Annotated in this window: 41 protein-coding genes, 1 tRNA gene, 1 other RNA gene and 2 other annotated features (2 of these 45 cut by a window edge); of the genes, 4 read left to right on the top strand and 39 right to left on the bottom strand. The window is 41.6% G+C overall.

Features of this window, described 5'->3' with window-relative positions:
• From lepB to ACTNC0_RS11740, 20 genes are all read right to left on the bottom strand, one after another.
• Positions 1 to 323: the 5' portion of a signal peptidase I gene (lepB, locus tag ACTNC0_RS11835; RefSeq protein ID WP_441087535.1), read on the bottom strand. 283 nt of this gene lie to the left of the window's left edge; only the first 323 of its 606 coding nucleotides appear in the window; the start codon lies at positions 321 to 323; its stop codon lies off the left edge, out of view.
• A 72-nt stretch (positions 324 to 395) separates the two neighbouring features.
• The gene (gene rplS / locus ACTNC0_RS11830; RefSeq protein ID WP_117674571.1) at positions 396 to 743 is read right to left on the bottom strand and encodes a 50S ribosomal protein L19; all 348 of its coding nucleotides are present in this window, start codon (positions 741 to 743) and stop codon (positions 396 to 398) included.
• 160 nt (positions 744 to 903) lie between these two features.
• A complete protein-coding gene (locus ACTNC0_RS11825) occupies positions 904 to 1,779 on the bottom strand; it encodes a methionyl aminopeptidase (protein WP_441087534.1) in 876 nt (291 codons plus the stop codon).
• Between the two features lie 517 nt (positions 1,780 to 2,296).
• Positions 2,297 to 3,256: an OmpA family protein gene (locus tag ACTNC0_RS11820; RefSeq protein ID WP_441087533.1), complete on the bottom strand. Its 960-nt coding sequence runs from the start codon at positions 3,254 to 3,256 to the stop codon at positions 2,297 to 2,299.
• A 15-nt stretch (positions 3,257 to 3,271) separates the two neighbouring features.
• Entirely contained in the window at positions 3,272 to 4,912 is a 1,641-nt protein-coding gene (locus ACTNC0_RS11815; protein ID WP_441087531.1) for a MotA/TolQ/ExbB proton channel family protein, read from the bottom strand.
• Between the two features lie 181 nt (positions 4,913 to 5,093).
• Positions 5,094 to 5,714, bottom strand: a complete 621-nt coding sequence (locus ACTNC0_RS11810) for a histidine phosphatase family protein (RefSeq protein WP_441087530.1) — start codon at positions 5,712 to 5,714, stop codon at positions 5,094 to 5,096.
• Positions 5,714 to 8,131: a phenylalanine--tRNA ligase subunit beta gene (gene pheT, locus ACTNC0_RS11805; RefSeq protein ID WP_441087529.1), complete on the bottom strand. Its 2,418-nt coding sequence runs from the start codon at positions 8,129 to 8,131 to the stop codon at positions 5,714 to 5,716. Before pheT ends, ACTNC0_RS11810 begins: the two co-directional genes overlap by 1 nt.
• 47 nt (positions 8,132 to 8,178) lie before the next feature.
• Positions 8,179 to 9,198 carry a phenylalanine--tRNA ligase subunit alpha gene (gene pheS / locus ACTNC0_RS11800; RefSeq protein WP_441087548.1) on the bottom strand — a complete coding sequence of 340 codons (1,020 nt, stop codon included), beginning with the start codon at positions 9,196 to 9,198 and terminating at the stop codon, positions 8,179 to 8,181.
• Between the two features lie 225 nt (positions 9,199 to 9,423).
• Positions 9,424 to 9,645 (bottom strand) — a binding site (T-box leader).
• A 43-nt stretch (positions 9,646 to 9,688) separates the two neighbouring features.
• Positions 9,689 to 10,642, bottom strand: coding sequence for a YihY/virulence factor BrkB family protein (locus ACTNC0_RS11795; RefSeq protein ID WP_441087528.1), 954 nt, complete (start codon positions 10,640 to 10,642; stop codon positions 9,689 to 9,691).
• 177 nt (positions 10,643 to 10,819) lie between these two features.
• Entirely contained in the window at positions 10,820 to 11,881 is a 1,062-nt protein-coding gene (locus ACTNC0_RS11790) for an aldose epimerase family protein (RefSeq protein WP_441087527.1), read from the bottom strand.
• Between the two features lie 65 nt (positions 11,882 to 11,946).
• Positions 11,947 to 12,128: non-coding RNA, 6S RNA (gene ssrS / locus ACTNC0_RS11785), on the bottom strand.
• Between the two features lie 69 nt (positions 12,129 to 12,197).
• The gene (gene thrC, locus ACTNC0_RS11780; RefSeq protein WP_441087526.1) at positions 12,198 to 13,697 is read right to left on the bottom strand and encodes a threonine synthase; all 1,500 of its coding nucleotides are present in this window, start codon (positions 13,695 to 13,697) and stop codon (positions 12,198 to 12,200) included.
• A gap of 216 nt (positions 13,698 to 13,913) precedes the next feature.
• Complete coding sequence (locus ACTNC0_RS11775) at positions 13,914 to 14,774, bottom strand: cell wall hydrolase (protein WP_441087525.1); 861 nt, start codon at positions 14,772 to 14,774, stop codon at positions 13,914 to 13,916.
• 635 nt (positions 14,775 to 15,409) lie between these two features.
• Entirely contained in the window at positions 15,410 to 17,896 is a 2,487-nt protein-coding gene (locus ACTNC0_RS11770; protein WP_441087523.1) for a methyltransferase domain-containing protein, read from the bottom strand.
• Between the two features lie 272 nt (positions 17,897 to 18,168).
• Entirely contained in the window at positions 18,169 to 18,909 is a 741-nt protein-coding gene (pflA, locus tag ACTNC0_RS11765) for a pyruvate formate-lyase-activating protein (RefSeq protein WP_441087522.1), read from the bottom strand.
• A gap of 5 nt (positions 18,910 to 18,914) precedes the next feature.
• Entirely contained in the window at positions 18,915 to 21,170 is a 2,256-nt protein-coding gene (gene pflB, locus ACTNC0_RS11760) for a formate C-acetyltransferase (RefSeq protein WP_441087521.1), read from the bottom strand.
• A 583-nt stretch (positions 21,171 to 21,753) separates the two neighbouring features.
• Complete coding sequence (locus tag ACTNC0_RS11755; RefSeq protein WP_441087520.1) at positions 21,754 to 23,409, bottom strand: 2-isopropylmalate synthase; 1,656 nt, start codon at positions 23,407 to 23,409, stop codon at positions 21,754 to 21,756.
• A gap of 177 nt (positions 23,410 to 23,586) precedes the next feature.
• Positions 23,587 to 23,844, bottom strand: a binding site (T-box leader).
• 97 nt (positions 23,845 to 23,941) lie between these two features.
• Positions 23,942 to 24,015, bottom strand: a tRNA-Pro gene (locus ACTNC0_RS11750).
• Between the two features lie 165 nt (positions 24,016 to 24,180).
• Entirely contained in the window at positions 24,181 to 24,570 is a 390-nt protein-coding gene (locus tag ACTNC0_RS11745; protein ID WP_441087519.1) for a hypothetical protein, read from the bottom strand.
• Between the two features lie 117 nt (positions 24,571 to 24,687).
• Positions 24,688 to 25,929 (bottom strand): DUF1015 domain-containing protein, encoded by a 1,242-nt coding sequence (locus ACTNC0_RS11740; RefSeq protein WP_441087518.1) that lies wholly within the window; start codon positions 25,927 to 25,929, stop codon positions 24,688 to 24,690.
• A gap of 342 nt (positions 25,930 to 26,271) precedes the next feature.
• Between ACTNC0_RS11740 and dpaL the strand changes: the two genes are divergently transcribed.
• From dpaL to arcC, 4 genes are all read left to right on the top strand, one after another.
• Complete coding sequence (gene dpaL, locus ACTNC0_RS11735) at positions 26,272 to 27,501, top strand: diaminopropionate ammonia-lyase (protein WP_441087517.1); 1,230 nt, start codon at positions 26,272 to 26,274, stop codon at positions 27,499 to 27,501.
• Positions 27,502 to 27,599: 98 nt separating this feature from the next.
• Positions 27,600 to 28,910 (top strand): YgeY family selenium metabolism-linked hydrolase, encoded by a 1,311-nt coding sequence (locus tag ACTNC0_RS11730; protein WP_441087516.1) that lies wholly within the window; start codon positions 27,600 to 27,602, stop codon positions 28,908 to 28,910.
• Positions 28,911 to 29,261: 351 nt separating this feature from the next.
• Complete coding sequence (ygeW, locus tag ACTNC0_RS11725) at positions 29,262 to 30,455, top strand: knotted carbamoyltransferase YgeW (RefSeq protein ID WP_117674634.1); 1,194 nt, start codon at positions 29,262 to 29,264, stop codon at positions 30,453 to 30,455.
• Between the two features lie 200 nt (positions 30,456 to 30,655).
• Complete coding sequence (gene arcC, locus ACTNC0_RS11720; RefSeq protein ID WP_441087515.1) at positions 30,656 to 31,600, top strand: carbamate kinase; 945 nt, start codon at positions 30,656 to 30,658, stop codon at positions 31,598 to 31,600.
• Between the two features lie 196 nt (positions 31,601 to 31,796).
• Here the strand turns inward: arcC and ACTNC0_RS11715 are convergent, their stop codons facing one another.
• The 19 genes from ACTNC0_RS11715 to nifJ all read right to left on the bottom strand — a co-directional run.
• Complete coding sequence (locus tag ACTNC0_RS11715) at positions 31,797 to 32,462, bottom strand: nucleotidyltransferase family protein (RefSeq protein ID WP_441087514.1); 666 nt, start codon at positions 32,460 to 32,462, stop codon at positions 31,797 to 31,799.
• Between the two features lie 7 nt (positions 32,463 to 32,469).
• Positions 32,470 to 33,186 carry a selenium cofactor biosynthesis protein YqeC gene (yqeC, locus tag ACTNC0_RS11710; protein WP_441087512.1) on the bottom strand — a complete coding sequence of 239 codons (717 nt, stop codon included), beginning with the start codon at positions 33,184 to 33,186 and terminating at the stop codon, positions 32,470 to 32,472.
• A complete protein-coding gene (gene yqeB / locus ACTNC0_RS11705) occupies positions 33,146 to 34,018 on the bottom strand; it encodes a selenium-dependent molybdenum cofactor biosynthesis protein YqeB (RefSeq protein WP_441087511.1) in 873 nt (290 codons plus the stop codon). The genes yqeC and yqeB overlap by 41 nt, the downstream gene beginning before the upstream one ends.
• Positions 34,015 to 34,515, bottom strand: coding sequence for a xanthine dehydrogenase subunit XdhC (xdhC, locus tag ACTNC0_RS11700; protein ID WP_117674639.1), 501 nt, complete (start codon positions 34,513 to 34,515; stop codon positions 34,015 to 34,017). Before xdhC ends, yqeB begins: the two co-directional genes overlap by 4 nt.
• Positions 34,512 to 35,396 (bottom strand): xanthine dehydrogenase subunit XdhB, encoded by an 885-nt coding sequence (gene xdhB / locus ACTNC0_RS11695; protein WP_441087510.1) that lies wholly within the window; start codon positions 35,394 to 35,396, stop codon positions 34,512 to 34,514. Before xdhB ends, xdhC begins: the two co-directional genes overlap by 4 nt.
• A 15-nt stretch (positions 35,397 to 35,411) precedes the next feature.
• Positions 35,412 to 37,685: a xanthine dehydrogenase subunit XdhA gene (gene xdhA, locus ACTNC0_RS11690; protein ID WP_441087509.1), complete on the bottom strand. Its 2,274-nt coding sequence runs from the start codon at positions 37,683 to 37,685 to the stop codon at positions 35,412 to 35,414.
• A gap of 283 nt (positions 37,686 to 37,968) precedes the next feature.
• Positions 37,969 to 38,451 (bottom strand): 4Fe-4S binding protein, encoded by a 483-nt coding sequence (locus tag ACTNC0_RS11685; protein ID WP_441087508.1) that lies wholly within the window; start codon positions 38,449 to 38,451, stop codon positions 37,969 to 37,971.
• A gap of 2 nt (positions 38,452 to 38,453) precedes the next feature.
• Positions 38,454 to 41,036 (bottom strand): selenium-dependent xanthine dehydrogenase, encoded by a 2,583-nt coding sequence (gene xdh / locus ACTNC0_RS11680; RefSeq protein ID WP_441087507.1) that lies wholly within the window; start codon positions 41,034 to 41,036, stop codon positions 38,454 to 38,456.
• Positions 41,037 to 41,279: 243 nt separating this feature from the next.
• Entirely contained in the window at positions 41,280 to 44,279 is a 3,000-nt protein-coding gene (ygfK, locus tag ACTNC0_RS11675) for a putative selenate reductase subunit YgfK (protein ID WP_441087506.1), read from the bottom strand.
• A 121-nt stretch (positions 44,280 to 44,400) separates the two neighbouring features.
• A complete protein-coding gene (gene ssnA, locus ACTNC0_RS11670; RefSeq protein WP_441087505.1) occupies positions 44,401 to 45,732 on the bottom strand; it encodes a putative aminohydrolase SsnA in 1,332 nt (443 codons plus the stop codon).
• A 374-nt stretch (positions 45,733 to 46,106) separates the two neighbouring features.
• Complete coding sequence (locus tag ACTNC0_RS11665) at positions 46,107 to 46,706, bottom strand: histidine phosphatase family protein (RefSeq protein WP_441087504.1); 600 nt, start codon at positions 46,704 to 46,706, stop codon at positions 46,107 to 46,109.
• A complete protein-coding gene (locus ACTNC0_RS11660; RefSeq protein WP_117674673.1) occupies positions 46,699 to 47,079 on the bottom strand; it encodes a bifunctional adenosylcobinamide kinase/adenosylcobinamide-phosphate guanylyltransferase in 381 nt (126 codons plus the stop codon). The genes ACTNC0_RS11665 and ACTNC0_RS11660 overlap by 8 nt, the downstream gene beginning before the upstream one ends.
• 95 nt (positions 47,080 to 47,174) lie before the next feature.
• Complete coding sequence (locus ACTNC0_RS11655) at positions 47,175 to 47,951, bottom strand: adenosylcobinamide-GDP ribazoletransferase (RefSeq protein WP_441087503.1); 777 nt, start codon at positions 47,949 to 47,951, stop codon at positions 47,175 to 47,177.
• 77 nt (positions 47,952 to 48,028) lie between these two features.
• Positions 48,029 to 48,544 carry a bifunctional adenosylcobinamide kinase/adenosylcobinamide-phosphate guanylyltransferase gene (locus tag ACTNC0_RS11650; RefSeq protein ID WP_441087502.1) on the bottom strand — a complete coding sequence of 172 codons (516 nt, stop codon included), beginning with the start codon at positions 48,542 to 48,544 and terminating at the stop codon, positions 48,029 to 48,031.
• Positions 48,544 to 49,596, bottom strand: a complete 1,053-nt coding sequence (gene cobT / locus ACTNC0_RS11645; RefSeq protein ID WP_441087501.1) for a nicotinate-nucleotide--dimethylbenzimidazole phosphoribosyltransferase — start codon at positions 49,594 to 49,596, stop codon at positions 48,544 to 48,546. The genes ACTNC0_RS11650 and cobT overlap by 1 nt, the downstream gene beginning before the upstream one ends.
• Positions 49,593 to 50,018 carry a GtrA family protein gene (locus ACTNC0_RS11640; RefSeq protein WP_117674650.1) on the bottom strand — a complete coding sequence of 142 codons (426 nt, stop codon included), beginning with the start codon at positions 50,016 to 50,018 and terminating at the stop codon, positions 49,593 to 49,595. The genes cobT and ACTNC0_RS11640 overlap by 4 nt, the downstream gene beginning before the upstream one ends.
• 126 nt (positions 50,019 to 50,144) lie before the next feature.
• Positions 50,145 to 51,080: a glycosyltransferase family 2 protein gene (locus ACTNC0_RS11635; protein WP_441087500.1), complete on the bottom strand. Its 936-nt coding sequence runs from the start codon at positions 51,078 to 51,080 to the stop codon at positions 50,145 to 50,147.
• A gap of 163 nt (positions 51,081 to 51,243) precedes the next feature.
• Positions 51,244 to 53,988, bottom strand: a complete 2,745-nt coding sequence (locus tag ACTNC0_RS11630; RefSeq protein ID WP_441087499.1) for a YfhO family protein — start codon at positions 53,986 to 53,988, stop codon at positions 51,244 to 51,246.
• 211 nt (positions 53,989 to 54,199) lie between these two features.
• Positions 54,200 to 57,671 carry the 3' portion of a pyruvate:ferredoxin (flavodoxin) oxidoreductase gene (gene nifJ / locus ACTNC0_RS11625; protein ID WP_441087498.1) on the bottom strand. Its footprint extends 65 nt past the window's final position, so the window shows 3,472 of its 3,537 coding nt (coding positions 66–3,537); its start codon lies beyond the right edge, outside the window — the gene reads right to left on this strand; it ends in the stop codon at positions 54,200 to 54,202.

The following is a 57,671-nucleotide window of genomic DNA, read 5'->3' as shown; positions in this document are numbered from 1 at the left end:
ACACGGCCAATATGTAAAGCCGCATCATCACTTCCACTGGTCTTATATACAATAATATCGCCCCTTTTTGGCGATGACACTTTATAAATAGCTCTATTTACAAAAAAACGTTCTCCTACCTGCAAAGTAGGTTCCATTGCACTTTCCTGCATGGTTACTGACTGGAACATTGCGATTCCCACCAGCACTCCAAAAATCAGCACAACAGCAATCTGAAAAACCCAGTTGAGGATTCCCCGGACTTTACGGTCTTCCAGTTTTGTTTCCAGTTTATCTTTTGTTTCCTGCAGTGCTGAATTCTCTTTCCACTTTCTGATATCCATTCAATTCTCCTGCCAGATGGAAAAAGAGGGACAATACACTAGTTATTGTCCCTTCTTCTACAACTCATGAAATTATTTAACAAGCTCTTTAACCTTAGCAGCTTTACCTACGCGGTCTCTTAAGTAGTTCAGTTTTGCACGACGTACTTTACCACGGCGGATAACTTCTACTTTAACTACATGCGGGGAATGAAGCGGCCATGTTTTCTCAACGCCTACTCCGTTAGAATTCTTTCTTACAGTAAATGTAGCTCTGTTGCTTCCGCCCTGTTTTTTGAGAACTGTTCCTTCGAAAACCTGAACACGTTCACGGTTTCCTTCTTTGATCAGTGCGTGTACTCTTACAGTATCACCTGTGTTGAATGCCGGTACTTCAGCTTTTAACTGAGCTGCTTCAATGTTTTTGATAATTTCGTTCATTTTATTCTCTCCTATTCTTATATGGATGTTCTTAATACATATTCCGTAACAGAGGACCATCTTTTTTCACAACAGTTGTGATTATACTATATCAATTGTCATATTGCAATACTTTTTTGCAGATTTATACAATTTACCATTTTGTAAAATGTAAGTATAGTTACCAGCAGATCACTTCACAGCCGGTCTCTGTAACCAGAACCGTTACCTCCCACTGCGCAGACGGCAGTCCGTCCTCTGTTCGTACTGTCCACTCGTCAACTTCATCTGTATAAATCTCATCACTTCCCATATTTACCATCGGTTCTATCGTAAACATCATTCCAGGAACCATCAGAACACCTGTATTTTCTTCTGAAACAAAGCTCACCCACGGATCTTCATGGAACTCGAGTCCCACGCCATGTCCGCCGATTTCTCTTACTACAGAAAATCCATTTTCTACCGCATGTTTGTGAACCGCACTTCCCATATTTCCAATCGGTGTCCAAGGTTTTACCTGTGAAATTCCAAGTTCAACGCATTCCTTGGTAACTCTGACAAGTTTTTCTTTTTCAGGACTTACCTTTCCAATGCAAAACATTCTGGATGAATCAGAATAGTATCCATTATAAATTGTAGATACGTCTACATTGATGATATCCCCCTCTTTCAGAATCTGCTCTTCATCCGGAATTCCATGACACACAACCTCATTTACAGAAGTACAAACGCTTTTCGGAAAGCCTTCGTAATTAAGAGGTGCCGGAATTCCTCCGTGTCTTACGGTTTCTTCATGCACCCATCTGTCAATTTCTTCTGTTGAGACACCAGGTCCGATATGCTCTGCAACATAATCAAGAACTGCAATATTGATCTTACAGCTCTCTTTGATTTTTTCAATCTGCTCAGGTGTTTTGATCAGGTTATGAGCGATAACTGCATATCCTTTCTGTCTCATCATTTCCATTTTCTCATCAAATGCTTCATGGCATTTTTTATATTTTTTACCGCTTCCACACCAGCATGGATCATTTCTTCCAATTTTTAAAGACATGATTATCTTCCTCTTCCTTTTTTCTTATGTTGGGTACAGCGTATCATTAATTCATTCGACAATTTCACCGCAAGTGGATTTCTTTAGTTGCTTCTACTACTTGCTTTGATTCAATCGGATAAAACCATCCATTTCCGCTACTTAACTCGACACCGAATAACTACTGCGTTTATTGCTCTTTGCAATTGAAGCAGGGGACTTACTTAATTTGGTTAAAATCAAATCATAATGACCGCGTACCGTCTTATCATATCATATTTTTCTCAAAAATGTGTATATTATTGGTAAAATTATTCGATACCCAAAAATCCGTGTTACTGGGCACGGAGTGAACAGTAACACGCTTCGCGATGCACAGAATTTATGCTATTCGCATAAATTCGCGTGGCATGTCTCGGTTTTTCTGTTGCCAAGCATCCGTAAGAAGCTGCCAGTGGCAGGTTCTGTAGGTGACCCTCGCTCACAAAAAGCACCTCGCGGAATAGTAGCGTGTAAACAGTAGCAAAAATCCAGCAGCTTAATTGCTGCTGGATTTTGTAGAATCAGAATCAGATGTAGAATCTGCATTCATGATCTGATCCAGTTCACTGATCATTTCATCATCTTTCAGACGGAATTTTACCTCTACACGTCTTGATGCATCCTTATCTTCATTTCCCTTAGAGTCAAGAACCGGATTTGCAGAGCCATGTCCATTTACTGTCAGATAATTCTGCAAATCTGAAATTTCATCAGAACTTAAGAAATTTCCCTGAATTTCCGTCAGATATTGCGCGACAGCCAGAGAACGTTTCTGGGAAAGCTCCAGGTTATAATCATAATCACCATCTGTATCTGTATATCCATCGATAATAATCTCAGCCAGATACTTCTTATAATCATCCTGCAACAGTACCTTGCAGTAAATCGGCAGGATATTTGCAAGTTCTGCCTTACCTTCGTCCGTAAGTTCTGACTGGTCATAGTCAAACATTACATTTGCATTCAATGTAAGAGCTCCTGTCTGCGCATCTATATCAACACTGACATTATTCTTGGAAAATTCTTTCTGCAATGCTTCAATAACATCTGCTTTTACACCGATAATATTGTCAATCTTTTTCTGTTGTGTGGCAAGAAGAGATGTTTTTTCATCAAGATCTGACTGCTGCTTATCCAGTGTAGCCTGCTGTTCTTTCAGCTGCGCAGCCAGCTCAGCCAGAAGTTTTTTCTGTTTGTCAAGCTGTTCATCCTGAGAACTTAACTGACTGTCTTTTTCATCCAGCTCATTCTGCTGCGCCAGGATTTCGGCAGTATACTGTTCCTGAAGAGCAATTTTATCATCTCTTTCTTTAATACTTTCATTATAGCTTTTCTGTGCCTGAAAAAGTGTCACACACATGATCAGGATGAAAAGGAGCAGCACGCCGGCCATCATATCAGAATAAGATCGCCAGACATTAAATCCGCTGTCATCTGATTTCTTTCTTTTGCGCATAATTCTCCCCTTTTCTTATCTGAATAAACTGAATTTACCTTTCTGATTTTTGGAAATGCTCTTCATATTCTTGTTCATTTCTTCAAGAAGCGCTTCCTGGCGTTCACCTTGTTCCTCAAGCAGTTTTCGTACTTCTTCCATGGGTTCTTTCTGCACTGCTCCCTGACCTGTTCTTCCTTCAGAAAGATATATATTACTGTTTTCTTTCTGAACAGAAATATCAGCAAAGAGTCTGCGCACTTCTTCCATAGTCTGATATGTCATCTTCTGATAAGAAATAAACTCCTGCAATTTTGCGTCCAGTTCCTCAACCAGTTTCTGATTTGCCTTAAGCACATCTTCTCCTGCCTGATTTGCTGCAGAAATCTTTTCCATTCCCTGCGTTGCAGTCTCTACATATTTCTGCATAGTCTGATTGCAGGCAACCCAGAACTTGGCAGAAGATTTCTCTGCTTCTTTCAAGTAATCTGAAATATGCTGGTAATCCTGTTGCTGCTGTTTCTGGATTTCCTGATTATCCTGTGTGATTCTTGTCGCAGTTGACATATAACGTCCCTGAATCTTGCCAAGTTCATCCACGATTTCTTTCATAGATTCATTCTGTCTTGCATAAGATTCATTTAACTGCTCACTCATTGCCTGGTAGAGATTTGTCGTGTAATCCGTATTCTCTTTTTGCGCTTTTTTCAGCTGTACAAGTGCCTCATTAAAATCCTTGAACTGCAGTTTAAAAGAACTGTTCATCTCTCGCAGGAAAGAGCGGAGAATCTCCTGTACGACATCCTGCTGGCATTTCGTTACAGACTCTGTCAGAATCTCCAGAGATTCATTCATTTTCTCAAATGTAGGATTAATTGCCTTTTCAAAACTCTCCGCCATCTGTGAAGTAAGCTGTTCTGCCATCTGCTTCATAGCCTTTGTCTGAACCTTCTGACTTGCAAGCATAAGATTTCTTGACTCACTCTCAGCAGCAGGAAGAACATACATATGAAACTTTTCCAGAAATCCCTGCAGTTTCTCATCCATTCCCGCATAGACACTCTTCATTCCGGAACTATAAATCAGAGCAAATGCAATTCCATATATGGAAGTAAGGAACGCAACTTTGATACCATCTACAAGCGTAGAAACAGACGTAGTCATTGTCTCATAACTGGACGGTTCAAAGCTCTTCAGGCCCCAAACAAGACCGATAAATGTACCAAGGATACCGAGACTGGTAAAGATATCCGGTGCCATTTCCAGAATTTTTTTATGTACATGAAGGTCTATTTCATCTTCGTTTATATATTCTTCAATTCCTCCGACACCTTCCTGATTCTTATCCATAGAATCGATAAAATTATCCATTCTCTCATCCAGATATCTGTGATCAAAAATTCCTTTCAGGCATGACAGATCTTCGCTTTTTGCTTTTCCAGGCACTTTAAAAACACTGGTAAGTTCTTGCGTCCCTCTTAAAAATGCCTGTGCAATACCATCCACTCGGAATATTCCACCGAATAATCCCGCCAGATAAATAACTGCCATAATGGCAAGAAATGCGAAGTTGTAAGCCATCGTGCTAACTGAACCCCTGCCCGTCAGCAGAGTCATCGCAATACACCCACCAAGTACCGCCAGAAAAAGCACGGTATTCATAATTTTTTTGCCCATAATACACCTCCTGTGGTTATTTGCATATTTTGCGTAAAATTACAGACAATCTTCTTTTTCGTTTATCATATCACAATGTCATATCTGTCACAAGTGAAAAAGCTGTATTCTTTTACCATAAATAATAGCAGCGGGAAACCTGTGCCATAAACAGATTTCCCGCCAGAATGTTTCGTCATATTTACTTGTTTATCTCGGAATAAACCTTATCTTCTTCCAGAAGACGTACCTTGCCATCCTTCACTTCAACAAGATTAATGCTGCAGTTTGGCGGTACACATCCATGCCAGAAATTTTCATGATCCTGATAAATATTCTGAAGCAGTGCACGTACTGCACATCCATGAGAAGAAACAAGGACAGTCTTATCTGTCAGTGCAGGATCTGTTATCTTCTCCTGCCAGAACTCTCTCGTTCGTTTCAGAATATCGGAAATATTTTCTCCGTTCTCCGGGCGCTTAAATTTCAGCGGATCCGTAAAAAAGATTTCCATTTCATGACTGATGATCTTTCCCTGTGCATCCTTGAACTGTGTTCCTTCAAGAACTCCAAAATCAATTTCCTGGATTCTCTTATCCTCGATAATCGGAACCTTTTTATCTCCCAGCACATACTGCGCTGTCTGTTTCGCTCTTGTCAACGGACTGGTAAAACAGATATCAAAATGAATATCTTTCAACGCCTCACCAGTCTTTTTGGCAAGTTCGATTCCCTCCGGTGCCAGGGGAATATCTACTGCCCCCTGCACCTTCTTCAGTTTATTCCACTGGGTTATCCCATGTCTTAACACATAAAGCAGCATTAGCTTCTCAACTCGATTCCAAGATCTGTCAGACCATTTAAGATTTTCTTCATTGCCGCTGTGATCTCGCTCTCCTCCAGAGTCTTGTCATGATGACGGAATACCAGAGAATAAGCCATAGACTTGAATCCCTCTTTAATCTGATTTCCTTCATAAATATCGAATAACTGATAGCTTTCCAGAATTTTTCCGCCTCTCTGTGTAAGAACATGCTCAATCTGTCCTGCAAGCACAGTTTTCGGAACAACCATACTTAAGTCACGTGTTACTGCCGGATATTTGGCAATTCCTGTGTATTTATGATTGAAGCTTGCAAACTCAAGAACTGTAAGGATATCGATAACTGCCACATAAGTTTTCTCACCGATTCCGTAAGTGTCAGCTACCAGAGGATGAACTTCTCCAAGATATCCGACAACTTTTCCGTCATAGATCATGTTTGCCTGTCTTCCCGGATGGAGATAAGTCTTACCACTGTTTGGATCATAATCTACCTTATCTCTCATTCCGACTTTCTCAAAGAACTCTTCACAAACGCCCTTCATATCAAAGAAATCACCATTTCCATACATACCAAGAGTAAAATGCATACGTTCATCCGGAAGTTCTGTAAGCGGAAGAGACTTCGGACGATATACGTTACCAAGCTCATAGAGACGGACATCTTTATTTCTTCTGTTATAATTTGTAGCAAGAGAACTGAGCATACCGTTCAAAGTAGTTGTTCTCATAACACTGTAATCTTCTCCCAGAGGGTTGCTGATAACAATTCCCTGACGAAGTTCGCTGTCAGCCGGAAGTCTTAATTTGTCAAATACCTTCGGGCTTTCGAAAGAATAACTCATTCCTTCAGAGAATCCACAATATTCAGCAATATCACGTGCTACAGATTCAATACGAAGCTTGAATGGAAGTTTACCTGTTGTAGCTTCACCTGTAGGAAGTGTAGTCGGAATCTTATCATATCCGAAGAATCTTGCAACCTCTTCTGCCACGTCAGCTACATAATGAATATCCTGACGGAAAGTAGGTGCAACGATTTCATTTGTTTTCTCGTCATAAGTAAGTTCTACTTTTGCAAGATATCCAAGCATTTCTTCCGATGTCAGATTTGTTCCAAGAAGTGCGTTAATCCTCTCTGGTTTAAATGGAACTCTGGATGGCTCTCTTACTTCATTACAGACATCTACCATTCCACCTACAACTTCTCCTGCACCAAGTTCTTCCATCAGCTGGCATGCTCTGTCAATAGCAGCCTGTGCATTATTTGGATCAAGACCTTTCTCAAATTTACCGGAAGCATCTGTTCTCAGTCCGATTCTCTTAGATGAAAGTCGGATATTTGTTCCATCAAAGCACGCTGCTTCAAAAAGAACTGTTTTTACATTGTCTGTGATCATAGAATTTTCGCCACCCATGATACCGGCAATGCCGACAGCCTTCTCACCGTCACAGATCATCAGCACCTGGTCGTCCATAGTACGTTCCTGACCGTCAAGAGTTACGAATTTCTCATCATTCTTTGCGCGGCGCACAACGATTTCTTTTCCTGCAATAGTATCCAGATCATATGCATGCATTGGCTGTCCAAACTCTTCCATTACATAGTTTGTGATATCAACCAGATTGTTGATTGGACGGATTCCGTTAGAGGCAAGACATCTCTGCATCCATTTTGGTGAAGGTCCGATCTTAACATTCTTTACAACTCTTGCGCAGTAACGTGGGCAAAGCTGAGGATCTTCTACTGTAACTTTTACATAATCAGAAGCTTTCTCATCATTTCCTTTACACTCTACTACAGGAGGACAGAACTTCTTGTCAAAAGTAGCTGCTGCTTCTCTTGCAATTCCAAGCACACCGTAGCAGTCTACACGGTTAGATGTAATTTCGTATTCAAATACAACATCATTCAGTCCCAGAGTTTTAATGGCGCTCTCACCTACAACAGCATCTTCAGGGAAAATATAGATTCCGTATTCCGGTGCTTCCGGATACATTTCTCTTGTGCTTCCAAGTTCTTCGATAGAGCACATCATACCACAGGATTCGATTCCGCGGAGTTTGCCTTTCTTAATCTCGATTCCACCCGGAGTTTTCTTTCCATCATGTCCGCCAGCTACACGTCCACCGTCAAGAACAACCGGAACTTTATCTCCTTCTTTTACATTCGGAGCACCGGTAACGATCTGTACAGACTCTGTTCCAATATTTACCTGGCAGATGATCAGTTTATCTGCATCCGGATGCTTCTCGATCTTGTCGATCTGTCCGATCACGATTTTGTCCAGATCTGCATCCAGTTTCTCGAAGCCTTCCACTTTTGTCCCTGTCAGTGTCATGGCATCCGTATATTCCTGTGCTGTCACATCAAGATCCGGCACATACATTTTAATCCAAGATAATGAAGTATTCATTTTGCTAATCCTCTTCTTATATTTATTGAATAATAAACTATTATAAATTAGAACTGTTTCAGGAAACGAATGTCGTTTTCGTAGAGCAGTCTCATGTCATCAATCTCGTATTTCAGAAGTGCGATACGCTCCAGACCTACACCGAATGCAAATCCACTATATTCTTCCGGATCAATTCCACACATACTTAATACGTTTGGATGAACCATACCACAGCCAAGGATTTCAATCCAGCCGGAGCCTTTACAGAAACGGCATCCCGTACCACCGCACTTGAAGCAGGAAACGTCAACCTCTGCGCTTGGCTCTGTAAATGGGAAATGATGTGGCCTGAATTTTGTTTTTGTTTCAGGTCCGAATAATTCCTGTGCAAACTCCTGCAGAGTTCCCTTAAGATCTGCAAAAGTAATATTTTTATCAATAACAAGACCTTCAATCTGATGGAAAGACGGAGAATGTGTTGCATCTACTTCATCAGAACGGAATACACGTCCCGGAGCGATCATACGGATCGGCAGTTTGCCTTTTTCCATTGTACGCGCCTGAACCGGTGATGTCTGAGAACGAAGAAGGATAGAATCATTGATAAAGAAAGTATCCTGCTCGTCACGTGCCGGATGATTTTCCGGAATATTCAGCTTCGTAAAGTTATAATCTGCATACTCTACTTCCGGTCCTTCTACAACTTCATAACCCATACCGATAAAGATACGCTCTACTTCTTCCAAAGCGATAGTGTTCGGATGACGATGCCCGATCTTTGCTTTCTTTGCAGGTAAAGTAACGTCGATGACTTCCTGTTTCATCTTCTCTTCACGAACTGCTTCTTCCAGTTTCTGCTTGGATTCATCAAGTAATGCCTCGATTTTACTTCTTGTTTCATTTACAAGCTGTCCAACCTTCGGACGTTCTTCCGGAGCAACATCCTTCATGCTTTTTAAGATTGCTGTCAGCTCACCTTTTTTACCAAGGTACGCTACACGTACTTCATTCAGTTTATCCAGGCCTTCAGATTCATCGATCCGTTTTCTGGCTGCTTCAGCCAGTTCCTGAAGTCTTTCTTTCATATCCATGTCTTTTCTTTCTCCTTTATCTTATAATAAGCAAGGTTTATCCGAAGAATTTACGTTCATCCAGCATATCTCTTCACAAATATTATGCTGCTCAGAACACAAGAAAAAATCCTGCTTGCAGGCTTCTCCGCCGCAGTGAAATCCTGCCCGGACGGCTTTTTATTATCGAAGGAACATTACGTAGCAATTTCCTACGATATAAAAAAACTCCGTCCCTCGTAAAGGGACGGAGTAAAATATCCGCGGTACCACCCTGCTTCCTGTATCTTCTACAGGCTCTCGGTCTGCTTAACGCGCAGTGACGTCATTTCCTACTGTTACTTCAGAAATGCAGCTCCGGTGGGAAATTCAGGAAATATCTGAACCTGAGGCAGCTTCCAGCCGATGACTTCCTCTCTCTGATGGAAAATAATTCCCTATAGACACCTTCTATGCTTTTCATGATTATCAACATTTATAATCATGCCACAGACTCAAAAATATGTCAAGTATCATTTTCTTTTTTCTTCTCCGGCTCAGGCAATGGCTCCAGAGGTGCCTGCGCAGACAATCCCGGCTGTCTGCGTTCTTTTCCATGAATGATCAGTCCTCTCACCGATCTGTGCGCAAGCCTGAACTCTTTTTCAAAATATGCATTGATCTCTGCACCATACAAAAGCAGATTCATGCAGACATACAACCATACCATAACCATGATAATCGTCGCAAGATTCCCATACATGTTGCTGAATCCTGGAAAAATTTCAAAATAAAAAGAAAAACCATATGAAAAAACTGACCACGCAATCGCTATAAGAAACGCCCCCGGTATCTGACTCTTAAATGTTGCCTTTCTATTTGGAAGAACTTTATACAGCATAAGAAATACCACAAACAACACACCAAATACCAGCATTGCTCTTGCGCCTAATATCCGTGCGATGATCCTTCCAAGAAAAGGTACATATCTTGAAACTGCTGCCTGAATTTCATTTCCAAGTACCAACATAAGCAACGATATAATCAATGCAATCACCAGTGATAATGTATAAAATACTGCATAGATTCTGGTAAGAAGCCAGTTACGGGTTTCTTTTACATGATAGATCGTATTCAGACCATTTATGATTGACTGTAATCCCTTTCCTGCAGACCATAGTGCAACGAATGCCGAAAGAGGGACAATTGCCGTACTTCTTCTATATACATCCACCACGATTCCAAGCACAAAACTCTGCAGATTCTCCGGAATAAATGCAATGATCGCATCCCTGACCACATTATATGTCAACGGTGTATATCGTACAAGTGTAGTCAAAAACAGAATACACGGGATAAAAGACATTATCAGGAAATATGCTGCCTGAGTCGCATATGCCCCGACATGATCTCCGGATACGCGATCCATAAATCCAATCAGCAGACCTATAACTGACTGCTTTTCCTTTTTCCTCTCCATAATTTTCTCCATTCTGTTATTCTAATAATGGAATATCCTTGTCCAATATCATATCATGAAACAGCTGTTATGACAAATACAAAAAACTCGCTAAAGAAATCCCCACCAAATTTCCCATAAAAAAATCTGGTCTCACCCACACATAAATATATGAGAGAAACCAGATCAATATGTAACTTATTTTTTGATATAAAAACGGTAACTTGTCATAGAGTCATACTGCTCTCCTGCATTAAGCACAGGGGAATGGAAATCTTCCACATTAATTGCATTCGGTTCTACCTGTGTTTCCAGGCAGAAAGCATCTCGTTTATTGTATACATGACCATTCTTGCCATTCTCATTCTTCACAAAATTAGCAGCATAGAACTGTACACATGGACAATCAGAAGTAACATCCATAGCAATTCCGCTCTTATCACTGTATGCTGTGGCAATCAGTCTTCTGTTTCCCTTTGCATAATTGTCTGTTACATAGTTATGATCATATCCACCGGTAAATTTAAGCTGTTCAAAATCAGCTTCAATATCCTGTCCAATCTTTTTGGCAGTTCTGAAATCCATAGGAGTTCCGGCAACTTCCTCGTAAACACCTGTTGGTATAGAATGACTATCTGCTACAGGTGTATAATATTTCGCATGAATCGTAAGATACTGTTCCATGGCAGTTCCGCTTCCTTCACCATTTAAGTTGAAGTAGGAGTGATTTGTCATATTTGCAATAGTCGGTTCATCACAAACTCCCTGGTAATGAATCTTTAGTTCGTTTTCTTCTGTAAACTCATATTTTACAGATACATCAAATTCTCCCGGATATCCATTCTCCCCATCCGGGCTGATGCGATTGAATACAATGCTGTTCTTATCCTGGGAAATCTCTGCCACATTCCAGATTTTCTTCTCAAATCCATTCGGACCACTGTGAAGATTATTGTCATTCTCATTCTGGGCAAGAACTATCTCTTTACCGTTAATAGAGAATTTCGCTCCTCCGATACGGTTTCCACTTCTTCCGATCGTTGCACCAAAAAAGCATCCGTTCACTTCATAAGATGCCAGATCATCATATCCAAGTACAACATCTGTCATGGCACCATTTTTATCCGGCACAGACACTTTAACCAGAAGTGCTCCAAAGTTGCTTACCTCTGCATATGCCCCGGAATTATTCTCCAGATGAAAAATCTTCGCTGTTTCCCCAGTCTGTAATACACCAAATTTTCTTTCAGAAACACTCATCGTTTCTAACCTCCCATGTGCAAAATTACAATAATAAAAAAGAGCCTGTCCATGGCTCATTTTTTACAGTTCCCGAAATGCCGTTCCCTTCCCATTGACGCCTAGCCGTAGCTAGGTGGGTATCCTCAACAGGCTTTCTGTCTTCCGCTGCATAATGACGGCCTGACATCCGGTATGCGATGTTGGATTCCCGTTAAAGTCGATGTAGGTTCAAAAAAAGAAGGGGTCTCGCACATTTCAGGATATTCACAGTTCTTAACTGTTTTTTATTATACTCTAGTATATACTCTTTTTCAACATAAAATGCGCAATTTAATTAATTTTTTTGTTTGATTCCAAGAATCTCTTTTACTGCCTGTGGCATATCCGGAGCATCTACAATTCTGTCATGAAGTACCGGTGCTGTACGGATAGTCTCAACTGCCTGCGGAAGTTTTACTCCGGAAAGGCTGCTCAGCTCATCAGCTAATGCAAAATCATCTTTGCCATCTACGCTTACTCCAAGAGCTTCCATTACGCTTCTTGTAAATTTATATGGGCTTGCAGTGGATGCAATAACTGTCGGTGTGGTATCTTTTGTATCTGCTGTATATTTATCATATACGCCTGCTGCAACTGCAGTATGAGTATCAATTACATAATGGCTTTCTTTAAAAATTTTTGCAATTGTCTGTGCTGTCTCTTTTTCTGTACAGTAGTTGCCATAGAAATCTGTTAATTGCGCTTTCATATCCTCTGTGATTGTATACTCGCCGCCCGCAGTAAGAGACTGCATTAATTCAGCACATTTCTTTGCATCGCCACCTGCAATACGATAAATCAGACGTTCCAGGTTACTGGAAATCAGAATATCCATAGAAGGGGAAGTTGTGAGAATGAAATCACGTTTTCTGTCATATGTTCCGGTGCAGAAGAAATCATACAGAACTTTATTATCATTGGATGCACAGATTAATTTGTGAACCGGAAGTCCCATCTGTTTTGCATAATAAGCAGCCAGAATATTTCCAAAGTTTCCTGTAGGTACTACTACATTGATTTCCTGTCCGTCTTTAATCTTTCCCTGACGCACAAGTGACGCATATGCATATACATAATAAACAATCTGAGGTACAAGACGTCCGATATTAATGGAGTTTGCAGATGAGAACTGATATCCTGCAGCATCAAGTTCTGCCTCAAGTTCCTTATCATTGAACATCTTCTTTACAGCTGTCTGCGCATCGTCGAAGTTTCCGGTGATTCCTACAACATAAGTATTGTTGCCTTTCTGAGTCACCATCTGTTTCTCCTGAATCGGGCTTACACCATGTTTCGGATAGAATACAATAATCTTAGTTCCCGGAACATCAGCAAAACCTGCCATAGCCGCTTTACCTGTATCTCCTGAAGTAGCTGTAAGAATGACAATCTCGTTCTTTACCTGATTCTTCTTTGCAGCTGTAGTCATAAGATGCGGAAGAATCGATAACGCCATATCCTTAAATGCGATCGTTGCACCATGATACAGTTCAAGGAAATAAGCTCCGTCTGCTTCATGAAGAGGTGCAATCTCTTTTGTATCAAATTTGTCATCATAGGCATTGTTGATGCAGTTCTTTAATTCTTCTTCTGTAAAATCGGTGAGAAAACGTTTCATCACCTCATATGCTGTCTCCTGATAGCTCATCTTTGCCAGTTTATCCATCGGAACATCCAGCTTCGGAATCTCTGTTGGCACAAATAAGCCGCCATCCTCAGACAGCCCTTTTAAAATAGCCATAGAAGCTGTTACGGTTTCTTCTTTTCCTCTTGTGCTTTTGTATAATACCTGCATGATATTTCCTGCCTTTCCAAAGTATTCATTTTGCCAATTGAACACATTATAGCATATGCTTTAACAAAATACCATCCTAAATTATTTTTCTTTTGCTTCTTCTTTTTGTCATTGATTACCAGAGCATGGTTGAAAAAGAGGTACAGATTTTCCATAGTATGGTTATCTGCACCTCTTTTACTTACTACATACACTCATATCTCCAGAATACATCATCTAAGATTCCTTTGAATTCTCATCTGTGTCTGGATATGTATAGAATTCATGTACACCATATTTAAATAATCGTTTCAAATCTTTTTCAAACCATGAAACATTATGTTTCTCAGCCTCAGATTTCTGGATAAAAAACAGAGCTCCCTCTGAATAATCAACTCCCTCAAGAGCTTGTCTGACAGCCTCCTTTGTTTCATCGGTAACTGTCACTTCATATATACGACCGTCATACGTTGGTGAAAACTGTGGAACTCCATTGGTACACTGCCAGACCACTTCGGTAACTGTATCCGGAAATTCATCATTTTTTGTACGATTCATGATTACATTAGCCACCAGAACACGTCCCTTGATATCTTCTGTTCCAGCCTCTGCTTCTACAATATGCAGTAAAGTATCATAATCTTCATCAGACATCATTTGAGCTTTCTCAGAAAGTGCCATTGTCTTCGCATCAAGATCATTTATCTTATTTTCCATTGATGAACTGACATCAAATTCTGCAACATTATCTTCTATCACTTTGATTCTCTGACCAACCATGACCTGCTCACAGGAGGTTCCAATACGAGTTACTGATTTCTTATGAAAAGTTGTACCCTTCATTCCCGACACTACACCGGCAATCCCTGTAGGTACTATATCATTTCCAGCGGAATGTGAAGAAAAAGTTTCCTGTTCATTCTCCGAAGCAGCATATACTTTATTTTTCCCATTATAGTCTGCCACTCTGCCGCCTGCCGCAAATGCAACCGCCACACATGTACAAACTGCAACCAATGCCAGACTACGCACCGATTCACCTGATTGTTTCTTTTTTTCTTCTTTACCGGGGTGGCTTAAACTTTTTTGAACTTTCATACTTTTCATTCCTTGCGCTTTTTAATTATAAGTTTTATTTTTGTAACATTTCTGTAATTTATAAGAAAATTATATTTAATATAATTAATTTTGTCAAGCTTTTTTTACATTTTTGTAACATTTGTGCTGCGCATGGTTATTGTTCATTGGTAATATCCCGCGACGTGTTTTTTTGTGAGCGAAGGCCACAGAAAACCCGAGACATACCGCGCGAATTTATGCCTCAGGCATAAATTCTGTGCATCGCGTAGCGTGTTACTGGGCACGGAGTGAACAGTAACTGTGCATGTGTTACTGTTCATGTATCCTGACCTTATCAAAAGCTACAACCATAGTCAATCGGATATTCGCAATCCGCTCTCGCTACTTGCTCATAACCAAATAACTGCTTCGCAGTTTATCAGAAGGGGCTTGTACCCCTTCTGATACAAGCAAGTCCCCACTCACTGCTTATTGCTCTTTGCAATTGAAGCATGGGACTTACTTGATTTGGTTAAAATTTCCATATCTATTTTAAGTATAAAAGTCACTTTATTCCCCGTCAATAAAATCTATACGTAATAATTCGTTATTATTCACTCCGGTTACTGTTCACTCCGTTCTCAGTAATGCAACCAAAATTCATTTCAAATTGCCTACTTTTCCACGCAAAGCAAAAACATAGGTGTCGGGTTATAAAACTCATCTTTCTTCGTGTAAATTCTTTCACTGATACCTGTATCAATCGAAAATTTCTTTACCCCAAGTTTTCCTAATATTTCCACATCCCAGGCAGGTCGGATATAAGAACTAATTGGGAGCTGCCGTTTGATTTCCTCGCATTCATTCATCATTGCATCCCCAACTGTGAAATGCGCATGATTAGAAGGAAGATCCGTTGTATCAGTAAAGTTATCAGCTCCATAATTGGCATCCGCATTAATCAATACACCGCCTGTTTTCAGCACACGAATCCACTCTTTGTAAGCCCGTGCGGCATCTGGCAGCGTCCAGGTAAGATTTCTGGTTACGATCACATCAAAGCTTTCGTCTGTGAAATCTGGCTTTTCTGCATCCATCACCTTAAATGTACAGGAAGCGCCTTCCTCTTTGGCCAGTTCCCTGGAATGAGTGATCATGTCCGGAGTCAGATCAATTCCTGTAACTTCATGTCCAAGTTTCGATAAAAGAATACTAAAAAACCCTGCTCCACATCCCACATCAAGAATTTTCAACTTCCTTTTCGGAAGAAAAGTACAGATTTCTTTCATCCACTTATCCGCCATATCACTGTGAAGTTCGGCTCTCCTCTGTTCCATAAAGCTGTCACTTCTTTTCGTCCAGTAATTCGTAATCTTTTCTTTTCTCTCATCTTTCCTGGAACTGAATTTACCATAAGCGATCATCGGTCCGTCTTTTAATACCTGAAGACTGGCAACCTGATAAAGAATCACGCCATTTAAATCTGAATAACTTTTTTCCAGAACATTCCCTTCATAGTCACGTGTACATCCAAGAAATTCTCCTGCCTTAATAAGGTCTCCTGGTTTCTTTTCCGGATACCACAGACCAAACACGCTTGCAGACTGATAGCGCATCTCATCAATCTCCATCGGATAATACGTACTATAGCTTCTGAGTTCGTCATAAATTCCAAGACAGCAAAGAATATTATGAACATCCTTTCTTGTAGAATAAACCTCTTCCTGCGTCCATCCTCCCATCTGCCCTCTCTCAATCAGTACACTCGGAATTCCGCAGGACGCCGCATAATTATAAGAACCTCCCGAAGCTACATCAGATTTTACCATATACGGTACATCTGCCTGTTCAGCCATCTTCTTTGACATAGCAACAACATCCGCATCTCCCTTTCCGGCATAATAAATATACGGTGTCAGCTCTTCATAATCATCACCACTGTGAATATCTATATAAAAATCCGCTTCGCTCTGCAATGTCTGCACAACCGCATAAGCCAGACGTTCCATCCTGGTTCCATTCGGATTCCCCGGAAAAACACGATTCAGGTTCTTTTTATCTTCCTTGCAAATACTGCCGCCACGTTCTTCAAATTCTCTTCGACAGACAGTTTTTACAATAATCACGCTGCCATTGATTTTTTCAGGCTCCAGGCTCTCTGCAAGTTCTATAGCAGCCTGAATTCCCACATGCTCCCCTGCATGAACCGCTGCCGTAATCAAAACCGTTTTCCCCGGATTACTTCCACAGATCACAGTATAAGGAAGAGCAAACTCCCCTCCTCCAAGCTTCAGAAAACCATTTTTCTTAGTTCCTGGTGCAGTCATAAGAGAACTCTCCACATAATTCTGCGCATCATCCTCTCCCGGCTTCAACTCTTTACTATTCCAGTTATTTCCCGCTTCTTTTACAGCACTAACCATAAACATCGGCGTAGAATGATAATTCAGCTTCTCCTCCTGACTCCACACTCTGTCCCAGATTCCTGTATCAACTGCCACACTCGAAAACCCATTCTCCTTCAGAAACTTCCTGTCCCAGGATGGTCTGTTAATCGCAGAAAGCGGCATCTGTAATGCAATCTTCTCCATACGTTCAATATCCGTACAAAGATAATGATCATCCAGATTCTCACTCTCTACACTCCGCCTATCCTCCTCATAAGACTGACGCTTCTCATCATCATAAAGATAGCCATACCAGTTCGCATCAAAATTAATCAACTTTCCCCCCGGCTTCAGAACACGGCACCACTCCCTATAAGCCCTCTCTGGCTCCTTCAGATTCCAGGTCAGATTCCTGCTGATTACCACATCAAACACATCATCCTCAAACTCCAGATTCTGCGCATCCATCTTATAAAAAGTAATATTATCGCAAAGCTCCCTTGCATTCTTCTTCGCAGTATCCAGCATCTCCTGCGTATAATCCACCGCAGTAACCCTATACCCCGCTCCAGCCAGAATAACAGGAAAAAAACCCGGTCCGGTACCAATGTCCAGAATCTTCAGCTCCTCCTTCGCCTTCTTCGGAAACTGACTCTCAAGAACCTCAAGCCACGCCCCCTTTTGCATCCCATTCAATTCCTTATGATTCACCTCAGAATACCCCTCAGCGCGGGTAGTCCAATAACTCTCAATCTCCGACAATAAATCCTTCAATTATGCCTTCCTCCGCTTTCTATTACAACTTCAATTCTACACAATAATATTATCTTACAAATTACCAACAGCTTTCCCGCCTTCATCTGCACCATACAATACAATTATGAATTCATCATGACCTGAATTATAACAAACCCCACTTTCCACAGCAAGCCCATAGGGGGGATACAAATCTATTCAATTTTGCCAATCAACAGCTTGCCAGAAAAAAGCTGCTATACAGGCCTCTCACCCATATAACAGCTTATCATCTTTTTCAAGTTATTCGGTTAAATTGCCCCAAGAATCTCCCTGGCATTATCAACCCTCTCCTGCGTCGGCGGATTAACCCCCTCCAACGGATAAGGAATCCCAAGATTCTCCCATTTAAACTTCCCAAGTGTATGATACGGCAACACCTCCACACGCTCCACATTAGAAAGCGTATGAATAAAATCAGCCAGCCGATGAAGATATTCATCCCTGTCACTGCCGTCCGGCACAAGCACATGTCTGATCCAGACAGGCTTCTTCATATCTGAAAGCTCACGCGCCATCTCAAGAATATTCTTATTTGAATGCCCTGTAAGTTTAATATGCTCCGCCTCATCAATCTGCTTGATATCCAGAAGCACAAGATCTGTATATTTCATAAGCTCAAGCCACTTGGAATGCCACGGTTCTTTATCTGTAAAAGGATTCGCACTGGTATCAAGAGTTGTATTTATCCCCATCGCCTTCGCCTTTTTAAACAATTCTGTCAAAAAATCAATCTGCAGCAATGGTTCTCCACCACTTACAGTGATACCACCCTTATTTCCCCAGTAACCCTTATATCTCAATGCCTTGTTTAGAAGTTCATCTGCCGTATACTCCTGTCCCTGATTCAGCTTCCAGGTATCCGGATTATGACAGAACTGGCATCTCATAGCACAGCCACTTAAGAAAATCACATATCTTACTCCGGGTCCATCTACGGACCCGAAGCTTTCCAGGGAATGAACATAACCTTTCATCTGCTTATTATCCATTCTGATTACATTCTGTCGTGGCAAGTTCTTGCGATAACATCCAGCTGCTGTTCTCTTGTAAGGTCAATGAACTTAACAGCATATCCGGATACACGGATTGTAAAGTTTGCATATTCTTCTTTTTCCGGATGTTCCATAGCATCGATCAGTTTCTCTTTGCCAAATACGTTTACATTGAGGTGATGAGCACCCTGATCAAAGTATCCGTCCAGTACATGAACAAGGTTCTCTGTACGTTCTTCATTACTATGTCCCAGTGCATCCGGATTGATTGTCTGTGTATTGGAGATTCCGTCAAGCGCATCCTCATAGTCAAGTTTTGCAACAGAGTTTAAGGAAGCAAGAAGTCCGTTCTGCTCTGCACCGTAAGATGGGTTTGCACCAGGTGCAAGAGGTTCTCCCATCTTTCTTCCATCCGGAAGAGAACCTGTAGCTTTACCATATACTACGTTAGAAGTAATAGTAAGGATAGATGTGGTTGGTTTGGAATCACGATAAGTATGAATATGTTTCAGTTTTTCAAGGAATGTGGAAAGCAGTGTTGTTGCGATCTCATCTGCTCTGTCATCATCGTTACCATAACGTGGGAAATCGCCTTCAACTTCAAAGTCTGTAGTAATTCCATCCTCATCACGGATAGCTTTTACTTTCGCATATTTGATAGCAGAAAGAGAGTCAACTACATGAGAGAAACCTGCGATACCAGTTGCAAAAGAACGATCAACTTTTGTATCGATCAGAGCCATCTCTGCTGCTTCATAGTAATATTTGTCGTGCATATAATGGATCATGTTCAGAGTACCTACATAGAGGTGAGCCAGCCAGTCCATCATCTTGTCATATTTTGCAACTACTTCGTCATAGTCAAGATATTCAGAAGTGATTGGTGTGTATTCCGGTCCTACCTGCTGTTTTGTTTTCTCATCAACACCACCGTTGATAGCGTAAAGAAGGCATTTTGCAAGGTTTGCACGAGCACCAAAGAACTGAATCTCTTTACCTGTCTCTGTAGCAGATACACAGCAACAGATGCTGTAGTCATCGCCCCATACCGGACGCATAACATCATCGTTTTCATACTGGATAGAACTTGTTGTAACAGAAATATTTGCAGCATATTTCTTAAAGTTCTCAGGCAGTCTTGAAGAATAAAGTACTGTAAGGTTTGGTTCCGGAGCCGGTCCCATATCTTCCAGTGTATGAAGGAAACGGTAGTCACTCTTCGTTACCATATGACGTCCGTCAATTCCCATACCTGCTACTTCCAAAGTTGCCCATACCGGATCACCGGAGAATAACTGGTTATATGAAGGAATACGTGCAAATTTTACCATACGGAATTTCATTACCATGTGGTCAACGAGCTCCTGAGCTTCAGACTCTGTAAGAATACCATTTTGAAGATCTCTTTCAATATAGATATCAAGGAATGTGGAAATACGTCCAACACTCATTGCAGCACCGTTCTGTGTCTTGATAGCGGCCAGATATCCAAAATACAACCACTGGAATGCTTCTCTTGCATCTTTAGCCGGCTGGGAAATATCATAACCGTATGCCTGAGCCATTGCTTTCATGCCTTTCAGTGCACGGATCTGATCTGCGATTTCCTCACGAAGCTGGAAGTCGTAACGTCTCATACCCTGGCGGTCACTTGCTGCGAAGTCTTTCTGTTTTCCATCGATCAGAGCATCGATACCATACAGAGCTACACGTCTGTAGTCACCTACAATACGTCCACGGCCATATGTGTCCGGAAGACCTGTAAGGATCTTGTTATGACGGGCCATTTTCATTTCTGGTGTGTAGATATCAAATACACCCTGGTTATGAGTCTTAAATTCATAGTTGTTGAAAATATTTTTAATTTTATCACTTACTTCGTATCCATAGGTTTCACATGCCTGCTCTGCCATTTTGATACCACCGTATGGCATAAATGCACGTTTGAGAGGTTTGTCGGTCTGAAGTCCTACAACCTTTTCCAGATTCTTGAGGTCTTCATCAATATATCCAGGGCCATAAGCAGTCAGAGAGGTTACAACTTCTGTCTCCATGTCCAGAACTCCGCCGTTTGCACGCTCTGCTTTCTGCAGTTCCTGAAGTTTACCCCAAAGTTTGTTTGTTGCCTCAGTAGGTCCTTCCAGGAAGGAATCGTCCCCATCATATGGTGTGTAGTTCAGCTTAATAAAGTTACGAACGTCGATTTTCTCTTTCCAACGGTTCCCTTTAAAGCCATTCCACTGTTCAAAATCTTTCATTCTTTTACCTCTTTCTCTAAAATATTTCCGCGCATTTCTCACTAGCCTGATGCGAGATAATAAAATGTAATTTATACTTTTTTAGGACACTTTTCTGTCCACGGTGTTAGTATACGTAAACACAGGCATTATGTCAATTGGTTTTGCTTATGATTTTAATTAAATACAATCTTTCTCATTTTTATTCAGGATTTCCCATTTGAATGTACTTTATCCTGTACTTAAAGGATTTTTGGTTACTGTTCAGACACCACTATCCCGCGAGGTGTTTTGGCATGAATATGCCAAAATCCCGAGACATACAAGACAAAATTCCATTGCCGCAGGCAATCTGGAATGAATTTTGGCTACGTTACTGAGAACGGAGTGAACAGTAACGATTTTTGTACATATAAAAATACAAAAAGATACTTGGCAGGATATCCATCACACATCCTGCCAAGTATCTGATAATTTTTATCTTATGTCAATCTGGATTTTGAATTTCTTTCTAAAATAAGAATACAAAATTATTACTCACTTCACATTCAATGAGCTACTAATATAATCAATTTCGTTTACTTCTTTCATTTTAAAGTAACGATTATCGATTATTTATTGCTGTTACAAGAGCATCGATAGAGGCTCTGATGATATCCGGATCTACTCCTGCTCCCCACGCAAGAGTTCCGTCTGGTTTTTTAATACCTACATAAGCGATAGCTTTGGAACTTGAGCTGCGTTCCAGAGCATGCTCCTGATAAGTCTCCAGTGTATATTTCAGCTCATATGCTTTCTTTAATGCGTTGCTGACTGCATCAAGACGTCCGTTACCTGTAGCCTCTGTTGTAATCGTCTTTCCCTGGAAACTGGAAGTAACCTGTGTCACAATACCGCCGTCTTTCTGCTGGAAATGGACTTCATTGATACTGTATGGTTCCACAATATTTTCAAATGTCTGTTTAAACAGGCTGAAGATCTCATCCGGATGAAGTTCTTTATGTTTATGATCAGATACTGCTTTTGTTGCATATCCCATTGCTTCGCGCATTTTCGGCGGAAGATTCAGGCCGAATTTTGTCTCAAGGATATATCCGACACCGCCCTTACCGGATTGACTGTTAATACGGATTACATCCGCGTCATAGTTTCTGCCAACATCTTTCGGATCAATTGGAAGATACGGTACATTCCAGTGATCCGGATCTTTGGCATCTCTCCAGTGCATACCTTTGGCAATCGCATCCTGATGTGAACCGGAGAATGCAGCAAATACAAGGGCACCACTGTATGGACTTCTTTCACTGACTTTCATTCCTGTGCATTCTTCGTATACCTCACAGATATGTGGCATATCGGAGAAGTCAAGTTTCGGATCTACTCCCTGGGAATACATATTCATGCCAAGTGTGACGATATCCACATTACCGGTACGTTCACCATTTCCGAATAAAGTACCCTCTATTCTGTCCGCACCTGCAAGTAAGCCCATCTCAGAATCTGCAACACCACAGCCTCTGTCGTTATGCGGATGAAGAGATACGATTACATTTTCACGGTATTTCAGGTTCTCACACATATACTCTACCTGACTTGCGTATACATGTGGCATGGAATGCTGTACAGTTACAGGCAGGTTGATGATACATTTGTTGTCAGCTGTCGGCTGCCATACATCAAGAACTGCATTACAAACTTCCAGTGCATATTCCGGCTCTGTACCTGTAAAACTCTCAGGGCTGTATTCAAACTGGAAATTTCCTTCTGTTTCATCAGCAAGCTTCTTTAATAATGCAGCTCCATCTACTGCAATCTTTAAGATTTCTTCTTTGGATTTCTTAAATACCTGCTCTCTCTGTGCAACAGATGTGGAATTATATACATGTACGATTGCTTTCGGAGCGCCCTTAACAGCTTCAAAAGTCTTACGGATAATATGCTCTCTTGCCTGAGTAAGAACCTGGATAGTTACATCCTGCGGAATCAGATTCTGTTCAATTAAAGTACGCAGAAATTCATATTCTGTCTCAGAAGCAGCAGGGAAACCTACTTCGATTTCTTTGAAACCAATTTTAACAAGAAGTTTGAAAAATTCAATTTTCTGCTCCAGGCTCATCGGGATTACAAGTGCCTGGTTTCCATCACGAAGGTCTACAGAACACCAGATTGGTGCTTTGTCTACATATTCTTTTTCTGCCCATTTCATGCATTTAACAGGCGGCATAAAATACTGTCTCTGATACTTGCTTGGATTCATCATTTTTCTCTTCCTCCATTATGTAAATATTATGTTTTTCCTGTGGGCTGAAATCTTACCGTTTTGATCATTGAATATAAATCCTCTGCCTGTTTTTATTGAAGCGGACTGAAACGGACGATTTATCTGATCCGGCTAAAATTGACATAAAAAAAATCTCTCATCCCCACAGACTTATCTGCAAGAGACGAAAGATACTATTATCTTACGCGGTACCACTCTTATTTTATGAACTACGTCATACACTCATGGGATACGGAACGAGTCATCGTCCTTATATCCTCTCCATATAACGGTGGACACCGTCTGCACCTACTCTCAGAAGGTTTCAGGCAGCTGCTCAAAGGCGAGTTCCACAATTTCCTTCCACTGCTTCTCAGCTCCCAGCAGTTCTCTGTGCTCTGGTCCATGTGTACTATTCCTCATCCGTGCATTTCTCTTATATTTTTAATAAAACCTCTGAAGATGATATTAACATAAAGCCGAAGCACTCGTCAAGAAAAACTTCTGCATTACTTTATATTATTATCATCAGTCGGGGCAACAGGATTTGAACCTGCGACCTCACGGCCCCCAGCCGTGCGCGCTACCAAGCTACGCCATACCCCGCAACGGATATAAGTATAACAAATCCATCCTCTGATTTCAACTATTTTCTGTAAAATTACTTAAAATTAACCAGAAAGAAATCTTATATATGTTCTCTGTAACATAAGGCTTCTTCCTGGTTTATCATATGTATTCTAAGTTCCTCTACGCTGTCATAACCACTTTTTAAAGATTATCTACGCGCATTTCCAAACTGGCAACTTTCTCACTGGTTTCTTTATTTTCTTTCCTATAGCGAAGTTCATCAATATGTGCATCAAAGAGGGCAGATATCTTTCTGTCAATTTCATTTTCCAGTTTAAGTTCGATCTTTTTCACACTTCCCTGCAATTCTTTAATATCTGACTTCATATTTATGATATCAGCTTTCATATTCGCAATATCAGTTTTCATATTCGCGATATCGGTTTTCATATTCGCGATATCGGTTTTCATATTCGCGATATCGGTTTTCATACCTGCCATATCATTCTTCATATCAGACATATCACTTTGCAAACCAATAATGCTTCCCTGAATAGAAAAAAGAATACTTCTCAATTCTGTATCTTCCATTTACTCTCCCTCCTTTCATGTTTTAGTACATTTCGTTCTCTTTTATATGAATTCATTGTACCATCGAAAGGAATAAAAGTCCATGTCGAAATTATAAGATTTTTATAAAATATATTTCTACAGTTTATGTATAAACAATCCACTCCGGAGCTTCGGTTCGAACCATGTGGATTTTGGCGGCATTAATTTGCTCTCATCAGCAATCTTCATCAGATCTTCCATGGAAGTCGGATACATAACAAAGGCCACGCCACCGGTTTTGTCTGCCATCCGGGCAAGTTCTGCTGCCTTATGATTTCCCCCTACAAAAGAAATCCTCTGGTCTGTACGTGGGTCTTCGATTCCGAGAATCGGACTGAGAACTTTTTCCTGAAGGATAGATACATCAAGCTGTCCTGCCACATCTTTTTTCTCATAAACATCCGGCCATGCTTTCAGATGATACCACTGTCCATCTACATACATTCCCATACAATGCTTTTCTACAGGTTTACATGGAAATCCAGGCATCAGCATCAGTTCAAAATTAAATTTCAGCGCCCCCAGAAACGCTTTTACAGTCAGACCATTCAAGTCTCTGACAACCCTGTTATATGGAAGAATACAAAGCTGATCATACGGAAATACAACGGATAAGAAATAATTGAATTCTTCTTCACCTGTGTAATCTGGATTCTGTTCTCTTCTCTTTAAACCTACTTTTACCGCAGAAGCCGCACGATGATGTCCATCAGCAATATAAAGAGAATCAATTCCTTCAAATTCTTCACGTATTTCACCAATAATCTCTTGATTATCAATCACCCACACTCTATGCGTGATCTGATCATCCTCCGTAAAATCATATGCTGCTTCATGATTTTCTTTCCAGTCATTCATCAGCTTAAGAAGCGATTCCGGGTATCTGCATGCAAGAAAAATAGGGCCTGTGTTAGCATTGCAGGAATCCACGTGGTGAATTCTGTCCTGTTCCTTATCTTCCTTAGTCAGCTCATGTTTCTTGACTGCACCATTCATATAATCATCAATAGAGCTGCATCCTACAATGCCTGTCTGCGTCCTGCCCTTTCTTACAAGTTCATATATGTAGTAGCAAGGCTTTTCATCCTGGAGAAAAATTCCTGCTTTTTCCATGTCAATGAGATTTTCTCTTGCTTTCTCATAAACCCGTTCATCATATAGGTCAATCTCCGGTTCCAGATCCATTTCCGGTCTGTCTACATGAAGAAAAGATAATGGGTTCTTATCTCCGATTGCCTTTGCTTCTTCTCTGTTTACTACATCATATGGAAGTGCAGCTACATCTGCTGCCTTTTCCTGCACAGGGCGTAATGCCCTGAATGACTGAAGTACTGCCATGATATTCACTCCTCTCTTGTATCCTTGCCTCATTTCTGCTATTTTATTATTTTCTTTTTCTGCTAAAAAAGAAAATAATAAAACTTATTCCGTCTTAAAATCAAACAAATTCTCACAATTGAAACAAGGGACTTATTTGATTTGATTACCATTAAATGAGACACAAACTATTTATAATTTTATCATATTTTTCAATTTATATCAATGCGTATATTAAAGTACCTAACTTTTTTTTGAAAAACCTAAAAATTTTTGTATTTTCTATTGCAAAAATTTTTTTATATGGTATGATAGAGTCAGAAATTAAGGAAACCAATTGATAATTTTAAGGGAGGTCATTTTATGACAGAAGGATTAAAATGGACTGTAAATGAGGTTCCGAAATCAGATGATAAACATCTGGAACTGATGTCCGAAGAAAACGTAAAGAAAGCAAATGAGTTTCACAAGAGTTTCCCACAGTATAGTGTGACACCTCTTCAGAACCTTTCATCCCTTGCTAAATATTTAGGAGTAAAGAATATTTTCTGTAAGGATGAATCCTACCGCTTTGGCTTAAACGCTTTCAAAGTACTGGGAGGTTCCTATGCAATGGGACGTTATATCGCAAAAGAAGTTGGCCGCGATATCAGCGAACTGCCATACAATGTTCTCTCTTCTGATAAATTAAGAGAAGAATTTGGACAGGCAACTTTCTTTACCGCCACAGACGGTAACCATGGACGTGGAGTTGCATGGGCTGCGAAACGTCTCGGCCAGAAAGCAGTTATAAGAATGCCAAAAGGCACAACAAAAACACGTTTCGATAATATTGCCAAAGAAGGTGCCACTGTTACAATTGAAAAAGTAAACTATGATGACTGTGTAAGAATGGCTGCAGCAGAAGCTGCCAAGACAGAACATGGTATCATCGTTCAGGATACTGCCTGGGACGGATACGAAGAAATTCCTTCATGGATCATGCAGGGCTATGGCACATTGGTTCTTGAAGCAGACCAGCAGTTAAAAGAAATGGGAATTGACCGTCCGACTCACGTATTTGTTCAGGCCGGTGTTGGTTCTCTGGCAGGTGCTGTAGTTGGTTATTTCGCCCATAAATACAAAGATAACCCGCCGATCATGACTGTCTGTGAGGCAAGTGCCGCTGACTGTCTGTATCGTTCTGCGGTTGCCAAAACAGGTAATCTGGTAAATGTTACCGGAGATCTTCAGACTATCATGGCCGGACTTGCATGCGGTGAGGGAAACACTATTGGATGGGATATTCTTAAGAATCATGTAGATGTATTTGCTTCCTGTCCTGACTGGATGAGCGCAAAAGCAACACGTATCTATGCTAATCCACTTGGAGATGACCCACACGTTGTTTCCGGCGAATCCGGTTCTGTTCCACTTGGTCTTTGCTATACTGCTCTTCATGACGAAGACGCAAAGGATTTAAAGGAAGCTCTGAAGCTGGATGAAAACTCCGTAATACTGGTTCTTTCCACAGAGGGTGATACTGACCCTGTTCGTTACCGCGAGATCGTATGGGATGGATTATACGGAACAAATGAATCATTAAGTGAATAATCACAGCGATTTCTGGTTTTATAAAAAGTATCGCACAAGAGCATTACATACTTTGCAACCAAATAACTTGATCATATAAATATTGGGAGGACACAAAAATGGATTACACAAAAATCAACGAAGCTGCAATGGGTTATAAAGATGATATGACCCGATTCCTTCGCGACCTGGTTCGCATTCCTGGTGAAAGCTGTGGAGAAAAAGGACACATCATGAGAATCAAAGAAGAAATGGAGAAAGTCGGATTTGATAAAGTTCAGATCGACCCTATGGGAAATATCCTCGGATATATGGGAACAGGTAAAACTCTGATCGGCTTTGATGCTCATATTGATACTGTAGGCATCGGTAACATCAAGAACTGGGAATTTGATCCATATGAAGGTTTCGAAACCGATGAGGAGATCGGAGGACGTGGAACATCTGACCAGATGGGCGGTATCGTTTCTGCAGTATATGGCGCAAAAATCATGAAAGACCTTGGTCTTTTAAATGATAAATATCAGGTACTGGTAACAGGTACTGTACAGGAAGAAGACTGTGATGGACTTTGCTGGCAGTATATCATTCATGAAGATGGTGTTCGTCCTGAATTCGTTGTTTCCACAGAGCCGACAGATGGCGGTATCTACAGAGGACAGCGTGGACGTATGGAAATCCGCGTAGATGTAAAGGGCGTTTCCTGTCATGGTTCTGCTCCTGAGCGTGGTGACAATGCTATTTACAAAATGGCTGACATTCTCCAGGATATTCGTGCATTAAATGAAAATGATGCAGCTGATACTACCGAAATCAAAGGTCTTGTTAAAATGCTTGATGAGAAATACAACCCTGAATGGGAAGAAGCTCGTTTCCTTGGACGTGGTACCGTTACAACTTCCGAAATCTTCTTCACATCCCCAAGCCGTTGCGCAGTAGCAGACTCCTGCTCTGTATCTCTTGACCGTCGTATGACAGCCGGAGAAACATGGGAAAGCTGTCTGGATGAGATTCGTGCTCTTCCATCTGTAAAGAAATACGGTGATGACGTAACTGTATCCATGTATGAGTACAATCGTCCATCCTATACAGAACTTGTATACCCGATTGAATGCTACTTCCCGACATGGGTAATTCCGAAAGATCACAAAGTAACACAGGCTCTGGAAGAAGCTTATAATGGACTGTACGGCGAAGAACGTCTTGGCAATGCAGAAACTGAGGGTATGAGAAAAGCTCGTCCACTCACAGACAAATGGACATTCTCTACTAACGGTGTAACAATTATGGGACGTAACAACATTCCTTGTATTGGATTTGGACCTGGTGCAGAGGCACAGGCACATGCTCCAAATGAAAAAACATGGAAGATCGACCTTGTAAGATGTGCTGCTGTATATGCTGCTCTTCCAACTGCATATTGCAAATAATCATTCCTATCTCAAAGTTTAGACAACGGATTCCTATAATCCCAGAGGCCCGATTTGTGTTCAGACAAATTCCCTGCTTTAACAGCTAGGGAGAGTCAATCGGCTATTCGCAATCCGCTTTCGCTACTTGCTCATAGCCGAATAACTGCTCCGCAGTTTATCGGAGGGGTACAACCCCCTCCTGATACAAGCAAGTCCCTACTCACTGCTTATTGCTCTCCGCAATTGAAGCAGGGGGCTTACTTGATGTGGTTAAATAAAAACAATACATAAAATGTTTTGTTACAATTTCATTTTACAATTCATATTCAGAAAGGATAAGCTATCAAAAGCATAGCAGGTACTAATTTTATGAAAACATTACAGGATTACATTGACAAATTAAACAGCTTAAACTTCAAAGAAATGTACAACAACGATTTCTTCTGGACATGGGATAAAACAGATGATGAACTGGAAGCTGTATTCACAGTTGCTGATGCTCTTCGTTTCATGAGAGAAAATAATATTTCCACAAAAGTATTCGAAAGCGGTCTTGGAATCTCTATCTTCCGTGATAACTCCACACGTACACGTTTCTCTTTTGCATCCGCATGTAACCTTCTTGGTCTGGAAGTGCAGGATCTGGATGAAAAGAAATCTCAGATTGCTCATGGCGAAACAGTTCGTGAAACAGCAAATATGGTTTCTTTCATGGCTGATGTAATCGGTATTCGTGATGATATGTATATCGGTAAAGGACATGCATATCAGAAAGAATTCATGGATGCTGTAACAGAAGGAAATAAAGATGGTATCCTTGAGCAGAGACCTACTCTTGTAAACCTTCAGTGTGATGTTGACCATCCAACACAGTGTATGGCAGATATGCTTCACATCATCCATGAATTTGGTGGTGTTGAAAATCTGAAAGGCAAAAAAATTGCTATGTCCTGGGCTTATTCTCCATCCTATGGCAAACCGCTCTCCGTTCCACAGGGTGTGATTGGTCTGATGACACGTTTCGGTATGGATGTTGTACTTGCTCATCCGGAAGGATATGATGTAATGCCGGAAGTAGAAGAAATTGCTAAGAAAAACGCTGAAGCTACAGGCGGTTCCTTCACAAAAACAAACAATATGGCTGAAGCTTTCAAAGATGCTGATATTGTTTATCCTAAGAGCTGGGCTCCATTTGCAGCTATGGAAAAACGTACAAACCTTTATGCAGAAGGTGATTTTGACGGAATTGACAAATTAGAGAAAGAACTTCTTGCTCAGAATGCACAGCACAAAGACTGGGCTTGCACTGAGGAACTCATGAAAACAACGAAAGATGGAAAAGCCCTCTATCTGCACTGCCTGCCAGCTGATATCACAGGCGTAAGCTGTGAAACAGGTGAAGTTGATGCTTCTGTATTCGACCGTTACAGAATCCCGTTATACAAAGAAGCAAGCTTCAAACCATACATCATCGCTGCTATGATCATGCTTTCCAAATTTGAAAATCCACAGGATATCCTCAAAAAACTTGAAGTTAAGGCAGCTCCGAGAATTCTGAAATAAACTGTCTTTCAGAATATTAATCTCGAAATCTTAATTATACACAAACAGAATTTATTGTTCATACAGACAGTAATCAGGCAGTCAGCGTGATTACTCAAACGCATTCATTACTATATTGTATAGCAGGCAGGGCTGTCGCAGAAAGCAGACAATGTTTATTGCGGCGGCCCTCTTTGCCCTTAATCAGGAGGTTTTTACAAATGTTTACACGAAAAAGAATTGTTATCGCTCTTGGCGGAAACGCTCTGGGAAATACTCTCCCGGAACAGATGGTAGCTGTAAAAACTACTGCAAAAGCATTATGTGATCTGATTGAAGAAGGTCATCAGGTTGTTGTTGTCCATGGAAACGGACCTCAGGTTGGTATGATTAACAATGCAATGTCGGCTCTTTCCAGAGAAGACGAAAATCAGCCAAATACTCCTCTCTCCGTCTGTGTTGCCATGAGCCAGGCTTATATCGGCTATGATTTACAGAATGCATTAAGAGAGGAGCTTCGTATCCGCGGCTTTGTTCGCACACCTGTTGTAACAGTTGTCACTCAGGTTCGCGTTGATCCGAATGATCCTGCATTCGAAAATCCGTCCAAGCCGATCGGCAAATTCCTTACTAAAGAAGAAGCTGAGTATCAGACTAAAGCTTATGGGCATATCATGAAAGAAGATGCCGGACGTGGTTACCGTCGTGTTGTTGCCTCTCCGAAGCCTGTTGAAATTGTTGAACAGGATGCAATCAATAGTCTTGTCGACGCAAATAAAATCGTTATCTGCTGCGGAGGCGGCGGAATTCCTGTTGTTCTTAACGGACATCATCTCAAAGGTGCATCTGCTGTTATTGATAAGGATTTTGCAAGCTGTCTTCTGGCTAAAGAACTGGATGCAGATATGCTTATCATTCTTACAGCAGTAGAAAAAGTTGCTGTAAACTTTGGCAAAGAAAACGAAAAATGGCTAGATGATCTGACGGTAGAAGATGCTAAGAAATACATTAGCGAAGGTCAGTTTGCCCCAGGTTCCATGCTTCCTAAAGTTCAGGCTGCTGTTGATTTTGCAAGTTCCAAGGATGGAAGAACTGCCATGATTACCTTACTGGAAAAAGCAAAAGACGGCATTCAGGGAAAGACCGGAACCAAAATCCATCTTTAATTCATTTTACAGATACTACGGCATCTGTTATACAAGTGAATACTCTCACAAAAAAAGTTCTGACGCTCAAAAGCACCAGAACTTTTTTATTACATTAGTCAATCGGATATTCGCAATCCGCTTTCGCTACACGGCTCTACACCAAATAACTGCTCCACAGTTTGGTTCGGTTAAAATAAAGAATGAAATGTAATCTTTATTTTATTTTCGGTGTTATATCACGATAGTCTATATCTTCTAACTCTCTGACATCTTCTACTTCACAAATCTGCGTATCTTCGAGATGTTTCATGATTATTTTCTTCCCACCCTTATCCCCCTCCAGCGCAAGTAATTCATTAAAGTATTTTTTTCTGAAAATGCATGGATTCCCTAACTTCCCCTGACAGGAAACGGAGGCAATTCCTCTCTTACTGTTCAAAAATACTTCTATCAATCTACGGATTGTCTCTTTACTAAGCCATGGCTGGTCAGAGACTGTAAATAGTACTGCATCTGCATCCAGATTGGCATTCAGTCCAATTTGAATAGTTGAAGAAATTCCCTTCTCCGGATGATGGTTATAGAGAACCTGAATTTGATTTTCTATGGCTATCTCTGCGATCGTTTCATATTGTGTGACTACAGTAATACTACACGTAATATTTTTTGAGCACTCTCTATTTAGCTCAATGTCAGCTTCATCCTCAACAGGATTTCCTTCTTTATTTTGTTTCAAAATGTTTTTCATTTCATTTTCCACTTCCATAAGCAAATCCAGAATATGCCTGTACATAGGCATTCCGTCTACTTCATACAGAAGCTTATTTCCACCAAAACGGCGGCTGTTTCCAGCCGCCAGCATAATCATTGCAATTTTCAAAGTAATTTTATTCCTCCCATAGGCTTCCATATGCTGCTATGGTATGTTTTTTTCCCAGTTCCTTTACGATATGCTCCGCAGATGTTTTCTCTGTAAGAACATCTGATTTATTCAGATAAACTCTGTAAATCCGCTCTTCCACGTCTTTAAACAATCCACAGATAGAAGTTGCTATCTTTACAAGATCATTCTCTGTGATCGGAGCTTCCAGACCTTTTTTGAGAAATTCTGATGTTCGTTCCATTCGATATGCGCTCTGACTGATGGACTGTCCCAAACAATCCAGTCCGATCACACTGATCACAATATCCGCGCAGGCAGGTATTACAGGCTCCCATGTCTCAGGAACCTTTACCGGATGATGTTTCGCACCATCAGCTTCCACAAGCATCACATCACATAAATCTTTCAGTTCCTCCAGCTTTTTCTCTGAAAGCGCTGCATATTTACCTGTTTCTTCCTCATATTCAGCTGCAATAACATATCCTTCTCTATCCAACATTTCTTTTACTCTGGTAGCATCTCCTCCCCTCACAAAGGGAAGTTCTGATTCCCCTGCCATATGTGTGGTTGTCGTAATGATTACTCGTTTGTCTCTGTCAAGCAATTCATCAGTAAGGCGATAGATCAGGCTCGTCTTGCCTCCACCGCCTACGACAGCAATTACAGGGTATCTCTCATAATCAATCTGCAGTAATTCCAGAAAATCGACCTGGTGCTTCATATGGCATCACTCCTTCTGAAAGCAGAATTTCCAGCACGCTGCCTGCAATACAGCGAGCCTTGTCGGAAATCGTAAAACAATTTTTCTTTTGCTCCTTACGCGGATCAATATCTGCAATCTTCATTCCTTTCGGCACTGTAAATCCATCACGTATAATACCACGCAACACACCTGTAAGAGAAGCTCTGACAGGCACGTCCCCGATCCACGCAAGTATCTGGTCTTTTTCTACGATATCTGCAATTTTTGAGATACAGTGAATCTCACCAGCTGCCGGTGCATGAATCACTCGCTCTTTGCCAAAGCCAGCGATCACACCCGGGACTCCTGTGTTCGGGAGTGCTGCTCCCCTGGAAATAACTCTGGCAAGATTATGTCCACGCATAGTCTCAATCACGTAGTCTACATCTTCTCCCGCCATAAATCCCGGTCCAAGAGCAATCGTCAGATCTGCCATATTTTTGGTTGTTCCAAGATTTCTTTTGGCAAGAATCGCATCTACTAATGCAGCCGGTCTGTATTTCTGAAAAATTTCTCCCTCTGTATCAACCATAAGAGGTATCTCTCCCGCATTCCAGACAGCATCACATTCCTGAATACTGTTTATCTTCCTGCAAAGAACCCCTTCCACTGAAAACTGTCCATCATAAACTGCCTCACAAAACGAAACCATTCGTCTGATTGCGGTCGGTTTCTCGCATTCCAGCACGAGCAGACGGTATCCGCTACGATACAATCTGTGAATTGTACCACTGGCAAGATCGCCTCCTCCTCTTATGATTACAACATTTTCCAATCCATCTCCGGCATTTCTGGCATTAGTATTTATCATCTTACTGTCTTTCCTCTTCTTGTCTCATTTTCATCCATTACTTTTTCTACTGCATTTACTATATTTTCATATCCTGTACAACGGCACAGATTTCCCGCCATATGCTTTCTTATCGCTTCTCTCGACAATTTCTCGCCACGTTCCAGCAAAACAGTCGCAGACATAATAAATCCCGGTGTGCAGAATCCACATTGTACTGCACCCTCTTCGATAAAGGCTTCCTGAATTCTGGTAAGTTCTCCATTCTTCTCCAGACCTTCCAGTGTACGAATGTTTTTGCCCTCTGCCCATACTGCCAGATAAATACAGGAATCTATGGTTTCTCCATCTATGATTACTGTACAGGCTCCGCATTCTCCTACCTCACAACCTTTTTTCACAGAGGTAAGTCCAAGACGGTTGCGGAGCATATCAAGTAACGACTCCCTTACATCGACATATTCTTCTACTTCTCTTCCGTTTACTATACACCGTACAAGCTGCATCTGCTTTTTCATACGCTGTCACCTCCTGCAAGTTCAATAGTACGTCTCAATGCCCGCGCTGCGATTTCTCCTCCAATCTGCAGGCGGAATGCCTTAGATGCTCTCCAGGAATCTCGTGGATTGATTTCTTCCCGAACCAGCTCAGCTGTTTTCTCATACAGATCTTCTGCGATCTTCATTCCCTTTAATGCTTCTTCTGCCCTTACACAGCGGTATGGAACCGGAGCTGCAACTCCAAAAGTAATACGCACATCTTCAATCACACCACCTGACAGATTCACTTTGCTGACTACACTACAGCTGATAGTTGCGATATCCATGGCATTTCTCATAGAATACTTGATATAGTGCCCACGATAACCCTGATATTCTTTTGCAGGAATGATCACATAAGTCAATACTTCTCCCTGTCTCAGATCTACTTTACCAGGTCCCAGATAAAAGTCTTTCACCGGAACAAGACGGCCTCCTTTGCCATCTTCAAGACGCAACAGAGCATTCAGGGAAAATACCGTTGGTGCACTGTCAGCACTTACTGCACCATTACAGATATTTCCACCGATCGTGCCAATATTTCTCACCTGTGGTCCGCCAACCTGATCCACAGCTTCCCCAAGTACCGGAATATATTTCTTTATGATCTCATCGTTCGTAATATGTGAAAACACAGTTCCTGCTCCAATATAAATATCGCCATTATCTGCCATTTTCACGCCCTTTATCTCTTCAATTCCATGAATACTCACCAGAGAAGTTCCCGCAAATTTTCCTTCTCTGATTTTAATGAGAACATCACTTCCTCCGGATATCACTTTTGTCTCCGGATGCTCATTCAACAGTCTGACCGCCTCTTCTACGCTTTCAGCCTGATAATACTTCTCAATATCGTACATAAAATCCCCTCCCCTCTAAATAAGTCCGGCTTTCTTAAAGCCATCGATCAATCTCTGTGGTGTCAGAGGATTTTCGTTAAAGGCAACACCCGTCGCATGAAGAACCGCATTGCGGATTGCAGGTGCCCCCGGGATTGCCGGCGGTTCACCCAGTGCTTTATTTCCAAATGGTCCGATCGGATCATCCAGCTCCACAAAATCGGCTTTGATATCAGGTGTATCCATCATTGTCATCAGCTTATAGTCTAATAATGTTCCATTCAAAGGTCTGCCTGTCTTCTCATCCAGGATCAGCTGTTCAGAAAGACCATATCCCATTCCCATAGACATACCGCCATGAACCTGCATCTCGGCAAGCTTTGGATTAAGCAGCTTCCCACTGTCATGAACATTAATAATATGGAGAATCTTAATTTTGCCAAGTTCAATATCTACTTCCACTTCTGCAAAACAGCAGCCTGTAGCAATCGTATTCTTCTTTACCTGTTCAGATACCTCTGCTGTAAGTACAGATGAATTACTCAGACTATAATAACTCTCAAGTGCAAGATTAGCAAGAGACATTGCATAATCTTCACCAGCCATGATCCAACCATGGTCCAGACTTAATTCTCTTGTCTCTTCCGGCATCAGTTTCTTCGCATAATCAAGAATTTTCTTCTTCATAAGATTTGCACAATCCTTCACCACCGTTCCTGTAACAAACGACTGGCGTGATGCATAAGCACCTGTATCAAATGGTGTCACATCTGTATCCTGTACACTCTGGATATGAATATCACTGATATCCATATTTAAAACTTCCGCTGTCATCTGAGAAAATACAGTGTCTGCACCTTGCCCGATTTCTGTTGCTCCTAACATCAGGCCTACACTTCCGTCCTGATTCAGAGTCATTCTCGCGCCTGCGATTTCCAGAGAGATCGGCCATACACCGGTTTTGTAGGAAAACAGAGACATTCCCACGCCTCTTCGGATCTTTCCTGTCTGATTTGCATATTCTTTTCGTTTTTCATCCCAGTGAATATATTCTGCGCCTTTTTTCAGACACTCGAAAATACCATTAGTATTCGCTGCGATCGGCTTCAGATACGCATCTTCATAATACCCCTTAATCAGGTTCTTCTTTCTGAATTCCAGTGGATCCATTCTGATTTCTTTTGCAATATCATCCATAAAGCACTCAATTGCAAAGCATACCTGTGGAATACCATATCCTCGCATAGCTCCACCTACCGGTGTGTTGGTATAGACAGTATAGGCCTCTCCTTTAATGTTTTGACATGCATACTGCAGTCTCCATGCAGTCAAGCCATTTGCTACTATGGCATGTCCATGAGAAGCGTACGCTCCCTGATTTGAGATTGCAAGCATATCCTTTGCAAGAAGATGTCCCTCATTATCTACTCCGGCCGTCAGGTCATATTCTATAGAATGGCGGGTTCTCGTATTACAGAAAGTTTCCTCTCTTGTCACATCAAGCTTGACTGGTCTGCCACCAACCTGAGTAGTAAGAAATGCATTCAGAGGCTCATAAAGCACATCCTGTTTATTTCCGAATCCACCACCTATGTAGGGCTTGATCACTCTGATTTTTCCCCATGGGATTCCCAATGCCTGGCCAATGACACGACGTACAATATGAGGAATCTGTGTGGAACTTACTACTACGATTCTGCCATTCTCCATATAGGCATAGGAAATCGGATTTTCAATATGACAATGTTGTACGATTGGTGTCTTATAGGTTCGTTTCACTACTGTTGCAGATTCTTTTAATCCTTTTTCTACATCCCCGATAAAATAGTTGGAACGGACAAGTACATTATCCTTCTTGTCCAGATGAATCGGCGGATTACTGCCATACATAGATTTACGCGGATGAATCTCTACCGGATATTCTTCGTACTCTACTTCAATTAATCTCAATGCCCTCTGGGCCGTTACCTCATCTTCAGCTACTACCGCAGCGATATCATCCCCATAATAACGAACTCTTCCGGTAAGGATATTACGATCTGCAATATCCTGATGAGCCAATTCTACCGACCAGGGATGTCCTGGTGTAGGATAACAATGATTCGGTACGTCCTTAAAAGTAACTACTTTTACTACGCCGTCCAGAGCCTCAGCTTTACTTGTATCGATTGATTTCACGATACCATTTCCGATCTTTGCATGATAGACCTTTGCCACCAGACAATTAGCAGGAGCTATATCATCCGTAAATTTCGCACGTCCTGTAACTTTGTCGTAGGCATCTACTCTTGGAACACTCTTTCCAATCATGTTTTCACCTTCTCTATATTTTATTTTTGTTTACTGATACGCAGGAAAGGATTCTGTCCGGATATAGAAAAAGCCGGACTCACCTAAGGTATTCTTTTGTTCCCCTCAGGACTGATGTCCGGCTCCGAACCATGCTACTTTCCTTCCGCCTGTTTTCAGACATCAGGCGAACTTATTTTTTAATTTCCATATTTATTACCTATTTTATTGTATAAGTATAACACATTTATCTGTTTATTGGCAATCTTTTGTTCAATATTTCTTAGTGGATTTTCGTGAACAGTTACGTAAAAATACCTCTTAAATCATGAATTACATGGCGCGAACATTTCACTGTACACATACCACAGCTTAAACATACAGACTCGTCAATCACCGCACAGTTGTCAGACACCTTAATCGCGCCTGCTGTACATGTTTTCTCACAGATTCCACATCCGATACAGCTGACTTCGCACTGTTTCTTTGCCTCTGCGCCTTTTTTCTTATTGGAGCATTTTACCACAATATAATTTGCACATTCATGAATGTGGATCACGCCCTGCGGGCAGACCTTTGTGCAAGCCCCACAGGCAATACACTTTTCTTCATCTACTTCTGCCACACCATATTCATTGATAGAAATCGCTCCGAATTTACATTTATTTACGCAAGCTTCACATCCAATACAGCCGTCCTTACATCCTGTCTCGCCTTCTGATGCCCTGCATCCGCCATTACATGCCACAACTGCCGAACGATATGGAAACTTCTTCTTTACTGCCATACTCAGCACTTCCTTTCATATGGCGTTCCAGTCAGAGGAAGACTGTATCGTCTCTCACCATCCCGCCTGAAATATGCGTCTGCAATCGCAGGTGCCGTCGGAATCGAAGTGATCTCGCCAATTCCAATAGCTCCGCATGCTATATTTAATCCCGGTTTATCAATAACAATTGCATCGATTTTCGGAATCTCATGAGAACGAAACAGCCCAAGAGAACCATATTTCTCGATAGGTTTACAGTTCTCATCAATCGGATAATGTTCTCGCAGAGCAAATCCTATGGACATAACTACGCCACCCTCGATCTGACCCTCGCATGACAAAGGATTAACCGCTTTGCCTACATCATGGGCAGCAATCATCTCCTCGATTTTTCCTGTTTTCTTATCCAGAATACATACTTGTGTCGCATAACCATATGCAACATGAGAAACAGGATTGGGTACATTTGCACCAAGTGGATCTGTCTTTGCGAGATATTCGGCATAATAAACCTTTCCGATCACATCATCAATTGTTTTTCCTGCATTGCGTTCCTCCATAATCTTATCACAGGCCCTGCGACATGCTTCTCCCGTTACCAGAGTCTGTCTGGAACCAGAGGTTGTGCCCGAGTCAGGTGAAAACCAGGTATTACTTCTCTCATAAACAATATCCTCGTGTTTCAGATCAGTGTTGGTAACTACCATCTGAGTCAGAACTGTGCCAAGTCCCTGACCAATACAGGAAGCTCCCGAATAGATATGAAGTTTTCTGTCTTCTTCAAATACAAGCTTCACACGTCCTGTATCAGGAATTCCAACGCCAACACCGGCATTTTTCATAGCACATCCGATTCCGACTGGTTTTCCAGCCTCAAGTGCGGCATTATATTTCTCTTTTACAGCTTCCAGAGTTTCTACCAGACCTGTGGAATTATCCACAATCTGTCCATTCGGAAGTGTCTCGCCCGGCCGGATCGCATTGCGGTAGCGAATCTCCCATGGAGTAATTCCCACCTTATCGGCCATCATGTTCAACAGTGTTTCTGTCGCAAAACAAGTCTGAGTCACGCCAAATCCACGAAATGCTCCTGCAGGCGGATTGTTTGTATAATATGCTGTTCCTTCAATCTCAAAATTCTCATAATGATACGGACCTGCCGCATGTGTGCACGCTCGCTCCAGTACCGGACCGCCAAGAGAAGCAAACGCACCTGTATCTGATGCTACTTTCGCCTTTACCCCCATAATATTGCCATTCTCATCGCAGCCCATCGTCATATCCATATAAAATGGATGACGTTTTGGATGTACCAGAAGAGATTCAGCTCTCGTAAGTTTCATCTTAACTGGTTTCTTAGTTACATAAGTCAGAAGCGCCGCCAGATGCTGGACTGTCATATCTTCTTTTCCGCCAAAACCTCCGCCGACAAGTGCATTCTGCACTTTTACTTTATCTGTTCCGAGCAGCAGAGAACATTCATGTAAAGTCTGATGCGCAGACTGATCTGCAGAATATATGAAAATATCTCCGTCCTCATCATAAAAAGCCACAGCGCACTCTGGCTCCAGAAATGCATGCTCTGTCCAGGGAGTTTCAAAATGATGACTGATCACATATTTGGAATTACGGATTGCCTCATCTGCATTTCCTCTGCTGATATGCTTATGTGCACAAATGTTATTTTCCTCTTCATCAAATACTTTTGGCGCACCTTCTGCCGCCGCTTCTTCAATCGTATGAACATGCGGCAGTACCTCATATTTGACTTTGATCAGCTTCTTCGCTTTCTCTGCCGTTTCCCTGTCCTTTGCAGCTACAACAGCGATCGCATCACCCAGATAATGAGTTAAGCCTCCTACAGGAATCAAAGTATACTGATCATGCTTCAAATGTCCGATCTTATTTTCTCCCGGAATATCCTTTGCTGTTACAACTGCTTCTACTCCGGAAAGTGCCTCAGCTGCTGTCGTATCAATTTCAAGTACACGGGCACGCGGGTATTTACTTCTCAGTGCTTCCCCATACAGCATTCCATCAAGGTAAAAGTCATCCGGATATTTGCCAGTTCCAAGTACTTTCTCTTCCACATCAATTCTGGACACACGATGACCAAGATTCCAGTTGTCATCCATATCATCCGGAATCACACCTTCACTTAAAACCTTCGCGGCCAGCCGCACTGCATCCATGATCTTTACATATCCTGTACAACGGCAATAATTATTGCGCAATGCATATTTGATTTCATCATCTGTCGGTTGTTTATTTACGTCCAGAAGAGCCTTCGTACACATCACCATGCCAGGAATGCAAAAACCACACTGGACTGCTCCCGCCTTTCCATAGGCATATGTATAAACTTCTTTTTCCCATTCAGTCAGACCTTCTACTGTAATTATCGTTCTGCCATCCAGCATGTCTGTATCTGGAACACATGCCTTACAGGTCTTCCCGTCAATAATAACTGTACAGGCTCCGCAAGCACCCTCGCTGCATCCGTCTTTCACAGATGTAAGGTGAAGTTCATCCCGCAAAAAACGCAGCAGTTTCTGATTTCTGATCGTTTCGACCTTCTGTCCATTGACTGTAAATACTGCCATATTGGACTCTCCTTTCTTTCTTGCACGTCTGCCTTTTGGACATTCAGTTGAACTCTTTTAGGAGTTTTTCTCTGTCTGCCTGTGATACCGCATATACACCCCTGATATGCGGCCGCGTTCAGCCTGATATGCACACTGTCCACAGTCTTTGGTACTGTGGACAGTATATTAATTTCTTTTTATTTTTTGCTATTTTCAGAAAAAGGAATCACCGTCACATAAAGATTATATAAACAGAAATACCTATTTCATGATCAGATAACCGTAATCATCGATCACCGCGCAGATCAGTCTGCGAAGACCCTCATACAGTTTATCATTGGCGTCATCCGCCTTACAGTCAGAAATCTGACCCAGCAGACGAACCTTACACTCTTTTGTTTCCGGATTGATCACTGCAAATCCGTCATTTGTGCTGTCTGCCATATCTGCTTCTGAAGCAAATAATGTAAATTTATCTTTATATGGTGCACTTGCATATGGACAGAAGCTCTTACAGTTGCCACATTCATTGCACATATAATCTACGTGGATTACCTGGTTCATAGCCATTCCCGGCACTTTGATGGAAATATTTGCTCTGTTTGGACATACATCCACACAGTTCTCACAGACTTTATTACAAGTCAGGCAGCGTTCACTTTCATTTGCAGCATCTTTACTCTCTTTAAGAATTGCTTTCTTAGAATAGCACTCTTCTTCTGTTCCAGGTACCGGCTGACCTTTTACGATATCATGTCCGAGAATTGCTTTTACCGCAATCTGCGCATCACGTATTGCTTCTACGATCGTAGCAGCGCCCTTCGCACCATCACCGGCTACATAAACACCTTCTACACTTGTCTCCATTGTCTTGTCATTGATGCGGGCTTTTCCTCGTTCATTGACTGCAATGCCATTTGCTTCATAGAACTCTGTCGGAACTTTCTCACCTACTGCAACGATCACTGTATCGGCCGGAACCTCTACTGTTTCATCCGTTTCTGTTACGCTGGCACGTCCGGAAGCATCCATGTTGCCAAGTACCATCTTCTTGCAGAAAAGCCTGCCATTCTCCAGAGATACCGGTGAAAGAAGTTCTCTGAATTCAATACCCTCTTCCAGAACTTCCAACAACTCGTCTTCTGCTGCAGGCATATAACGTTTTGTTCTTCTGTATACCAGATAAACGTGCTCTACACCCTCTGTACGTTTTGCAGCTCTTGCCGTATCCATAGCTGTGTTTCCACCGCCGATAACAACAACATTCTTTCCGAGAGAAACTTTGCCATCTGATTCTTTAAAATCTCTTAAGAATTTCAGTGCATTGACCGTTTCACCTTTTTCAAGCTTCAAGATTCCCGGTTTGTTTGCGCCTACTGCAACGATCACTGCATCGTATCCTTGTTCTTTTAATTCCTGTACGGATGTGATTTCTGTACCGGTTTTGATTTCCACACCCATTTTCTCAATGAAAGAAATATCTTTATCAATTGCTTCACCAGAAATACGGAATCCCGGAATTACATAACGGATCACACCGCCGGCTTTTTCTTCTTTCTCAAATACCGTTACCGAAGCACCGGCTCTTGCAAGAAAATATGCAGAAGCAATACCTGCAGGACCTGCACCGACAACAGCTACTTTCTTACCATTTGCCGTACCCGCTTTGATCTCACCAATCACTGTGTCATATCCATTCTGTGCTGCAATAAGCTTGGTATTACGGATATTTACAGGTTCTTCATAGAAGTTACGTGTACATTTATACATACAGTTATGTGCGCAGAGAGTACCTGTGATAAACGGAAGGGCATTCTTCTCAAGTATAACTCTTAATGCCTGTGCATAATCTCCCTCTCCTGCCATTTTCACATAAGTTGTGATATCCTGATGAATCGGACATCCCTCTTCACATGGAGCAAAGAAGCAGTCAAGAAGCGGAACTTCTGAGTCTGTTTTTCTCTTCGGAAGAGGTTTGATGCTCTTTACATGATGTTCATCTTTCTTCGCATCCTCAGCAAGCTGCTCAAGTGCAGCTACATCAATACCCGTCCATTCTTCAACACCGGCAGCCATAACTTTCTGGGCTATCTGTGTAAATCTCTGATATCCGCCTGGTTTCAGCAAGGTAGTTGCTACTGTCACAGGCCATACACCACTTTTAACGATACGGTCAATATTATAGTAATCAGCTCCACCGGAGTAAGCGATACGAAGTTTTCCATCAAATTCTCTGGAAAGCTTTGCTGCAAGAGAAATGGATAACGGGAAAAGAGATTTTCCGGACATATACATTTCTTCGCTTGGAAGCTCATTTCTTGTAACATCTACAGGGAATGTATTCGTGATCTTCACACCAAATGCAAGATTCAGTTCATCTGCAAGTGCCTGCAGTCTCTTAAACATCGGGATAGCATCCTCATACTGTAAATCATCTTTGAAATGGAAATCACCGAATACCATGTAATCATATCCCATGTCATCCATCATTTTTCTCGCAAATTCATATCCAAGAAGAGTTGGATTACATTTGATAAATGTATTCAGATGTTTCTCTTTAAACAGATGAGTTGCAATGCTCTCAATCTCATTCGGAGGACATCCGTGAAGAGTAGAGATTGTCGCAGAATTACAGATATCAGACGGAATTGCCTCGATATCTTCTTTTGTAACTTTCTCAAATTTATCTACGTTATCTAATAACCACTGCTTACATTCTTTAAAGATTTCTGTATCTTTCGCTTCCATCATGTTATTGATAAAGCCATCAATTTTTGGTGTTTTAATTCCCTCGAGATCATATCCGACAGAAATATTAAACTGGAATCCGTCCTGTGCACCAAGATCAAATTCTTTCGCGATCACATGGAGAATAAACCATGCTTTGATATACTCACCCATCGCCTGAGGAACATAAAGCTCTGTAGACCATTCGCAGTTATATCCTTCATCCTCAGCAAGGATACATGGTCTGTTAATACAGGCTGCAAGTTCTGCGCCGTCCATCTTCTGAACAGTCTTCAATTCAAAAAAACGTGCTCCTGCATAATAAGAAGCAACGATATTCTGTGTCAGCTGTGTATGTGGTCCTGCTGCCGGTCCGATCGGTGTCTCTAAATTTCTTTCAAAAATATTCAGCTTCTTATCAGCTTCTGCCACATAAGCTCTGTGCTGTCCGAATACGGTTCCTTTTGTTTTCTTCTCTTCTAATACCCAGTTCATTAACTGTTCAAAGGGCATACAGGTCATGACTTCACTCATAATCCGATCCTCCATTATTTTTTCATGTCTATTTCAGCCAGACAGAATTTCCTGTCTGGCCTTTATTATACTTTTTCTTCTCCTCTTGCCTTTAAAAGTACCAGCAAAATTATTTCAAAAATCAGCTATTAATATCATCGGCAAGCTCTTTTGCGACCCGACGGCAGTCTGCCATCACTTTCGCTTCATCGCATACAAGAACCTCTCGGTCTTTCATAAGAACTTTACCATTACATACAGTAGTCTGAACCATGCTTCCGTTTACCCCAAACATCAGGTGTCCGTTAATATTATTCTCATTCATTGGTGTCAGCGGATCATAATCAATTACGATCACATCTGCGGCAGCTCCTTCTTTGAGCACACCTAGCTGTTTCTTAAAGTATCTGTTGGCAATCTTCGCATTTCCCTCAAAGAGCATCTGCGGAACCTCACCCCACGCCGCATTCGGATCGCAGAGATGATGTTTGTGAAGTACATTTGCAACTTTCCAGGATTCCATCATATCATGAGTATATCCGTCTGTACCAAGACCTGTGAGAATTCCTTTCTGTACCATTCTCATAGTCGGAGGACATCCACAGGCATTTCCCATATTAGATTCCGGATTATGTACCACCATGGTATCTGTCTCCTTGATCAGATCCATCTCATGTTCATTGACATAAATACAATGTCCCAGCAACGTCTTCGGTCCCAGGATATTCCAGTCATAGAGACGGTCAACGATACGCTTACCATGTTCTTTCAGACACTGATGAAGATCATAAATGCCTTCCGCTACATGAATATGATATCCGACGCCTTCCGGCTTCAGTTCGTTGCAAAGAGCCATTGTCTCATCAGAAATTGTAAAGGACGCATGCATACCCATCATTCCGGCAATCATGTCGCTGTCATCTGCAAGTGCATGTTTGATAAAATTCACGTTCTCCATTACAGATTCTCTGGATTTCTCCATTCCGTCACGGTCAGAAATCTCGTAGCAGAGGCAGGTACGCACACCTAAATCTCTGGCTGCTTCTTCAATCGCACTGAGTGAACCTGTAATATGTCCAAAACTTGCATGATGGTCAAATACTGTTGTTACGCCATTTTTAATAGAGTCAATATAGGTTGCATATGCAGAAAGCTTCGTCTGCTCCAGTGTAAGATGTCGGTCTACTGTCCACCACAATCCGTCAAGGATATCCAGAAAGCCCTGCGGATTATATCCGTTAATGCTTAATCCTCGTGCGAAGGAGCTGTAAATATGCTCATGGGCATTAATAAATGCCGGCATGATAACTCCACCCTTCGCATCAACAAATTCGGCATCCGGATAAGCCTTCTTTACTTCTTCAGTTACCCCCACCATTACTATGGTGTTACCATCCATTGCAACAGCACCATTCTCAACAAATGGGTTGGATGCGTCCCGTGTGATCATTCTTCCATTACCAATTACCAGCATATAGTTCCTCCTTTTACTTGTTAAAAATCACCAATTCACTATTGCTTTTTACCTATTGTTTAGGAATTTTATACTAATACTCTAACATATTTCTCCACATAATGCAAGAGAGAATCACAAAATCTTTTTGGTTTTTCAAAATATTTTTAGCTTTCTGTTTTTTCTCGAAGTTTCTTGTAGATGTGCGGAAATAAAAAAGAACGAAGCGTCCATTTTTAACAAATGAACAACTTCGTTCTTTTTTATTGAAAATGATTTTATGACAGATTTTCAGATTTGTCAATATTTTATATTTCAGGATTTTCGTATATACTCGCCAAACGTGTTGCTGATCACTCCGTGCCCGGCAAAACGCTGCACGATGTAAATCCTAATCAGCCTTCCATAATGGATGATTTTAATTTTAACTGCCTTCTTCCGTTCTTCCACATATTCTCATCCAGTTCAACCTCATAGCCACCACCATTTTTGACATGCCATTCATAAAACTGTTTTTGTATATCTGTATACTCTTCCATAATATTCATGATCGTGCCGCCATGAACCACCAAAGCCACCTCAGTTACGTGACTACGGATACAGCTAATTACTACTTTTTCAAATCCCCTAAGGTTTCTGTTTCTAAATTCTTCTCTGCTCTCCCCTCCGGGAAACGGTAAAGTTCCATTGCTGTCTATCCATGCCTGATAATTCGGATTTCCATCCAGTTCTTTATAATTCTTATTCTCAAATTCGCCAAAATCACATTCTGCCAGTTCTTCGATAATATGTACCGGTTTCTCCGGGAAAAGAATCTCAGCAGTCTGAACACAGCGTCTGAGCGGACTTACATAAATCTCCTGCACTTTCGGATAATCCATCTTTTTCAGGAATTCTATTCCCTCCTGACATAACGGTTCATCCGTTGTGCCAATATAACGGGCAAGTTTATTTCCTTCTGTCTTTCCGTGTCTAATCAGCCGTAGTTTAATCATCTTTGATCACCGTCCCGATTCCACAGACTACCCTTGTCACCTTATGGCTGTATGCCGCCAGTTTCGTACACACACGGCCTACTGCTTCCCGGTATTTCCTGTCAAAGGCATCTACCGGTACTACTCCATATCCCACTTCCTGAGAGACAAGAATAACATCCGGGTTTTTAAGAATAATCTGCTCAGCAAGTTCTGATACATCTCTCTCTTTTTCCAGTTCTCTGCGGATATATTTCTGAAAATCCGTAACCCCCTGTGCTCTCATCAGTTCCTCTTCGGTTACTTTATCTCCATCTGCCCAGTTTAACAGAGGATATTCCTTTTTTGCATAAACAGTTTTCCCCTGATATGCACCGCCAATGATCATCTCCATATTTTCCACACTCTCCTTGTCAATTCCTGCCAGATATTTCATATTCTGACTAAATCAGGTAAATTTCCTGCTTCCCTTGCGAATATCCACCTGACTCAGAAATTCGTGATCACTGCAAGGATCACAGCCATTCCAGCCTCACAGATACACAGAAAAAATCCCGATATATCCCCGGTCGTTCCGCCAAAATACTTCATTGCAATATGATGATAATATCCAAAGATCAGCAACGCTCCTGCAAAAGATGCAATTCCCCATACCGGCTCGATCCAGATCATCAAAACTGCAAGAATCACCAGATAAACCACCAGTAAATTTCTTGATATCACATCCGAAGAATTTCTTGAAAATTCTGCCACCGTACCATCAGCCTTTGCCTTTGGAAAAGTAATAACACCAATCCCTGAAAGGCATCGGGAAACCATAAAGCCCAGACTCAGAATCCCAATTGCTTTCATATTTTCCTCAATGCCAAATAACTGGCTGTATGCCCCATACCAGCAAACAAAATACACCACAGCCGTAATAACAGCAAATGCACCGGCATGGGAATCTTTAAGAATCTCCAGCCTTCTGCTTCTCTCCTGCCAGGAACTGAGCGCATCCGAAGTATCCAGCAGACCATCCACATGAATCCCGCCTGTCACGAACACAGGTGCAAGAACTAAAACCGCAGTCACAAAACCCGGCTGATACTCAAAACGCAGCCCCAGATATGCCACCAGCATCGTCAATGCACCGATTACTGTTCCAATAAATGGAAAAAAGCAAAGCATATATTTCATGTTTTCCTTCGTCCAGTCCGCACGGGGCATGGGAATCTTTGAAAACATGGCAAAAGCTACCTTAAAATTATTCCATAGAGATTTCATTTGCACTTCCTCTTTATCACACTATTTTTAATAGCACTTCTTATTTCTTATCATATTTATTATCACAAATATCTCTTCTACTTCTTCTGATACACCGGAATCCCATAAACAACTTCCACTACCTCATCCGCTCTCAGTGCGACAGCCTGATTGATCTTTCCGAGATATTCTAAGTAAGAAGCCATTTCTTTATCAAATACGACCGCATCTGAAAAGATCTCATTCGTCACGATCACCACATGTGCTGCCTGCCGGACCAGTTCATCAATTCCACTTATAATATCCTTTACTGTCTGTTCATGTGCTCCCTGCTCTTCAAACATCTCATTTGCTACCAGATTAGACATGCATTCCAGCAAGACTACACAACCGGACGGCAGCTTCACATCTTTCAGTCCTGTATAGCATTCTACCGTCTCAAAGCCTTTTCCGGCACGCATTTTGCGGTGTCTCTCGATTCTTTTATGGCTTTCTTCATCAAACGGATGCATTGTTGCTATGTAAACCCTCTGTGCTTCCCCGAAAGCAAGCACCTTATCCTCCGCAAAAGCTGATTTCCCGCTTCCGCTTCCTCCGGTCACAATTGTCAACATTATTTCAGCTCCTCATACTGTTCCACATTGATATCTTCAAAAGTACTCATAGAATGATAAACAGCCGCCGCCAGATCAAGAATCGGGAATAAAGCTACCGCACCGGTTCCCTCACCAAGACACATATCCGCATGAAGAATCGCTTCTTTCTTCATATGCTCCAGAATCAGATGCGCAGCCGGCTCTTTCGATACATGAGATGCCAGGATATAGTCCCCTGCTACCGGGCAGATCTGCATCGCGATCAATGCAGAAACGCAGGAAATAAATCCGTCCATTACAACCGGAACATGATAAGCTGCTCCGCCAAGGAATACACCCGCCATTCCTGCGATATCCAGACCTCCAACCTTCGCCAGGACATCGATTGCATCTGAAGGATCCGGCTGATTCAGCTCAATTGCTTTCCTGATTGCTGCGGTTTTTCGTACCAGACCTTCACTTGTCAGCCCTGCGCCACGTCCAGTCATCTCTTCTACCGGCTGATCCAACAATACAGAAGCCACCGCACTGCTGGTAGTCGTATTTCCTATTCCCATCTCTCCTGTTGCAAGAATCTTATACCCTTTATTTTTCAACTCTTCTACCATAGCAATTCCTGCTTCAATGCCTTTTATGGCCTGTTCTCTTGTCATGGCAGGGCCTTTGGTCATATTCTGCGTACCATACGCAACCTTGTGATCTGTGCGTACTTTTGTATCAGTTACCATACCCATGTCTACCGGAAAAATCTCCGCATGATTCTGTTTACACATCACACCAACGGAGGTATCATATCTCAGGAAATTCTCTGCCACGATTGCAGTTACTTCCTGTCCTGTCTGAGTCACCCCTTCTTCTACCACACCATTGTCTGCGCACATAGCAACCAGACCTCTTTTAGAAAGGTCAATATCAGCATTCCCTGTAATTCCTGCAACCTGTGTCAACAGAGTTTCCAGTTTTCCAAGAGAATGCAATGGTTTCGCAATACTGTCCCATCTTTTCTGTGCAATAACCATAGCTTTCTGATCTAACGGTTCAATATTGGAAACAGCTTCCTGCAATGTCATGAGTTCTTCCCTCTCTTTCCTGTTGTAAATACAAAAAATTTACTAAATATGTAATTCAATATCAGCACGATAAACTGCGTCAGAAATTTACCGATCATATCATTTAGTCCCATTACTGACACAAGCAGCCAGACACCGCCAACCTCAATCACCATAGTCACTAATCTGGCGCTGATAAATTTACAAAATGGCTGAATATGATCTCTCAGAGTTTCACATTTATCCTGAAAAACAAATTTCGAATTTACCACATAGGCGAACAGAATCGCCAGTATGATAGAAATAATATTAGCAATATTGAGTTCCACATCAAGTTTTCTCAGAACAAAAAAGCTGACCAGATTCACCAGCGTAGTGCATCCGCCAAAAAAAACATAGCGGATTACGGAACTTTCATACATTTTTCTGATCCATTGTTTCATAACTGTTTTATTTCCTTCATTTATCATTTAAATATATTCATAGTTATATACCTGATCGTATGTTCAACTTGTTGGTACACCAGTTCAAACATATGGCACGATTGCAATATCTTTCGTTTGTAATGATTAATTATGTTCTCTTCCCTTTTTAATAACTTTGGAAATAATATATCGCGGTCTGCGCTTTACCTCTTCATAAATCTTGGAAATATAATATCCAATGATTCCAAGACTGATCATCATGGCACTGCCCACCAGAAGCAGAACCATCAGCAAAGTCGTATATCCCTCCACGGCGGAACCTGTAAAATACTGAACCAGTGAATAGATCATAAGAATCACTGAGCAGATAAAACAAAGCAAACCTGTGATCGTAACAAACTGCAGCGGAACTGTCGTAAATGCCACAATATTCGTAAACGCATACTTCACCAGTGCCCAGGGAGACCATTTGGAAACACCAGCTTCTCTTTCCTGCACTTCAAATTCTACACTTGTGGTCTTATATCCCACCCAGGAAGAAGTAGCACGAAAGAACATATTCCGCTCAGGCATTGACAGAATGCTGTCCACTGCCTTCCTGTCCATCATCTTAAAATCAGATGCGTCCTTCATATTAACTCTCGTAGCCTTTGACATAATATCATAGAAGAAGCCGGCACATTCTTTATGTAAAAAGCCTTCTTTTCCTCTGTCCGCTTTTACGCCCTCGATTACTTCATATCCATTCTGCCACAATCTGTACATCTCAATAAGCGTCTGGGGCGGATGCTGCAGATCACAGTCCATAACAGCAACTACATCGCCACTGGCCTGTGCCAGTCCTGCAAAAATCGCTGCCTCTTTTCCAAAATTTCTCGAAAAAAGTACACCTGTTACATTTGCGTCCTTTTCTCCTGCTTTCTGAATCTCTTCCCATGTCCGGTCACCGGAGCCATCGTTTACCACAACCAGTTCATAGGAAATCTCTGCCTTCGTAAGGACTTCCGCCAGCACACGACAGGTTTTCCCTACCATTAATTCTTCATTATATGCCGGAAGCACTACTGATAATTTACTCATGATGTCATTCCTCATTTTTAATTATAATCCGCTGCTGTTTACTTTGTCATCAGCAACATAACTATTGCAATTCCATTTCAAATTGCCTGTAGCAATAGAACTTTGAATCTAAACTACCTGTTCTATTATACACGACTTTACAGAAAAGTCCATTATTCCATTCTCAGCAACGTTTTTTTCTTCGAACGGCCACCAACATAAAATAAACCACTAAGCCTGCCAGACTGAGTGCCCGGCCTGCCTTTAAATATGGTGTACAATATGTCAATCGTATTTCATGGGAACCAGGTTCGAGTTCCAACGCCATAAACATGGTATTTGCCTTCTGAAGCTTTGTTTCTTTGCCATCCACATAAGCTGTAAAGCCATCACTATACGGAACAGATATTACAAGCGCTTTCTTCTTTGAAACCGTAATATCTCCAGTGATCTCATTCGTTCCCATCTTCACATTTTCAAGCGTCTCTTCTCCCAGTTTCTCAGTCTTTTCCTCAATCCCTTTTACCGGCTGACAGACAACTCTAAGCTTATCATAAGTATAAACACCTGTGTTAGCAAATGTAATCGTCATCGTGCGAAGTCCGGTCCTTGAATATCCCATATTACAAAGGAAATCATGACGGCCACTGTAAGCATTATACTTATCTGTGAAAATCTTCATTGTCTTCGTGATGTCATTAGAATCAATCGTCATAGCAGCCTCTTTTGATTCCTTCCAGTAACGCCACTGGCTATCCTCATCCAAAATCTTATTCCTGTCATAATCAGACATTTTTTTCCACTTACTGCCGCTGATGAGTTCTCTCGGAGAAAGACTGTCATAATCCAGATTATCAGCAATCAGATAATTCTCACTGTCAGTAAGTCCATGGAAAACCAGTTTCAGCTGTGCCCCTTCCTTTGTCACTTTGATTTTTCCATCAGAAAGAGTACATCCATCTCCCGACTCCATACGGTATGAGATATTCTCATCATCAAAATAAGTAGATGCCGTCGGAAGTGTACTGTCTTCAAGTACTACTCCATCCATCAGCGCCTGTTGCTTCTTCACCACATCCATTTCTTTATATTTTGATTCAGGGATATAACTGTCATAAGTATATCCAAGCGGCAGAGCATTATCAATTTCATAAGCCCTGCACTCTCCATTTCCGCTTCCCGCAGAACCTTTTTCCTTATTATATCCATAAGAAAGATAGCGGAAATTATCTCCACTGATCACAAAATACTTCACCGAAGCCAGCCTGTCCAGAATCGTCCTGCCATCCAGATTCTCATAATGCTGCTCCCATGGCGTATTCAGATACATTTCACTAAAAAAATCACTGATGCTACTATTTGCGAGACTAAAATAATAAGCAGTACTGTTCGTTCCCATGTACATAGAAGTATTGTCATAAGGCAGCGTCCCATACTGATCATAACGATAGACATCCGAATCCCCTGTTTCCAGAACAGCTTTATCCGTATTGGATTCCAGCTTATCTACAGATTCCTGCGCAGTCGCAAACTCTGACAGATAATCTTTCTCATAAGAATACTGATAAGATACATTCAACATGATACTGGCCACAAGCAACGCACTGATCAACCCACACATATACTTTCCCAGAAGAAAAATATTTCCAAAAGAAGTAATCGTAAATACAGCAAGCACCAGAACCAGCACACCAGCCATATTCCTCTGCGTTCTCGCCGCCTTGGCAAATAATGCCAGCACACAATACGCCACGACCATAATAAAAATCTTCTTCTTTTCCCTCACAGTCAAAGTAAATAACTCAGGGTAAGCCTTTACAAAAATATACGCGATCATCATGCCATACGCCCAGATCCAGCGGTTCGACACATAAGAAAATCCATTCAGCACATGCCCCGCAAAAGGAACCAGCAGAAACAGATTCAGCAAAGCAAATCCCCACTTCAGATCCAGATATTTCTTTTTTTTTGAAAAAAGTACAAACACACCAGCCATCGCAACCGCAGAATATCCGGCAACGCCCCACTGGATCATATTTTCACCAATCAGATTTCCCAGATATTTCTCATAATAAATCCTATCATACAAAAGCGGCACATAATTCTCTGCCTGAAATCTGTCCGTCCCGAAAAGTGTCATAATCACCGGCAGAAAAATAACCGCTGCGATCATCAACGCCACCGCATAATAGCCAATAAACTTCACCAGCCACACCAGGACATCTTTCACGCTTCTCCTGCTGAAAATACCAAAATATCGAAAAGCAGCATAGATAAACATAAAGATACAGATCATATAAAAGAAGTAGAAATTCGACATAGCAGAAACAGCCGTCGCCCAGATAAACAGCCATGGCTTCTCCTTCTTATAAATCTTATCAATTCCCATCAGAACCAATGGCAGATAAATCATAGGGTTGGAAAAATACGGATGCTTCATAGCCGCATAAATCGTCCATCCCGCAAAAATATAAACCAACGTCCCCATAAATGTCGCCTGCTTCGGGTTCTTATGATAAAAGCAATACACACTAAACGAAATCCCTGCCAGATAAATTCTCAGAAAGATTAACACTTCATATAAAATCTCCGTCTTATCCGCCGGCACAAACACCGACAACAATGTCAGTGGATCCCCGATCACATAATAATGCAATGTTGTAAGAATATCCGAACCATACCCAATATTCATATCCCACATAGGCAGTGATAACTTATGTTCCACAAAAATTGTATAAAGAGTCTTTCTCAGATACCGTCCATAATAAGCCAGCGAATTCAAATGCTGCGGAATCCCATCATGACTCCACACCAAAGATTTCCCATTCCCCGCGAACTGATAATAAATAAAAAAAGAAATAACCCCAAATACAAGCGTATATAATAAGTAGAAAGCCTTCTTACTATCCTTGCTCACAAATCTTCTCATAATAGCTCCTCTATATTTTATCATTCACACTAAGCCGAGTTATAAAGTTCTCATTGATTATAGACAAATATCCATCACTTGTCAAATTCACACAAAAAGACCGCGATACAAAAAGTACCGCGGCCCCAATATTACACCGTTTGGACACTATAAATAGCTCTATCTATTTATTTTATATTATTGTTTATCAATCGTTCAAAAAGCGGAAAGATTATTCAGCGCTGTGAAGAGCGATCAGCTTCTGCAGATATTCAAATCTAGCCTTAGCCTCAGCCTCATTCTTAGCAAACAGTCTTGCAGCCTTCTCAGGATTCTGACGTTTCAGAGAGTTGTAACGAACCTCACCGTCAAGGAATGCCTGATATTCTTCCATACTTGGAGCCTTGGAATCAAGTGAGAACTTATTTCCTTCTGCTGCAGGATTGAATCTGAAGTTGTGCCAGTATCCAACCTTAACTGCTAATTCTTCCTCTGTCTGAGCTTTTGCCATACCTTTCTTGATACCATGGTTGATACATGGAGCATAAGCGATGATCAGAGATGGTCCCGGATAAGCCTCAGCCTCTGCAATAGCTTTTACAGTCTGGTTGAAGTCAGCACCCATGGAAATCTGAGCAACATATACATAACCATAGCTCATAGCGATGGAAGCCATATCTTTCTTCTTAGTCTCTTTACCGCCTGCAGCGAACTGAGCGATAGCACCTGTTGGTGTAGACTTAGAAGACTGTCCGCCTGTATTGGAGTAAACCTCTGTATCGAATACCATAACGTTGATATCACGTCCACTAGCGAGAACATGGTCAACACCACCGAATCCGATATCGTAAGCCCATCCGTCACCACCGAAGATCCACTGGGATTTCTTAGCCAGGAAGTCTTTCTGAGCAAGGATTTCTTTAGCTTTGTCACATCCGCAAGCTTCAAGAGCTGCAACAAGTTTGTCTGTAGCAGCGCCGTTTGTAGCACCTACAGAGAATGTATCCAGCCATTCCTGACCAGCTGCTTTAACGTCTTCGTTTGTTCCGTTAGCAACAACGTCTTCAACTTTTGCTTTTAAACCATCACGGATAGCTCTCTGAGCAAGAAGCATACCATAACCAAACTCAGCGTTATCTTCGAACAGAGAGTTAGACCATGCAGGACCCTGTCCTTTAGCGTTTACTGTGTATGGTGTAGATGGTGAGGAGTTACCCCAGATAGAGGAGCATCCTGTTGCGTTTGCGATGTACATTCTGTCACCGAACAACTGAGTGATCAGTTTAGCGTATGGTGTTTCACCACATCCTGCACAAGCTCCTGAGAACTCAAGCAGAGGCTGTTTGAACTGGCTGCCTTTAACAGTTGCTTCTTTAAATTTAGCGATAACATCTTCTTTGATCGGCAGTTTCACTGTGTAATCAAAGTATTTCTGCTCGTCTGCGCTTGCTTCAAGGTTTTCCATAGCGAGTGCTTTCGCACCTTTCTTACCTGGGCAAACGTTTACACAAGAACCACATCCTGTACAGTCAAGTGCGGATACTGACATTGTGAATTTATATTCTTTCATACCTGTCAGAGGTAATGTCTTCATTCCTTCTGGAGCGTTAGCAGCTTCTTCTTCTGTAAGAGCTACCGGACGGATAACTGCATGTGGGCAGACATAAGAACATCTGTTACACTGGATACAGTTCTCTGGGTTCCATACTGGAACGTTTACAGCGATACCACGTTTCTCATATGCAGCTGCACCTGATGGTGTAGTACCGTCTACATAATCTTTGAATGCAGATACAGGTAAGGAGTTACCTTCCTGAGCATTAACTTTAGCCTGAATATTGTTAACAAAATCAACAACGTCCTGACGTCCTTCTGTTGCATGAGTCATATGAAGACCTTCGTCCTCAGCATCTTTCCAGCTTTCCGGAACCTGGATCTCAACAACCTGTTTAGCACCGGCGTCAATAGCTGCCCAGTTCTTCTGTACCACATCATCACCCTTACGTCCGTATGTTGCCTTAGCAGCAGCTTTCATAAGGTCGATTGCCTGCTCTTCAGGAATGATTCCTGTAAGTTTGAAGAATGCAGACTGAAGGATTGTGTTGATACGTGTTGGTCCCATGCCAGTTTCAATACCGATCTTAACACCGTCGATTGTGTAGAATTTGATATTGTGGTTAGCGATAAATGCTTTAACCTGTCCTGGTAAATGTTTCTCAAGACCTTCCATATCCCATGCACAGTTAAGAAGGAATGTACCGCCATCAACAAGTTCCTGAACCATGTTGTATTTGTTTACGTAGGATGGATTGTGGCATGCTACGAAGTTTGCCTTGTGGATCAGGTATGTGGATTTAATCGGTTTTTTACCGAAACGTAAGTGGGACATTGTAACACCACCGGACTTCTTGGAGTCATAATCAAAGTAAGCCTGTGCGTACATGTCTGTGTTGTCACCGATGATCTTGATGGAGTTCTTGTTGGCACCTACAGTACCATCAGCTCCCAGACCCCAGAATTTACAGTTTGTTGTTCCTTCAGGAGTTGTTACGATCGGAGCACCTGTCTCAAGGGAAAGGTTAGTAACATCATCAACGATACCGATTGTGAATTTCTCTTTAGCAGTGTTTTCATAAACAGCTACGATCTGTGCAGGTGTAGTATCCTTGGAACCTAAACCATAACGTCCGGAGAATACTTTTACACCGTCGAATTTGCTGCCTTTTAATGCTGCTACAACGTCAAGGTACAGAGGCTCGCCAAGTGCACCCGGCTCTTTAGTTCTGTCAAGAACTGTGATCTGTTTTACAGAATCCGGAATTGCATCGATAAGTGCCTGTGCACAGAATGGTCTGTAAAGACGAACTTTAACAACACCGACTTTCTTTCCTGCTGCTGCAAGGTAGTCGATTGTTTCTTCGATTGTATCGTTTACAGATCCCATAGCAACGATTACGTGATCTGCATCAGCAGCTCCGTAGTAGTTGAATAATTTGTAATCTGTACCGATCTTAGCGTTAACTTTGTCCATGTATTCCTGTACTACTGCCGGAAGAGCATCGTAGTATGGGTTACATGCTTCTCTTGCCTGGAAGAAGATGTCAGGGTTCTGAGCAGAACCTCTCTGACATGGGTGATTCGGATTAAGAGCATGGTTACGGAATGCAGCGATTGCATCCATATCTGCCATATCCTTCAGATCTTCATAATCCCATGTCTCGATCTTCTGGATCTCGTGAGATGTACGGAATCCATCGAAGAAGTTGATGAATGGAACTTTACCTTTGATTGCTGCAAGGTGAGCAACAGGTGTTAAGTCCATAACTTCCTGTACGGAAGATTCGCAGAGCATTGCACATCCGGTCTGACGACAGGCCATAACGTCGGAGTGATCACCGAAGATTGAAAGTGCGTGAGAAGCAAGTGCACGTGCAGATACATTGAATACTGCAGGTAACTGCTCACCAGCGATTTTGTAAAGGTTCGGGATCATAAGTAACAGACCCTGAGATGCTGTATAAGTTGTTGTTAAAGCACCTGCTGCCAGAGATCCGTGTACAGCACCTGCTGCACCAGCCTCAGACTGCATTTCAGTTACCTGAACTTCCTGTCCGAAAATGTTCTTTCTTCCCTGGGTTGCCCATTCATCTGTTGCTTCCGCCATAACAGATGAAGGAGTGATCGGGTAAATAGCGGCTACATCT

The sequence above is a fragment of the Blautia sp. HCP3S3_B11 genome, assembly GCF_052064435.1.
Taxonomy (GTDB): domain Bacteria; phylum Bacillota; class Clostridia; order Lachnospirales; family Lachnospiraceae; genus Blautia_A.
Note: the sequence above shows the minus strand (reverse complement) of the source record. Positions and strands in the feature narration are given on the sequence as shown.

Excerpts from the sequence above, each read along its gene's own strand:
- rplS (WP_117674571.1), bottom strand. The coding sequence starts at position 743 with ATGAACGAAATTATCAAAAACATTGAAGCAGCTCAGTTAAAAGCTGAA.
- ACTNC0_RS11825 (WP_441087534.1), bottom strand. The coding sequence starts at position 1,779 with ATGTCTTTAAAAATTGGAAGAAATGATCCATGCTGGTGTGGAAGCGGT.
- ACTNC0_RS11820 (WP_441087533.1), bottom strand. The coding sequence starts at position 3,256 with ATGCGCAAAAGAAAGAAATCAGATGACAGCGGATTTAATGTCTGGCGA.
- ACTNC0_RS11815 (WP_441087531.1), bottom strand. The coding sequence starts at position 4,912 with ATGGGCAAAAAAATTATGAATACCGTGCTTTTTCTGGCGGTACTTGGT.
- ACTNC0_RS11810 (WP_441087530.1), bottom strand. The coding sequence starts at position 5,714 with ATGCTGCTTTATGTGTTAAGACATGGGATAACCCAGTGGAATAAACTG.
- pheT (WP_441087529.1), bottom strand. The coding sequence starts at position 8,131 with ATGAATACTTCATTATCTTGGATTAAAATGTATGTGCCGGATCTTGAT.
- pheS (WP_441087548.1), bottom strand. The coding sequence starts at position 9,198 with ATGAAAGAAAGACTTCAGGAACTGGCTGAAGCAGCCAGAAAACGGATC.
- ACTNC0_RS11795 (WP_441087528.1), bottom strand. The coding sequence starts at position 10,642 with ATGGAGAGGAAAAAGGAAAAGCAGTCAGTTATAGGTCTGCTGATTGGA.
- ACTNC0_RS11790 (WP_441087527.1), bottom strand. The coding sequence starts at position 11,881 with ATGAGTGTTTCTGAAAGAAAATTTGGTGTATTACAGACTGGGGAAACA.
- thrC (WP_441087526.1), bottom strand. The coding sequence starts at position 13,697 with ATGCAGGTATTATACAAAAGCACAAGAGGAAAAGAAGAAACCGTAACA.
- ACTNC0_RS11775 (WP_441087525.1), bottom strand. The coding sequence starts at position 14,774 with ATGAAAGTTCAAAAAAGTTTAAGCCACCCCGGTAAAGAAGAAAAAAAG.
- pflA (WP_441087522.1), bottom strand. The coding sequence starts at position 18,909 with ATGGATAATAAGCAGATGAAAGGTTATGTTCATTCCCTGGAAAGCTTC.
- pflB (WP_441087521.1), bottom strand. The coding sequence starts at position 21,170 with ATGAAAGATTTTGAACAGTGGAATGGCTTTAAAGGGAACCGTTGGAAA.
- ACTNC0_RS11755 (WP_441087520.1), bottom strand. The coding sequence starts at position 23,409 with ATGATGAATCCAAGCAAGTATCAGAGACAGTATTTTATGCCGCCTGTT.
- ACTNC0_RS11745 (WP_441087519.1), bottom strand. The coding sequence starts at position 24,570 with ATGGAAGATACAGAATTGAGAAGTATTCTTTTTTCTATTCAGGGAAGC.
- ACTNC0_RS11740 (WP_441087518.1), bottom strand. The coding sequence starts at position 25,929 with ATGGCAGTACTTCAGTCATTCAGGGCATTACGCCCTGTGCAGGAAAAG.
- dpaL (WP_441087517.1), top strand. The coding sequence starts at position 26,272 with ATGACAGAAGGATTAAAATGGACTGTAAATGAGGTTCCGAAATCAGAT.
- ACTNC0_RS11730 (WP_441087516.1), top strand. The coding sequence starts at position 27,600 with ATGGATTACACAAAAATCAACGAAGCTGCAATGGGTTATAAAGATGAT.
- ygeW (WP_117674634.1), top strand. The coding sequence starts at position 29,262 with ATGAAAACATTACAGGATTACATTGACAAATTAAACAGCTTAAACTTC.
- arcC (WP_441087515.1), top strand. The coding sequence starts at position 30,656 with ATGTTTACACGAAAAAGAATTGTTATCGCTCTTGGCGGAAACGCTCTG.
- yqeC (WP_441087512.1), bottom strand. The coding sequence starts at position 33,186 with ATGAAGCACCAGGTCGATTTTCTGGAATTACTGCAGATTGATTATGAG.
- yqeB (WP_441087511.1), bottom strand. The coding sequence starts at position 34,018 with ATGATAAATACTAATGCCAGAAATGCCGGAGATGGATTGGAAAATGTT.
- xdhC (WP_117674639.1), bottom strand. The coding sequence starts at position 34,515 with ATGAAAAAGCAGATGCAGCTTGTACGGTGTATAGTAAACGGAAGAGAA.
- xdhB (WP_441087510.1), bottom strand. The coding sequence starts at position 35,396 with ATGTACGATATTGAGAAGTATTATCAGGCTGAAAGCGTAGAAGAGGCG.
- xdhA (WP_441087509.1), bottom strand. The coding sequence starts at position 37,685 with ATGATTGGAAAGAGTGTTCCAAGAGTAGATGCCTACGACAAAGTTACA.
- ACTNC0_RS11685 (WP_441087508.1), bottom strand. The coding sequence starts at position 38,451 with ATGGCAGTAAAGAAGAAGTTTCCATATCGTTCGGCAGTTGTGGCATGT.
- xdh (WP_441087507.1), bottom strand. The coding sequence starts at position 41,036 with ATGGCAGTATTTACAGTCAATGGACAGAAGGTCGAAACGATCAGAAAT.
- ygfK (WP_441087506.1), bottom strand. The coding sequence starts at position 44,279 with ATGAGTGAAGTCATGACCTGTATGCCCTTTGAACAGTTAATGAACTGG.
- ssnA (WP_441087505.1), bottom strand. The coding sequence starts at position 45,732 with ATGCTGGTAATTGGTAATGGAAGAATGATCACACGGGACGCATCCAAC.
- ACTNC0_RS11665 (WP_441087504.1), bottom strand. The coding sequence starts at position 46,706 with ATGATTAAACTACGGCTGATTAGACACGGAAAGACAGAAGGAAATAAA.
- ACTNC0_RS11660 (WP_117674673.1), bottom strand. The coding sequence starts at position 47,079 with ATGGAGATGATCATTGGCGGTGCATATCAGGGGAAAACTGTTTATGCA.
- ACTNC0_RS11655 (WP_441087503.1), bottom strand. The coding sequence starts at position 47,951 with ATGAAATCTCTATGGAATAATTTTAAGGTAGCTTTTGCCATGTTTTCA.
- ACTNC0_RS11650 (WP_441087502.1), bottom strand. The coding sequence starts at position 48,544 with ATGTTGACAATTGTGACCGGAGGAAGCGGAAGCGGGAAATCAGCTTTT.
- cobT (WP_441087501.1), bottom strand. The coding sequence starts at position 49,596 with ATGACATTGCAGGAAGCTGTTTCCAATATTGAACCGTTAGATCAGAAA.
- ACTNC0_RS11640 (WP_117674650.1), bottom strand. The coding sequence starts at position 50,018 with ATGAAACAATGGATCAGAAAAATGTATGAAAGTTCCGTAATCCGCTAT.
- ACTNC0_RS11635 (WP_441087500.1), bottom strand. The coding sequence starts at position 51,080 with ATGAGTAAATTATCAGTAGTGCTTCCGGCATATAATGAAGAATTAATG.
- ACTNC0_RS11630 (WP_441087499.1), bottom strand. The coding sequence starts at position 53,988 with ATGAGAAGATTTGTGAGCAAGGATAGTAAGAAGGCTTTCTACTTATTA.